48 protein-coding genes, 2 tRNA genes and 1 riboswitch (2 of these 51 running past the window's edge) are annotated in these 57,671 nt (G+C 53.4%); of the genes, 15 read left to right on the top strand and 35 right to left on the bottom strand.

All coding sequences use genetic code 11. The features are described from left to right. From MKZ07_RS00950 to MKZ07_RS00940, 3 genes are all read left to right on the top strand, one after another. Nucleotides 1-1,671, top strand: partial view of an FAD-dependent oxidoreductase gene (locus MKZ07_RS00950; protein ID WP_051493628.1) — the 3' portion only. Its footprint begins 369 nt before the window's first position; the window shows 1,671 of its 2,040 coding nt (coding positions 370-2,040); its start codon lies off the left edge, out of view; it ends in the stop codon at nucleotides 1,669-1,671. 128 nt (nucleotides 1,672-1,799) lie between these two features. Further along, on the top strand, nucleotides 1,800-2,579 hold the full coding sequence (locus MKZ07_RS00945; protein ID WP_036695876.1) for a MurR/RpiR family transcriptional regulator: 780 nt from the start codon (nucleotides 1,800-1,802) through the stop codon (nucleotides 2,577-2,579). Between the two features lie 203 nt (nucleotides 2,580-2,782). Next, nucleotides 2,783-3,139, top strand: a complete 357-nt coding sequence (locus MKZ07_RS00940) for a GNAT family N-acetyltransferase (RefSeq protein ID WP_156949644.1) — start codon at nucleotides 2,783-2,785, stop codon at nucleotides 3,137-3,139. A gap of 2 nt (nucleotides 3,140-3,141) precedes the next feature. On the opposite strand, the gene MKZ07_RS00935 is transcribed toward MKZ07_RS00940, so the two are convergent. Continuing rightward, nucleotides 3,142-4,821 carry a recombinase family protein gene (locus MKZ07_RS00935; protein ID WP_341024017.1) on the bottom strand — a complete coding sequence of 560 codons (1,680 nt, stop codon included), beginning with the start codon at nucleotides 4,819-4,821 and terminating at the stop codon, nucleotides 3,142-3,144. Nucleotides 4,822-4,942: 121 nt separating this feature from the next. On the opposite strand from MKZ07_RS00935, the gene MKZ07_RS00930 reads away from it, so the two are divergent. Next, nucleotides 4,943-5,017, top strand: a tRNA-Ala gene (locus MKZ07_RS00930). Between the two features lie 6 nt (nucleotides 5,018-5,023). Then, nucleotides 5,024-5,096 (top strand) — tRNA-Lys (locus MKZ07_RS00925). Nucleotides 5,097-5,291: 195 nt separating this feature from the next. Here the strand turns inward: MKZ07_RS00925 and nrdR are convergent. After that, on the bottom strand, nucleotides 5,292-5,768 hold the full coding sequence (nrdR, locus tag MKZ07_RS00920) for a transcriptional regulator NrdR (RefSeq protein ID WP_036695870.1): 477 nt from the start codon (nucleotides 5,766-5,768) through the stop codon (nucleotides 5,292-5,294). A gap of 165 nt (nucleotides 5,769-5,933) precedes the next feature. On the opposite strand from nrdR, the gene MKZ07_RS00915 reads away from it, so the two are divergent. Further along, the gene (locus MKZ07_RS00915) at nucleotides 5,934-6,152 is read left to right on the top strand and encodes an alpha/beta-type small acid-soluble spore protein (protein ID WP_036695868.1); all 219 of its coding nucleotides are present in this window, start codon (nucleotides 5,934-5,936) and stop codon (nucleotides 6,150-6,152) included. A 108-nt stretch (nucleotides 6,153-6,260) separates the two neighbouring features. Here MKZ07_RS00915 and MKZ07_RS00910 read toward each other — a convergent pair whose 3' ends face one another. From MKZ07_RS00910 to MKZ07_RS00855, 12 genes are all read right to left on the bottom strand, one after another. Then, complete coding sequence (locus MKZ07_RS00910) at nucleotides 6,261-6,824, bottom strand: lytic transglycosylase domain-containing protein (protein ID WP_036695954.1); 564 nt, start codon at nucleotides 6,822-6,824, stop codon at nucleotides 6,261-6,263. Continuing rightward, a complete protein-coding gene (gene coaE, locus MKZ07_RS00905; RefSeq protein ID WP_036695867.1) occupies nucleotides 6,824-7,420 on the bottom strand; it encodes a dephospho-CoA kinase in 597 nt (198 codons plus the stop codon). Before coaE ends, MKZ07_RS00910 begins: the two co-directional genes overlap by 1 nt. Before the next feature lie 9 nt (nucleotides 7,421-7,429). Beyond that, complete coding sequence (locus MKZ07_RS00900; protein WP_084648958.1) at nucleotides 7,430-8,146, bottom strand: manganese efflux pump; 717 nt, start codon at nucleotides 8,144-8,146, stop codon at nucleotides 7,430-7,432. 199 nt (nucleotides 8,147-8,345) lie between these two features. Then, the gene (gene mutM, locus MKZ07_RS00895) at nucleotides 8,346-9,188 is read right to left on the bottom strand and encodes a DNA-formamidopyrimidine glycosylase (RefSeq protein ID WP_036695952.1); all 843 of its coding nucleotides are present in this window, start codon (nucleotides 9,186-9,188) and stop codon (nucleotides 8,346-8,348) included. 51 nt (nucleotides 9,189-9,239) lie between these two features. Beyond that, a complete protein-coding gene (polA, locus tag MKZ07_RS00890; protein WP_036695864.1) occupies nucleotides 9,240-11,912 on the bottom strand; it encodes a DNA polymerase I in 2,673 nt (890 codons plus the stop codon). A gap of 247 nt (nucleotides 11,913-12,159) precedes the next feature. Continuing rightward, the gene (gene phoU / locus MKZ07_RS00885; protein WP_036695863.1) at nucleotides 12,160-12,819 is read right to left on the bottom strand and encodes a phosphate signaling complex protein PhoU; all 660 of its coding nucleotides are present in this window, start codon (nucleotides 12,817-12,819) and stop codon (nucleotides 12,160-12,162) included. A 79-nt stretch (nucleotides 12,820-12,898) separates the two neighbouring features. Then, entirely contained in the window at nucleotides 12,899-13,654 is a 756-nt protein-coding gene (gene pstB, locus MKZ07_RS00880; RefSeq protein ID WP_036695861.1) for a phosphate ABC transporter ATP-binding protein PstB, read from the bottom strand. Between the two features lie 159 nt (nucleotides 13,655-13,813). Continuing rightward, nucleotides 13,814-14,542, bottom strand: coding sequence for a response regulator transcription factor (locus MKZ07_RS00875; protein ID WP_036695860.1), 729 nt, complete (start codon nucleotides 14,540-14,542; stop codon nucleotides 13,814-13,816). A gap of 120 nt (nucleotides 14,543-14,662) precedes the next feature. Further along, nucleotides 14,663-16,456 (bottom strand): two-component system histidine kinase PnpS, encoded by a 1,794-nt coding sequence (pnpS, locus tag MKZ07_RS00870; RefSeq protein WP_036695858.1) that lies wholly within the window; start codon nucleotides 16,454-16,456, stop codon nucleotides 14,663-14,665. Between the two features lie 912 nt (nucleotides 16,457-17,368). Next, nucleotides 17,369-21,199 (bottom strand): carbohydrate binding domain-containing protein, encoded by a 3,831-nt coding sequence (locus tag MKZ07_RS00865; protein ID WP_341024013.1) that lies wholly within the window; start codon nucleotides 21,197-21,199, stop codon nucleotides 17,369-17,371. 82 nt (nucleotides 21,200-21,281) lie between these two features. Continuing rightward, nucleotides 21,282-24,281: a carbohydrate binding domain-containing protein gene (locus MKZ07_RS00860; RefSeq protein ID WP_341024012.1), complete on the bottom strand. Its 3,000-nt coding sequence runs from the start codon at nucleotides 24,279-24,281 to the stop codon at nucleotides 21,282-21,284. A gap of 1,160 nt (nucleotides 24,282-25,441) precedes the next feature. Further along, nucleotides 25,442-27,145, bottom strand: a complete 1,704-nt coding sequence (locus tag MKZ07_RS00855; protein WP_036695950.1) for a fumarate hydratase — start codon at nucleotides 27,143-27,145, stop codon at nucleotides 25,442-25,444. A 104-nt stretch (nucleotides 27,146-27,249) separates the two neighbouring features. On the opposite strand from MKZ07_RS00855, the gene yfbR reads away from it, so the two are divergent. After that, complete coding sequence (gene yfbR / locus MKZ07_RS00850; RefSeq protein WP_083677796.1) at nucleotides 27,250-27,894, top strand: 5'-deoxynucleotidase; 645 nt, start codon at nucleotides 27,250-27,252, stop codon at nucleotides 27,892-27,894. A 478-nt stretch (nucleotides 27,895-28,372) separates the two neighbouring features. Here yfbR and thiH read toward each other — a convergent pair whose 3' ends face one another. The 5 genes from thiH to MKZ07_RS00825 all read right to left on the bottom strand — a co-directional run bounded on the left by thiH (nucleotide 28,373) and on the right by MKZ07_RS00825 (nucleotide 32,443). Continuing rightward, entirely contained in the window at nucleotides 28,373-29,494 is a 1,122-nt protein-coding gene (gene thiH / locus MKZ07_RS00845) for a 2-iminoacetate synthase ThiH (RefSeq protein ID WP_036695851.1), read from the bottom strand. Nucleotides 29,495-29,523: 29 nt separating this feature from the next. Next, on the bottom strand, nucleotides 29,524-30,288 hold the full coding sequence (locus tag MKZ07_RS00840; RefSeq protein WP_036695849.1) for a thiazole synthase: 765 nt from the start codon (nucleotides 30,286-30,288) through the stop codon (nucleotides 29,524-29,526). Between the two features lie 30 nt (nucleotides 30,289-30,318). Continuing rightward, the gene (gene thiS / locus MKZ07_RS00835) at nucleotides 30,319-30,522 is read right to left on the bottom strand and encodes a sulfur carrier protein ThiS (protein ID WP_036695846.1); all 204 of its coding nucleotides are present in this window, start codon (nucleotides 30,520-30,522) and stop codon (nucleotides 30,319-30,321) included. Between the two features lie 39 nt (nucleotides 30,523-30,561). After that, entirely contained in the window at nucleotides 30,562-31,185 is a 624-nt protein-coding gene (locus MKZ07_RS00830; protein ID WP_036695844.1) for a thiamine phosphate synthase, read from the bottom strand. A 128-nt stretch (nucleotides 31,186-31,313) separates the two neighbouring features. Further along, nucleotides 31,314-31,416: riboswitch (TPP riboswitch) on the bottom strand. Between the two features lie 154 nt (nucleotides 31,417-31,570). Further along, a complete protein-coding gene (locus MKZ07_RS00825; RefSeq protein WP_036695842.1) occupies nucleotides 31,571-32,443 on the bottom strand; it encodes an SDR family oxidoreductase in 873 nt (290 codons plus the stop codon). A gap of 291 nt (nucleotides 32,444-32,734) precedes the next feature. Between MKZ07_RS00825 and MKZ07_RS00820 the strand changes: the two genes are divergently transcribed. Together MKZ07_RS00820 and MKZ07_RS00815 are read left to right on the top strand one after the other, a co-directional pair. Next, nucleotides 32,735-33,898: an amidohydrolase family protein gene (locus tag MKZ07_RS00820; RefSeq protein WP_036695839.1), complete on the top strand. Its 1,164-nt coding sequence runs from the start codon at nucleotides 32,735-32,737 to the stop codon at nucleotides 33,896-33,898. Nucleotides 33,899-33,913: 15 nt separating this feature from the next. Next, nucleotides 33,914-34,441 carry a GNAT family N-acetyltransferase gene (locus tag MKZ07_RS00815; RefSeq protein WP_036695838.1) on the top strand — a complete coding sequence of 176 codons (528 nt, stop codon included), beginning with the start codon at nucleotides 33,914-33,916 and terminating at the stop codon, nucleotides 34,439-34,441. Nucleotides 34,442-34,519: 78 nt separating this feature from the next. Here MKZ07_RS00815 and MKZ07_RS00810 read toward each other — a convergent pair whose 3' ends face one another. The 4 genes from MKZ07_RS00810 to citZ form a co-directional block, all read right to left on the bottom strand. Then, nucleotides 34,520-35,770: an S-layer homology domain-containing protein gene (locus MKZ07_RS00810; RefSeq protein ID WP_036695836.1), complete on the bottom strand. Its 1,251-nt coding sequence runs from the start codon at nucleotides 35,768-35,770 to the stop codon at nucleotides 34,520-34,522. A gap of 96 nt (nucleotides 35,771-35,866) precedes the next feature. Then, the gene (locus MKZ07_RS00805; protein ID WP_036695834.1) at nucleotides 35,867-36,292 is read right to left on the bottom strand and encodes a hypothetical protein; all 426 of its coding nucleotides are present in this window, start codon (nucleotides 36,290-36,292) and stop codon (nucleotides 35,867-35,869) included. Nucleotides 36,293-36,532: 240 nt separating this feature from the next. Next, entirely contained in the window at nucleotides 36,533-37,828 is a 1,296-nt protein-coding gene (icd, locus tag MKZ07_RS00800) for an NADP-dependent isocitrate dehydrogenase (protein ID WP_036695832.1), read from the bottom strand. A 102-nt stretch (nucleotides 37,829-37,930) separates the two neighbouring features. Continuing rightward, nucleotides 37,931-39,043: a citrate synthase gene (gene citZ, locus MKZ07_RS00795; RefSeq protein ID WP_036695829.1), complete on the bottom strand. Its 1,113-nt coding sequence runs from the start codon at nucleotides 39,041-39,043 to the stop codon at nucleotides 37,931-37,933. Between the two features lie 389 nt (nucleotides 39,044-39,432). On the opposite strand from citZ, the gene ytvI reads away from it, so the two are divergent. Next, complete coding sequence (gene ytvI / locus MKZ07_RS00790) at nucleotides 39,433-40,548, top strand: sporulation integral membrane protein YtvI (RefSeq protein WP_341027857.1); 1,116 nt, start codon at nucleotides 39,433-39,435, stop codon at nucleotides 40,546-40,548. A 721-nt stretch (nucleotides 40,549-41,269) separates the two neighbouring features. On the opposite strand, the gene MKZ07_RS00785 is transcribed toward ytvI, so the two are convergent. Genes MKZ07_RS00785 through MKZ07_RS00775 form a run of 3 tightly spaced genes read right to left on the bottom strand, consistent with a single transcriptional unit; the run spans nucleotide 41,270 to nucleotide 43,407 of the window. Next, entirely contained in the window at nucleotides 41,270-41,668 is a 399-nt protein-coding gene (locus tag MKZ07_RS00785; protein WP_036695825.1) for an FxsA family protein, read from the bottom strand. A 29-nt stretch (nucleotides 41,669-41,697) separates the two neighbouring features. Next, nucleotides 41,698-42,177, bottom strand: coding sequence for an acyl-CoA thioesterase (locus MKZ07_RS00780; protein ID WP_341024009.1), 480 nt, complete (start codon nucleotides 42,175-42,177; stop codon nucleotides 41,698-41,700). Between the two features lie 48 nt (nucleotides 42,178-42,225). Beyond that, nucleotides 42,226-43,407 carry an MFS transporter gene (locus tag MKZ07_RS00775; RefSeq protein WP_036700689.1) on the bottom strand — a complete coding sequence of 394 codons (1,182 nt, stop codon included), beginning with the start codon at nucleotides 43,405-43,407 and terminating at the stop codon, nucleotides 42,226-42,228. A gap of 102 nt (nucleotides 43,408-43,509) precedes the next feature. On the opposite strand from MKZ07_RS00775, the gene MKZ07_RS00770 reads away from it, so the two are divergent. Continuing rightward, nucleotides 43,510-44,253 carry a G1 family glutamic endopeptidase gene (locus MKZ07_RS00770; protein WP_036700666.1) on the top strand — a complete coding sequence of 248 codons (744 nt, stop codon included), beginning with the start codon at nucleotides 43,510-43,512 and terminating at the stop codon, nucleotides 44,251-44,253. 171 nt (nucleotides 44,254-44,424) lie between these two features. Here MKZ07_RS00770 and pyk read toward each other — a convergent pair whose 3' ends face one another. The 6 genes from pyk to MKZ07_RS00740 all read right to left on the bottom strand — a co-directional run bounded on the left by pyk (nucleotide 44,425) and on the right by MKZ07_RS00740 (nucleotide 53,298). After that, nucleotides 44,425-45,849, bottom strand: coding sequence for a pyruvate kinase (gene pyk / locus MKZ07_RS00765; protein ID WP_036700667.1), 1,425 nt, complete (start codon nucleotides 45,847-45,849; stop codon nucleotides 44,425-44,427). 375 nt (nucleotides 45,850-46,224) lie between these two features. Beyond that, complete coding sequence (locus tag MKZ07_RS00760) at nucleotides 46,225-47,226, bottom strand: acetyl-CoA carboxylase carboxyltransferase subunit alpha (RefSeq protein WP_036700669.1); 1,002 nt, start codon at nucleotides 47,224-47,226, stop codon at nucleotides 46,225-46,227. 1 nt (nucleotide 47,227) lies between these two features. Next, nucleotides 47,228-48,121, bottom strand: a complete 894-nt coding sequence (accD, locus tag MKZ07_RS00755) for an acetyl-CoA carboxylase, carboxyltransferase subunit beta (protein ID WP_036700682.1) — start codon at nucleotides 48,119-48,121, stop codon at nucleotides 47,228-47,230. A gap of 83 nt (nucleotides 48,122-48,204) precedes the next feature. After that, nucleotides 48,205-48,393 carry a hypothetical protein gene (locus tag MKZ07_RS00750; RefSeq protein WP_036700684.1) on the bottom strand — a complete coding sequence of 63 codons (189 nt, stop codon included), beginning with the start codon at nucleotides 48,391-48,393 and terminating at the stop codon, nucleotides 48,205-48,207. A 147-nt stretch (nucleotides 48,394-48,540) separates the two neighbouring features. Further along, on the bottom strand, nucleotides 48,541-49,041 hold the full coding sequence (locus MKZ07_RS00745) for a phosphatidylglycerophosphatase A family protein (RefSeq protein WP_036700686.1): 501 nt from the start codon (nucleotides 49,039-49,041) through the stop codon (nucleotides 48,541-48,543). A 498-nt stretch (nucleotides 49,042-49,539) separates the two neighbouring features. Beyond that, nucleotides 49,540-53,298: a DNA polymerase III subunit alpha gene (locus tag MKZ07_RS00740; protein WP_076154970.1), complete on the bottom strand. Its 3,759-nt coding sequence runs from the start codon at nucleotides 53,296-53,298 to the stop codon at nucleotides 49,540-49,542. A gap of 144 nt (nucleotides 53,299-53,442) precedes the next feature. Here MKZ07_RS00740 and MKZ07_RS00735 point away from each other — a divergent pair, with 144 nt between their 5' ends. The 3 genes from MKZ07_RS00735 to MKZ07_RS00725 all read left to right on the top strand — a co-directional run bounded on the left by MKZ07_RS00735 (nucleotide 53,443) and on the right by MKZ07_RS00725 (nucleotide 54,697). Next, nucleotides 53,443-53,763 carry a YtrH family sporulation protein gene (locus MKZ07_RS00735; protein WP_036691231.1) on the top strand — a complete coding sequence of 107 codons (321 nt, stop codon included), beginning with the start codon at nucleotides 53,443-53,445 and terminating at the stop codon, nucleotides 53,761-53,763. A gap of 22 nt (nucleotides 53,764-53,785) precedes the next feature. After that, on the top strand, nucleotides 53,786-54,289 hold the full coding sequence (locus MKZ07_RS00730; protein ID WP_036691229.1) for a hypothetical protein: 504 nt from the start codon (nucleotides 53,786-53,788) through the stop codon (nucleotides 54,287-54,289). A gap of 105 nt (nucleotides 54,290-54,394) precedes the next feature. After that, a complete protein-coding gene (locus MKZ07_RS00725) occupies nucleotides 54,395-54,697 on the top strand; it encodes a YtpI family protein (RefSeq protein WP_076154972.1) in 303 nt (100 codons plus the stop codon). 123 nt (nucleotides 54,698-54,820) lie between these two features. Here MKZ07_RS00725 and MKZ07_RS00720 read toward each other — a convergent pair whose 3' ends face one another. Beyond that, nucleotides 54,821-56,155, bottom strand: coding sequence for a DRTGG domain-containing protein (locus MKZ07_RS00720; protein WP_036691225.1), 1,335 nt, complete (start codon nucleotides 56,153-56,155; stop codon nucleotides 54,821-54,823). A 227-nt stretch (nucleotides 56,156-56,382) separates the two neighbouring features. Beyond that, a complete protein-coding gene (locus tag MKZ07_RS00715) occupies nucleotides 56,383-56,667 on the bottom strand; it encodes a hypothetical protein (protein WP_036691223.1) in 285 nt (94 codons plus the stop codon). Between the two features lie 178 nt (nucleotides 56,668-56,845). On the opposite strand from MKZ07_RS00715, the gene MKZ07_RS00710 reads away from it, so the two are divergent. Next, nucleotides 56,846-57,427 (top strand): hypothetical protein, encoded by a 582-nt coding sequence (locus tag MKZ07_RS00710; RefSeq protein WP_036691221.1) that lies wholly within the window; start codon nucleotides 56,846-56,848, stop codon nucleotides 57,425-57,427. Nucleotides 57,428-57,520: 93 nt separating this feature from the next. Here the strand turns inward: MKZ07_RS00710 and MKZ07_RS00705 are convergent, their stop codons facing one another. Continuing rightward, on the bottom strand, nucleotides 57,521-57,671 hold the end of the coding sequence (locus tag MKZ07_RS00705) for a YlbF family regulator (RefSeq protein WP_036691219.1). It continues 191 nt past the right edge of the window; the window shows 151 of its 342 coding nt (coding positions 192-342); its start codon lies off the right edge, out of view; its stop codon occupies nucleotides 57,521-57,523.

Here is a 57,671-nt window from a genome sequence, read left to right as displayed (position 1 = left end):
CAAAGCCTCGCAATCGATGCCGTCTCCGGCGCATCTATGACCACCAAGGGGATTCTGGAGGCTGTAGAGGATTGCGCCAAGCAGGCAGGCGGGGATCTGACGGTCTTGAAGCAGGCCAAAGCCACTGCTGAGAACAAGGAAGTGGAAGAGATCACAGTTGATGTGGCCGTAGTGGGCGCCGGTGCTGCCGGTACAGCTGCGGCGCTTGCCGCCGAAGACAGCGGAGCCAGCGTCGTACTGCTGGAGAAGACAGCTACACCTATGGGAGCCGGCACTATGGCCGGAGGCATGTTCGCAGCCGATTCCCAGCAGCAGAAGGACAGAAAACAAACGGTCAGCAAGCAATGGCTCTATGACCAGTACATGGCAGCCTCCGATGGCTACATGAACTCGCTGCTGGTCCGCAACATCATTGATGAAGCAGGGAAAACCGTTGACTGGCTGAATGCGAACGGCGCCAAAATGACCCTGGTGGATGCCGGTACCGGCTTTGCCTTTGAGCATATCGGAATGCCTGCCACGCTGCACGGATACCAGGAAGGCGGCACAGTAGCGATCACCAAGCTGATCAAGTCTTTTGAAGCCAAATCGGGACAGGTTCGCTTCAGCACTCCGGTGACTGAGCTGCTGACAGACTCTAACGGTGCAGTAACCGGCGTGCTGGCTAAGAAAGAGGATGGCTCCAAGCTCAAAGTGAACGCCAAGGCTGTCGTCATTGCAACAGGCGGCTTCGGCGGCAACAGCGAGATGATGGAGAAATATTTCGGCAAGAAGTTCACTCCGGGACAGATTGCTACAAATACAGGTGACGGCATTCAGATGGCCTGGAAGGTTGGTGCAGACCCATACGGGATGACCTCGACCCAGTATTTTGCGCAAATCTTTACGCCGGAAGAGATCGCTAAACTGGCCCCGATCAACAAGGATTGGTACAGCCTGACCAAGTTCAGCGAGTACCCGAACCTGAGAGTGAATACGCTGGGCCAGCGCTTTTCCGATGAGACTAAGGTTACCCTCTTCGCTGTACACGGCGCTGAGATTCACATGCAGCCCAAAGAGACGGAATTCCTGATTCTGGACTCCGCCATGCTGAACACCATCAAGAAGAAGGGCCTGGCAGCCATCGAACCCCACTTCTCCAAATGGAAGGGCAAGCGCCAGTTCTACATGGAATTCAATGAACCGAATGATACAGATGTTATTCTTGCAGATGAGAATAGACCTACGGACTACACCCCTTTGCTGGATTCAATGAAAGATACCGGTGTTGTTCACAGAGCAGATTCACTGGAGGTACTGGCTCAAGAGATCGGTGTGGACAAGGATACCTTCCTCGCATCCGCCAAGCAGTACAATACAGCCATTGCCCAGGGCAATGACCCTATGTTCTTCTCCGACACGAAGCGGCTGGTTCCGCTCAAGCAAGGTCCTTATTATGCCATTAAGTATGTCGGACGTAACCTAGGAACGCTGGGCGGCGTACGCATCAATGAGAAGATCGAAGCTACCGATTCGGACGGCCGGGCCATCCGTGGACTTTACGTCGCCGGTGCTGATGCAGGCGGGATGTACGGACAGGCTTATGTTGATTTTGAAGGCGGTACACTGGGCTTTGCCTATACCTCCGGCCGGCTGGCCGGTATCCATGCTGCGGGGTACTCGCATAAGTAATTAGACAACGAATTGCACAATTGTTAAAAAATCGCCCTACCTTTACCCGGTATGGGCGATTTTTGCTGATTCTCCTGAATTGGATTTGGATTATAATGAAGCAAAACTATAAAGGGAGTCTGTGCATCATGTTAGATATTCTCGCGCTGCTGGAGTGCTATAACACCTATGATCAGGATGATATTTACTTTGATGTAGCCAAAACTATGCTGGAGAACTATAACCGACTTCAGACTTCAAGCATACAGGAATTCGCTGAGTCCAACCACATCTCTGTCTCTACGGTCAGCCGCTTCATGCGGCAGATGTATTATGACAACTTCTCAAGCTTCCGGATGATCTATGAGCAGACGCCTCTGCAATATCAATATGACGGCAAATACTATCCTGCAGTGAAGGAAGAGGACATAGATCCGGTAGCCTACGGTGAGCTGCTGGCCGAGAAGATTAAGGCAACCACCAGCCAACTGGATGAACAGGCGATCACTTCGCTGCTGTCCATGATCGAATCCAGTGACGAGATCGTTTTCATCGGCATTCCCTTGCATTCCGAGATCTGGCGGCTGCAGGTCGAGCTGGTGCTCCTGGGCAAAAAGACCAAAGCGTTCATCGACCCCAACTATCAAGTCAATGCCGTTGACGGTGTGAACGAAAAGTCGGCCGTCATCAGCTTGATCTATATGCCGCAGTATAATCTTCATCAGGTGCAACAGTTGAAGAGAGCTAAGGAAAAAGGCGCTCGGACTGCCTGCATAGCTCACGTAAGATTACAAGGTATAGAGAACATTGTTGACCTGTCGCTGCAATACGAAGGCACCGGCACACAAGTAGACAGCCTGCTGATGCAGGTGCTGCTCAATTACATTGGACTCCGCTTACGGAACAAGCTGCTCTTAGGGAAGAGATAGAGGGGAGGCCATTTATGAATCACGATTATTATGTGAATTGCATCACTCAGGGAATGGAACAATATCTGCATACCCTGGCGTTGGCAGAACATATGCAATGACGTTAGATTTAGCAACAACCCCGTAACTGGCCACATTCTAGTCCGCGACTACATATACACAGGGTTACGTCATCGTCTGAATTTACATTATGGATTGATGTGGTGAATGAGGCGCTGCATGGCTGGCCTATGTTGAATCAGGCATATTACGAATTTTGGCTTTCACGTAGCGAGCTATCTTTTTATCTTGCTTACCTGGATGGTGTTCCCATAGCTACCTCCGCTGCCATGCAGACCGGTAATCAGGCATCCATTGAGTTTGTATCCACCCTGCAGCAGTATCGAAATCAAGGTGCTGCAAGCGCTCTGTGCCTCACAACCCTCCATGATTTACATAACAAAGGTGTACATACAGCAACCTTGAGAGCAAGCCACAAAGCCAATGCGCTTTATACAAAGCTTGGATTTAAGCCTTATTTTCAAACCGTAGTTATGTCTTATGAAGAAATAGAACGCTAGCCTCATGTATGCCAGCGATGCGTTCTTTTCCTCAGTTCAGCTATAGCACCGTTCCCGGCACTCGATAAGAACTTTGTGATATCCGGCCTAAATTCAATTTCAATCTGATCTTTGAATACTGTTATCCTTTCAATGATCCATCTCAACATAACTTTTTTGTGGTCATGGCTAGCTTCATTATATTTTAAATTCCACCCACTAATATTTTTGGCCAATTCTTTAATTTCACTTAATTCTAGTTTTTTCGTCTGAAGTTGCTCCTCAAGTGATCTGACTTCCTGATCAAGTTTTTGCAATTCCTTTTCTTTATCCTCAATCATTTCATTTAATAGTTCTGGCTTGAAGGCACTCTTTCCCAAAATACTTTTTGTCACTTCCTTTTTAAGTAAGTTCAATTCAACATATTCGCTTGCCAACTCTTGATTTTTTTTATCAAGGAATTCTTTAATATCCTTATACTCCTCTAGATCATAACCTCTGGAAAATTCTATGTAGTCTATCTTTTTCAAAGATGCGAGATATTGATTAACAACATCAGCTACAGTATCTTCAATTTTATTTTGTGCATAAATAGTCTGCCCCTTGCAATCAACCTTCCTTAACGCTTTGCCAGAACATCGATAAACCGCCCGTTTCCACATTTTAATCGTACCATCAGCAAGAGTGTATTTTTTGGCATTATATGTTGTAGTCAAAGGGGAGCCACAATAACCACATTTTATAAACCCGACCAATAGAAGCGGGCCTACCGAGGTGTTAACTCGTTCCCGATTATGGTCTTTAACTTGTTCTTTCGACCTAGAACTTCTTAGCAATTGAATATTATCAAAATCTTCTTTATCGATAATTACTAATTGAAGTTGTTGTTTTTCGGGCATCGTCCATTCTGCTTTACCTTTAGTCTCAAAAATCCCTTCAACCGATTTTCTTTTCCCATAGGCCGGATACCCTTTATACACAGGATTTCTAAGAATAAAGTTCACAGCAGCAGTGTTCCATTTACCTCCGGTAGAAGTGGGGATTGTATTTTCATTAAGAAACTTAGCAATTCGATTACTTCCAAAACCCTCTTTTATCACCATATTGAACATCTGTTTGACGATAGTAGCTTGTTCTTTATTTATTTCCAGCTTCATCAGCTCTTTGCCTTTCTTATTTTTAATTCCTGAAGGTGTTAACCGGTATCCGAATGGTGCAGTGCCACCTCTAAATACACCATCTTCGGCCATTTGTGTATGTTTTTCATCAACGCGCATCGAAGTTTTTTGAGATTCGTTATTCGATTGCCAGAATCTAAGGAAGTTTGTAATGTCATGCCCTTCGTCTGTAAATTCTTGTTGACCTTCTTTTACTGACCAGACTTCAATTCCCATTGAGTTGAACCATTTTAATAACAGAGGAGTTTCATATGTCCTTCTTCCTAATCTGTCGAACATGAAACAAAGCAATACATCAAAGTGACTATTTTCCGCATCATATCTAGCACGTTGAATTTCATCTCTGTCCTCATTCGCTGTCTTATATCCAGAAACGCCTTTCTCCGTATACTCTTTTACCAACACCCAACCCTTACTATTAATAAACTCTTGACAAGCCCTACGTTGCATAGGAATATCATTTCCTTCAAGCTGCCCCTTTGTTGATACTCTATAAAATGCTGCGACCCGTCTCTTATCCCCCATACCGAAAGCCCTCCCATCAGTCATATGTACTACCATATTTTAATCCTTATTATTCTTTTTGTAAATAATGTTGACTGAGAATTATATTTATGATATATTATTTCTTGTGAGAAAAACGAATGGGGAATTAGTTCAGTGGGAGAACGCTTCGCTGGCAGCGAAGAGGTCAGGGGTTCGAATCCCCTATTCTCCACCATTCTATGGACTCTTAGCTCAGTTGGTAGAGCAGTAGACTCTTAATCTATTTGTCCAGGGTTCGAGCCCCTGAGAGTCCATCACATTTTTAAAGACCCTGACCAGGGTCTTTTTTTTGTTCAAATTAAAGCCCCTTAATCCTATACGTTCATAAGCAATTCAACAAAAAGGCACCCATCGGTTTATTCACCAATAAGTACCTTGTACATTGTGCGGCTGTCCCGTAAACCCCAGAGCCAGCCCCCCCCAATGAGGGCTTACCCTCCCTAAACCGCTTACAGCCCGTCCAGCTCCTCCGTGTTCTTGGACAGCAGTCCTTTCAGTTCCTTCATGAACATGTTAATGTCCTTGAACTGGCGATACACGGACGCGAAGCGGACGTACGCTACCTCGTCGACAGGGTAGAGCTGCTCCATGACCAGCTCGCCGATCTGGCGGCTCTCGATCTCGGCGAGGGCGATGCCGCGCAGGCTTTTCTCCACCTCGGATACGATGACCTCCAGGCGCTCTACAGGGACCGGACGCTTCTCGCAGGCACGGATCAGGCCGCGGAGGATTTTGTCACGGCTGAACTCTTCACGGCTGCCGCCTTTTTTGATCACAATCAGCGGGGTCTCTTCAATCATCTCGAAGGTGGTGAAACGGCGGCTGCATAGCTCGCATTCCCGCCTGCGGCGGATGGACTTATTCTCATTAGCCGGGCGCGAGTCCAGGACTTTGGTATTGGTGTGGTCACAGTAAGGGCATTTCATAAGCTTCTTCACTTCCTCATCATTAGAATGGATAGGCCCGGTCCATTGATACACAAGGGCTATGCGGGCATTATTTAATTTCCAGAAAACACCGTTTATTTGTTGTTATGAATCTGACATGTCCGGCACATAATACAGTTACCAACCGATAGGAGGTGAACAGCAATGAGCCAAAATAACAACTCCAATAACCTGGTAGCTCCAAACTCACGCGGTGCCTTGGAACAACTGAAATATGAAGTTGCCCAGGAACTAGGTATTACCCTCTCCCCAGACGGATACCAAGGCAATAAAACTTCTTACGAAAACGGTTCGATCGGTGGTTACATCACTAAACGTCTTGTAACCCTGGCTGAACAGCAATTGGCAGGTCAGTACAAATAAGTACAAATAACCTGCTAAACACGACATAAGCTTGCCTAAGAAGTATCGAACGGCCTCCGGCCGTTTGATGCTTCTTTTTACATAATAGCAGCAGAAGTAACAAGCACCCTAGAACTCACTGTAGAGCTCGGTGTATTGATCATAATAATAAATCACACGCTGCACGTAATGCCGGGTCTCACCGAACGGAATGTCCTTCACAGAGGCTTCTGTTCCGTCCCACTGCCCTTCATCCAGCCAGCTCTGCACCTTGCCGGGTCCGGCATTATAGGCGGCTATAACTGCTATACGGTTGCCGTCGAACTGCTTAGAGAGCGTAGACAAATACCAAGTGCCCAGTTCAATGTTGGAGGAGGGCTCTTCCTTTAGCCGTTCCAGCGATACCTCAGGAAGCTTGGCCTTTTCGAGCGCCCACTTGGCGGTATCCGGCATCAGCTGCATGAGTCCCAGCGCGCCTTTTTTGGATTCGCGGCCGGTCTTATAATTGGTCTCCACACGGATAATGGATGCTACCAGGAACGGGTCCATCTCATACGTCCGGCTGTGCTGGCGGATCTCTGCTTTATAATGAATAGGATAAAACCATGACATCCAGTTGGAGCCTAGAAACAGGATCGCGGTGAAGCCGATGAACAGCAGCAGCAGGACTCTTTTGGAGCGCAGCCACTTTATCATATCAGGCCCAGCCTGTCCCACAGCCGGGCAACCTGAAGCTCGGCAGACTCCGGATCACCGCTATTGTCGATCACATAATCCGCTTTCCTGCGCTTCAGTTCAATATCCATCTGCGACCTCAGCCGGTCCTCAGCCTGCTCCAGCTTCATTCCGCTGCGCTCCATGAGGCGGGCTAACTGCACCCTTCTCGGAACATAGACCACAATAATCTGCTCAAACAAGGAATCCAGCTCTGATTCGTAGAGCAGCGGAATGTCGACAATGACCAGCCGCTGCGGATTCTCCTGCTCAAGCGCATACATTCTGTCCTTGATCTCCCTGCGGATTGCCGGATGGGTCAGGTTATTCAGTGTCTTGAGCGCCTCCGGGTCCCGGAAGACAATCTCACCAAGACCCGCCCGGTCCAGCGAACCGTCAGGCAGCAGGATGCGGTCTCCAAAAGCCTCCACCGCTGCCGCCAGCACCGGATGTCCGGGGAGCATCACCTCTCTGGCGATGACATCGGCATCCACCAGTGCAGCTCCCTTGCGGACAAACAGTGCAGACACGGTGCTTTTTCCCGAAGCTATGCCTCCGGTTAAGCCTATAATCATGTACTCACCTCATAATAACTTCATTATACCCATTACAATTAATAATATCGCGGGCAGCGCAGCCGCATGCTTCATCCAGTAGCTGCCGGATAATCTAAGTCCCGTCTTCATTCCCATTAGCAAAAAGGTTCCGCTGAATACAGCGATCATCAGCGAGGTGGACCACGGGCTGAATCCGAGCAGTGCCGCACCGAGGCCGGCTCCGAAGGCATCCAGCGACAACGCGATCCCCAGAATCATGGCTTCCATGGAGGAGATGCTCCCCGAGGCATCCATATCAGCGGAAGACGGTGTGCGGAGAATCTGTATCACCACGCCCAGATGGCGCAGTTCCAGCGAGAATACAGCCGGCTTCAGCACCGTTTCCGCATTCTGTGCGGCAGCAGCCGTCTCCAGTATGGTCTCTAATCCTGAATGATCCTCTGCGGCAGCTGGCGCAGTCTCTTCCTGCTCCTTCTGCGTCAGCATCTGAAACAGTGACCAGCAGCCCATTAAGACGAGAATAACCGCTCCGACACTGGAAGCGGCATTCGGCGAGACTACCTTGGCCAGCAGCACGCCGACCTGCATAGAACCATAAATGACGACCCCTGAACAGAGCGAAATAATGATAATGGAGAGCAAGGGGATTTTCATTTTACGCAGTCCATATGTAATACCTACACCAAATCCATCCAGACTAAGCGCAAACGCAAGCAACAGCAAAGACAACAATGGGCTCAGCACCCGCAATCCCTCCCGTGAAGAACCGGAGCCGGTGGATTAAGCATCCAAGCCGGAGCTCCGTTTCGCCATAATCAGCAATCTTCACACATTATATGGGCGGGACGGGCAGTAAGTGCCTGCCTTTATACATAGCAGTTATAACTCAAGTGTAACTAACCCGTAAACGGGCTCTAACCGCAGCGCTGACTCTAAATAAAAATCACAGAATCAGTACAGGTACGGGCTGGCAGCTGGGACAATAATGCGTTCCCCGTCCGCCGACCACGCTCTTCTCAATCAGCGTGCCGCAGGTAGCACACGGCTGATCCTTGCGTCCATAGATCTTGTGCTGATCCTGGTAACTCCCGCTCTCCCCCTGGCCGTTGACATACGACTTCACGGAGGAGCCTCCGGCATTCACCGCTTCCGTCAGTGTTGCGACAATAGCATGGTGCAGTCTGGCCAGCTGATCCTCGGTGAGGGACTTCGCGGTCTCCTCCGGGTGGATTCCTGCACGATGCAGGGACTCATCTACATAAATATTGCCGATGCCTACTATATATTCCTGATTGAGCAGCAGCGGCTTGATCTTGGTGCTCCGCTTCGCGACAATCTCCTTGAACCGTTCCAGCGTGAAATCGGCATCCAGCGGCTCCTGCCCCAGCTTGTTCAGCGGCTTCAGCTGCAGATCCTCTCCCGGCTGGAACAGATGCATCGTCCCGAATTGGCGCACATCCGTATAACGCAGCTCCGTCCCATCTGTGAAATGGAAAATAACATGCGTATGCTTGTCCAGCAGCTCGCCCTTACGGTACACGCCGTAACGGCCCTCCATCCGAAGATGTGAGACCATCACCAGCCCGTCAAATACGAAACGCAGGAACTTGCCTCTGCGTTCAACTGTAACCACACTATGACCTGCCAGCATATGGGCAAAGGCCTGAATATCATCCGGGCGCTGAATAATCCGCGGCAGCCGGACGGTGACATGCTCTATCTGCTTGCCTGTAATTAACTCATTAAGTGTTCTTCTGACTGTTTCGACTTCCGGCAATTCCGGCATCATGGCTCACCTCCACTCCATTATACCGGATATCTGCCATGTGCGGGGAGCCTATTTCGCTTCGTACCAGTTGCTCCCAAAACTTACCTCTGCCTTCAGCGGAACAGACAGCTGCAGTGCTCCGGCCATCACCTCGGGCAGCAGCAGCTTCATCTGCTCCAGCTCCTCCTCCGGCACCTCGAACACTAACTCATCGTGTACCTGGAGCAGCATCCGGCTCTTCAGGCCGCGCTCATGCAGTGCCTTATCCATATGAACCATGGCCAGCTTGATAATATCCGCAGCGGTTCCCTGGATCGGCGTATTCATCGCCGTACGTTCTGCGAAGGAACGCAGATTGAAGTTCTTCGCATTGATCTCCGGCAGGTAACGGCGGCGTTCCAGCAGCGTAGTCACATACCCCTGCTTACGGGCCTCGACTACGATATCATCCATGTAACGGCGGACACCCTGGAACACCTCAAAATACTGCTCAATGAACCGGGCCGCTTCCTTACGCGGAATGTTCAGGTTCTGTGACAAGCCGTAATCGCTGATGCCGTAAACAATTCCGAAGTTTACCGCTTTGGCGGAGCGGCGCATATTACTGTCCACACTCTCCGCAGGGACGCCGAATACGTCCATCGCAGTCTTGGTATGAATATCCATATCCTCGACAAAAGCTTCCTTCATCCGCTCATCGCCTGAGATATGCGCCAGCACACGCAGCTCGATCTGTGAGTAATCCGCCGCCAGAATCGACCAGCCCGGCTCTGAGGGCACGAATACCTTACGGAGCTTGCGGCCCTCTTCGAGCCGGATCGGAATATTCTGCAGGTTCGGGAACTGGCTGCTGAGCCGGCCTGTGGCCGCAATCGTCTGCCGGTAAAAGGTGTGTACCTTGCCGGTCTCCGGCGAAATTTCCTTCATTAAACCTTCGACATACGTAGATTGCAGCTTGGCCAGGGTACGGTATTGCAGAATCAGGCGCACGGCGTCATGATAAGGCGCAAGCTTCTCCAGTACCTCGGCATCCGTCGAATATCCGGTCTTCGTCTTCTTCACGACCGGCAGGCCCAGCTTCACGAACAGAACCTCACCCAGTTGCTTCGGAGAATTAAGATTGAATTCAGTTCCGCATGCGGAGTAGATCTCAGTGACCAGCCGGGAGATTTGGGCTTCGAATTCCTTGCCGAGCTGGATAAGATCGTCCTTGTTAACAGCAATGCCCTGCTTCTCCATATCGGCGAGAATCCGCGACAGCGGCATCTCCAGGTCCTGGAACAGACCGGTCATGTCCGTCTTGTCCAGCTCTTCCTGCTGCTTCTGCACAATGCCAAGCACAGTCGCACTCTTGCGGGCGACATGCTCACCGAGAATCGCAAGCTCAGGAATTCTATATTTGGCCCCTTTGCCGAAAACATCCTCATCCGGCGACAAGCGGGGCAGGCCGTATTTCGTGGTCAGGTCATTCAGATTCTGGCTCGCTTCAGTCGGGTCCAGCAGGTAAGCGGCCAGCTGAACATCGTGAGCGGCTCCGGCAAAAGCAATCCCCTGCCAATGCAGCGCCAGATCGGCACGGTGCAGATCATACCCGCTCTTCGGTGCCTGCTCGTCACCGAGCCAGTCACGCAGGGGTGCTGCCGCCTCACTCTTCAGCAGGGCAAAAGGCACAAAGTAATGCTGCTCCGGCGAAGACAGCCCGAGGCCGATCACTTCGGCACGGTGCGGGTTCTCCCCGTTAGATTCCACATGCAGGGCGGAGATGTCCGGCAGTGCCTGAACCAGCTTCTCTAATCCGGCTTCATCAACGATGGTAATCGTAAGCTCTGCCGCTTCCACCGCTGCGGGGCCGGACAGACCGCCGTCCGCCTCATGCGAATAGGCGCTCAGCGACAGGCGCTCCAGCAGGGACTTGAACTCCAGCTTCGCCAGGGCAGGGCCCGCCGTATCGGCAACAATACCGCTGAACACCATATCCTCCCAGGTATGCTCCAGCGGAACTTCACGGTAGATCGTCGCCAATTTTTTGCTCATGATGGCGCTATCCGCGTGCTCTTCCAGCTTCTCCTTCATCTTCCCCTTCAGCTCACCGGTTCCGGCAAGCACACCTTCCACCGATCCGAACTGCTGGAGCAGCTTAAGCGCTGTCTTCTCCCCGACTCCCGGTACCCCGGGGATATTGTCGCTGGCATCGCCCATCAGCCCCTTGAGATCAATGATCTGCTCAGGGGTGAGATCATATTTGTCCCGGATCTGCTTAGGCCCGTACAGCTCCACTTCCGTAACTCCCTTACGCACCATCGCTATGGTGGTATGCTCAGAAGCCAATTGCAGCATATCCTTATCCCCGGACACAATCATCACCTGACGGCCGGCGGCATCCGCTTCCCTGGAGATGGTGCCGATAATATCGTCAGCCTCGTAGCCGGCAATCTCGAACTGCGGAACTCCCAGACCCTTCAGCAGCTCTTTGAGCAACGGGAACTGCTCGGACAGCTCCGGCGGGGTCTTTTGGCGTCCGCCCTTATAATCTTCATAGCCTTCATGCCGGAAAGTAATCTTCCCCGCGTCGAAGGCCACAATCATATGTGTCGGTTTATGCTCCTCCAGCAGACGGAGCAGCATCGTCGTGAAACCGTATACCGCATTCGTCTGCTGTCCTGCTGTATTCGTCAGCGGCGGCATGGCGAAGAACGCCCGGTAAATGATATTATTTCCATCAATGAGTATCAGCTTGTCCACACTAGCACCTCGCCTTTATCTTGCTTTCTCTTTACATAGTACCATATGCTCCGTACAAAAAAGAACCTGAGGCTACAGATCCACACCTGCTCCGGCCTTTAGCTGCTGCTAATGGTATGGAATACAGGTTTGCCAAGTGAAGCGCGCTTTAAAACAAAAAAAGGCAAGCCCCGGGGAGGTGGCTTGCTGTCTGATGTTCAAGGCGCAGAGCTCTGCTAAACTGTATCTATGCGCCAACATTATGCGGTTATTGGTTCAAATCCGGACGTTTACCTGTAACCAGATACACTACACTCTCGCCAATATTCGTGGCATGGTCGGCAATCCGTTCAATGTAACGGCCAACCAGTGTGAGCAGCATCGCCTGATTCACGGTTTCAGGCTTCTGAACCATATACGTGTACAGTTCGTTTATCATCGCGCTGTACAGACCATCTACCTGATCGTCATCCTGCGCCATTTTGTAGGCCAGATCCGTATTCTCGTCCAGATAAGACTGAATAGCCTCCGTGGTCATGATCGTGACCAGCTCAGCCATGCGCGGAATATCCACAAGCGGCTTGATCAGCTGCTGCCCCTGGATGCGCATCGTTACCTTGGCTACATCCAGTGCCAGATCGCCCATACGCTCCAGATCGCTGGAGATTTTGAAGGCTACAATAATGCGGCGCAGATCCTTCGCCACCGGCTGCTGGGTGATGATCAGCCGTGAGCCGATCTCCATAATCCGGTCTTCCATGGCGTTCAGCCGCAGGTCCGCTTTGACAATCTCCTGCGCCCGTGCCGTATCAAGGGTCTGCAGGGCCAGTATCGCACCATCCAGGGCATCCGTTACATGCTCGCCCATCTGCTGCAGCAGGGTGCGCAGTTCTTCCAGATCTTTGTCGAATTCTTTTCTGCGAATCATATCGAAAGTGATCCTCCTCAAAAACATATGGTCATATCGGGTGAACGGAGTGAACCTAAGACTTACGAATCAGCCATCCTTAGCCGAAGCGGCCGGAGATATAGTCTTCTGTGCGGGAATCCTTCGGGTTGGAGAATAACAGCTCCGTGTCCGCAGCTTCCACAATGACACCGTTCAGGAAAAATACAGTGCGTCCCGATACCCGGGCGGCCTGATGCATATTATGCGTGACCATTACAATCGTATACTTATCCCGCAGCTCCTGAACCAGCTCCTCAATCTTGAGCGTGGACACCGGGTCGAGCGCTGACGTCGCCTCATCCATCAGCAGAATATCGGGCTGTACAGCAAGGGCTCTGGCAATACAGAGACGCTGCTGCTGCCCGCCGGACAGACTTAAGGCAGACTTCTTGAGGAAATCCTTCACTTCCTCCCAGAGCGCGGACTGGCGCAGGCTTTGCTCTACAAGGACATCCAGCTCGGCTTTGCTCTTCACACCGTGCAGGCGCGGGCCATAAGCCACGTTATCATAGATCGACTTTGGAAAAGGATTGGGCTGCTGGAACACCATCCCCACCTGCTTGCGCAGACTCTCCACTTCGATCTCGTCGCTGTAGATGTTTTTGCCGCCGATATTTACTTTGCCTTCAATACGTGTTCCGGGAATCATGTCGTTCATACGGTTAAGGGTACGCAGCAGTGTGGATTTCCCGCAGCCGGAAGGTCCGATAAAAGCGGTCACCTGCTTCTCCGGAATCTGCAAATCCACGTTCTTCAGGGCATGGAATGACTCATAGTAGAGATCTAGCTTCTCTATGTCAATGATGGATTTCATTAGTTTCTGTTGTCTCCTTCTCATCATCTTCGTTCCCCATGATAAGCTTTCAGTGTCAAAAGAGCTCCAGAGAATTGTTAACGCAGTGTAAAATCCGTGTGTAGTAAGACACGCGCCAGGGAGAAGGTGCTTAACTTGTGAGAAAAGAACACCGCCATGTTAGCTGACAGGTGTTCTCTTCTTGTTGACGACCAGTTTGTAGCCCACGCCGCGGATGGAATCGATATGCACGGATTCAGGGTCAAGCTCCAGCTTCTTGCGCAGGGAGCTGACATGCACGTCTACGGTGCGCTGGCCTCCAATATAGTCGAAGCCCCAGACGGCATTCATCAGATCATCCCGCGTCAGGACGACGCCCGGCTTGCGGGCCAGATACAGCAGCACTTCAAATTCCTTCGGCCGCAGATTGATGCTCTGTCCGCCCAGCGAGACTTCATAACGCTCGGGGTAGATCTCCAGCTGTCCGAGAATAATCGTCGATGCAGATACCGCTGTCTCGGGCGGAGCTTCTTCGGCAATACCGGAGATCCGCCGCAGCACTGCGCTGACCCGGGCCAGCAGCTCGGATACGCCGAAGGGCTTCGTAATATAATCATCCGCCCCGGACTTTAGCCCGCGGACGACATCCTCTTCCGCATTCTTGGCCGTCAGCACTATAACCGGTGTGCGGATGCCTTGTCCACGCAATTTATCCAGAATGTCAATGCCGTTCATGCCGGGCAGCATCAGATCCAGTACGATCAATTCAAAAGGTTCTCTAGTCGCACGGTCATACCCTGCCGTTCCATGATCCTCCACCGTCACCTCGTAGCCTTCCTGTGTCAGGTTATAAGACAGCAGCCGGGCTAGTGTCGGTTCGTCTTCAATGACAAGCAATCGTTGTGCCATAGGTTCCCCCGTCTTTTCATAGGTTATTAATTTTACAAAACTGCATACATGCACATCATAGCACCACAATGTTAACTTAGTGTAAAATTATAAATTTATTCTCTATTAGACTCTGCAGAGTTATTCATTCTCTTCCTGCAGCAGCGGCAATTCCAGAATGAATGAGCTGCCGATGCCCAGATCGCTCTCTACGTTAATAGAACCGCGATGCAGCTCAACCAGATGCTTCACAATGGATAGACCGAGGCCGGTTCCGCCGGAGCTTCTGGAGCGGGCTTTGTCCACCCGGTAAAAGCGTTCAAAGATCCGGGGCAGATCCTTGCGCGGAATCCCCATCCCCGTATCACTGACTGTAAAGCGCACGCTCTCGGTGCCATCCTTCTTCTGGATGCTCACTACGGTCACTCTGACATTTCCCCCGTCCTGGGTATAGTTGATCGCATTAGAGAGCAGATTCATGAAAATCTGGCGCAGCTTGTCTTCATCTCCTTCAATGAATAGCTCTGCAGGCACATCCGAGCTGAGTGTAATCTTCTTCTTCTCCGCCACCTTGCTGAGCGTCTCCAGCACGGAATCGAAGAACTCGATCAGATGAACCGGGGAGCATTCCAGCTGAACGCGTTTGGATTCAATTTTGGACAGCTCCAGGATGTCGCCGATCAGGCGGTTCAACCGTTCGTTCTCATCGTAGATGATCTGCAGGAACGAACGCGCCGTCTTCTCATCCGTAACGCCCCCGCCGAGGAGGGTCTCGGCGAAGCCTTTTACCGCAGCGACAGGGGTCTTCAGCTCGTGGGAGACATTGGCGACGAATTCGCTGCGCATTTTCTCAAGTCTGCGAATCTCGGTAACCTCCTGAAGCAGGAACAGCATCCCCCGGGAGCAGCCGTCCTGGATCATCGGCACCCCGTCCAGACGCACAATCCGCTCCACCGGATTATAGATGCTGCGCTCCTCGTGAATAGGTTCACCTGCGGACACTCCATCATCAATCAGCCGGGTAAGCTCATAATGATGCTTAATCTCCTTGTAGGAATGTCCGGTCATCTCGCTGTGCTTCACATCGAGCAGCCGTTCGGCGGCCCGGTTAAGCAGGGCAATCTCCCCTTCAGCGTTAATCATCACGATGCCGCCGGTCATATTGTCGAGTACGCTCTGCAGCAGATCCTCATTGTCGCGGATGGTCTTCAGCTGGGCCTGGAGACTGTCGGCCATCGCGTTGATGGCTGTAGCCAGCTGGCCGATCTCATCCTTGCGCTTCATCGGCACCCGGGCATCATAATCCAGATCGGTAATCCGCCGCGCCACTCTGGTGATTTGCTCCAGCGGTGAGGTCATACTCGAAGCCACCTTGTAGCTCACCAAGGTTGCGGCAATGAACAGCAGCACCAGTCCCCCTGCCATGATCATCCACGCCCGGTTCAGTCCTTCGGATACGGTATCCAGCCCCATCGACAGCCGGATATACCCGTCAAATCCCTGATCCGAGGACACGGAACCCGCCACATACATCATTTCACGGTCTAATGTATCGCTGTAACGAATCGCCCGGCCAATCCCTTCCTTCGCGGCCAGCAGCTCCTCCTCGCGGGTAGAGTGGTTGTCCATCTCGCGCGGATTCTTCTCCGAGTCACCGATGACCCGGCCTTGCTTCGTAATGAAGGTGACACGCGATCCGGTCAAGATGGAGATCTTCTCTGCCTGTTCTGTATAGTAGTTCAGGGCATCCGGACTACTGGTATCCATGAATGAGAAGGTGCCGGAGAGCAGCTTTATTTCCCGGGACATGTTTTCTTCCAGCACGGAAATATGCGAATCCTTGAACAGCTGAGCCATGGTGATCCCGGCCCCGGTCATTGATATTCCTATCAGAGCCATAAGTATGATGGTAAGTCGAATGCGGAATGGTTTCATCTGCGGCGGTCCTCTTCCCTCGTGTAAATGTCCATGAGAACACTCTACCTGCATTTTCGGCAAAATACCAGTTCCGGCGGCGATTATCAACGGGATGTAAAATGTGCCGCAAGCGAGAGGCGTAGGCTGGGAAGCAGCGCCGGGGAGGATTGGGAGATACCGAGGGGCGAGGGAGGAACCGAGGGCGAGGATGGAGCGATGAGTGAGATCGAGAACCGAGGGCGAGGATGGAGCGATGAGTGAGATCGAGAACCGAGGGCGAGGATGGAGTGATGGGGGCTCGTTAAGTGGACGCTCCGCAAACGGACCGTTGTTCCGATCGCTGTTGTTTCCGGATTTAATTAGAATGGACTCAGCGGTAAAAATCCGGGAACAAAGGCGAACGCTGCCGCTTCTCCACAATCAGTCCGCCCGCTCCGCTGTTTAAGAGGTGGGAGTTACACAACCCTAAATCTCCTTAAATAATCAACACCTCAACACCCTGACACCTCAACCCGCAACTATCCGATTCTGCAAACTTTAATTCCTCAACTCCTCATTTCTCCAATCCTCAACTCCTCCAATCCAAATAGTTTCAGCCCTGCTCTTCAGAAGTGACCGGTTCACGGCAAACAATTGGAAAAACGTAGCTTAATTCGCCCTTTTCTGCTAAATTACCGGAAGCAAGTGGATAAATGACAACTAATTATGTTTGTTTCTGCTATTTCTCGTAAATGTGAATGATTAAGTGTTGGTTGTCCAACTATTGTTTCTTCGGCGCAAATTTTGTAAGCAGCAGGTGGAGAAAATCCATCTATTTCTGCATCTTAAGTCAAAAGAAATCGCCCATTCTCAGAGGGCTGTATTACACCATCCAAAAAGGGGCGATTCGTGGATCAGACACTCCTGGATAATAAATTGACCAATAACCTGCTACTGATCCTTCCAGCGCTGCACGGTCAGCGTCACCGTCTGTGCACCGCCTGCGAGTGTAAGCGTACGGTTCGCAATATCCGCTCCGCTGGAAGTGATCTCTACCGTGGCCCAGCTTCCGCGCGTCAGCTTATACGTCACGGCGCTGCCTGCCGGAAGGTTCAAGGTGATGGAATAAATCCCATCACTTCCACGGGTCAGCAGGTAGGCCGGATCTGCCGCATTCCAGCTGTTGAACGAACCCGTCAGATAGACCTGAGCATTCGCTGGAGTCGTGCCCGGAACGCTGACCCGGAAGGTTACGCTATCGGCCTGTGGTTCGCCGGTAATCAGATTTCCTCCCGTCAGACTGGAGCTGCCGGTACCAAAATGATAGTTATTCCCGCCATTGTTGTCCCAGGTACCGCTGCCGTTATTGAAGGCTGCGGTCAGGCCTGTGGCGCTGCCGAGCGGAATGGTAATGGCTTTGTAGCCACTGAAAGTAGAGGCCTGCATCTGCACACCCGGTGAAGTCGTCCAGGCCGTTGCCCCATCCAGCTTGTAATGGATATAGGAGTTACTGAATGCTGTATTTTTGTAATAGATCGTCGCGCTGTTGCCCGCCGGAGTGGCGGTTGGCACAGGTGTCGCCGTTGGCGCTACGGTTGGTGTAGCTGTTGGCGTGGCACTTGGCTTAGGTGTTGCCGTAGCTGTTGGTACTACCGTCGGTGTAGCTGTAGGTGCTACGGTTGGTGTTGGCGTCGGTGTAGCTGTCGGTGCTACGGTTGGCACAACCGTTGGCGTCGCACTTGGCTTAGGCGTTGCCGTAGCTGTCGGTGCTACAGTCGGCGATGCCGTTGGCGTCACCGGACCACCCGACTGAATATTGCCTGTAGGCGTGTAGGTCCAGGTGCCGCTGCCGAATAGATAATTGCTGCCGCCGTTGCTGTCCCACGTGCCGCTGCCGTTGTTGAAGCAGGCTTCAAGCTGGGTGGCTGCGCCGATGTTAATGGTGATTTTGTTATAGCCTGCTAGCTCGGCGGCCGGAATCGCTACGCCCGGGGCTGTCGTCCAAGTCCCTCCAACCGGGCGGTAATGGATGTAAGGAGTGGAATAACCCTGCTTATAATAGATCGTTACATTATTGCCCGCCGGTGTGGTTGCAGTTGCTGCCGCACTGAAGCCGGAGAGGTTACCGGAGGCATCATAGGCTTTAATTTTGTATTCATAGGCTGTACTGGCTGACAAGCCGCTGTCTGTATATGAGGTGGAAGTAGTTGTTCCGATTCTAACGCCATTGCGGTAGATCTCATAGCCGGTAACACGGATATTATCTGTCGCGGCATTCCAGGTCAGCCCGATAGAAGAAGCATTAACCACTGTGGCCTGCAAGTTCGCTGGAGCAGCCGGAGCTTCATTATCCGGGACAGCAGGCACATCTGTGATGAACGGATGCGTCCCTTCAATAGTACCTTGGATGCTCTCCTTATATTTTCCGTTCTCCAGCGTATATTTGCCGGCACCGACATAGACCTGCTGGATATCACTTTTGGTCACATTGCCTTTGGCATCCTTGGCTTCAATGTAGTAGTCCAATAGCTGATCGCGGTAATCGGAGATGTAGGAGAAATACAGGTTCCCGATATCTGTGGCCGGAACCTTCTGCATAATCGTCTTGCTGTTTGGCTGCCAGTCGACACCGTTAATATCGGCGCTCAGGTCGCGGACATTCATCGGGTATTCCGTCCACGCACCAACCTTGGGGGGATCAATACCAGATACCCCGGCTGCGGCCAGACCTGCTGGATCATATACTTTAAAAGTATTATCCGCCGCGTCTGCCGTCTTATCACGGTGTGCCCGGACCTTCACCTTGATGTCGCTGATTCCGCTGGTATCGAAAGCATAGGTATAGATGGCAAAAGCATTATTATAATGCTGAAGGGTCCAGCCTTCTGCCTTACTGACATTCGCGCTGCCCGGATTGTACGGGTAGCGCTGCGGCCACCAGACCGAGGGGCCGGTTTTGTCTTTGGCCAGCTTTTGCGATACATAGGGCTTGGAGAAATACAGCGATTGATTAAAGGACAACGCCGGCTTCACGCTGTCATCCACATTCTCATCATAATAACCGAAGCCCGAGTCCATCGCAGGCAACAGGAAGTACCAGGCCAGCTCGGCGGGATTGGCGCCTCCGGCATAGTCGTTCGCGGTGTTGCCCTTCACGGGATAGGAGAGCATCCACGGATTTAATTGGTTGCCTTCGTAGGTCACCTCACGGTCCAGCGGGTTCGCCGGCTCCCAGTAATTCGGATGCTCCTCCAGCCAGATCTGTTCGGCGGTCTTGGCATAGTTCAGGGAAGCTTGTAATAACGCGAAATTACGCTCCAGATAATGATAGCCCTTCTCGAAGGATACCGTCATGCCTTCCTCGACACCCGCCAGATTCTTCTTCGGGGCGTAAGCGGTCCCGTTCACCTGATTGAAGGCCGCAAACTGGCCCTTCCAGATCCCAAACGGCAAATGCCAATGGTACCAGGTTGGATCAGAGGACGAATCCCGGGTATCGATCCAGGAGCCGTCCTGCACATGGACCACATCGGAAGCGGCCGGTGTGTTGCTGCGCAGATACTCATCGATCCCCATTCCGGTCACACCGCTGCTGGCATAGGTGACATTCCCGGCATTGCGCCAGGTCTCCTCAGAGCCGGCCCGGCCCGAAGAATTATCTCCGTCATGGGCCACGACAAAAATCTGCTTCTGCAGAGCCAGATTCTCATACGGCTTAAGCGCATCTGCTTTTACCTGGCCCAGATATCCTTCTTCCCAGGACTGCGCCTGCGCGACAGGTACGCCAACCACTCTCGATTCCGCCCCGGTTGCCGGGTCCACATAACGGACCCAATGAGCCGTTGAGGCAAAAGGATATTTATTATAGACCACCTGCTGCTCATTGAACATCGGTTCACTCACCCAGGCCCCCGCCGTGCTGACATTCTGCAGATCACTGCGGTTGGGCGGCGAGATCATCGTGTCCTTGCCCGGACTATCCAGCAGCGGGTAATCCTTGAGCGTGCGGGAGAAATGGTTGTTGCCGATCACCGACCACTGGATGCCAAGCTTGTTCAGCACCGGGATAATCCGCTCCGAGAACCCGAGTTCTGTCGGAAAAAATCCCTTCGATGACTTATAGCTGCTGCCCAGGAAATAAGGCTGAGCCATCGCCGCTCCATGATAGATCATATCCTTGAGCAAATAATCGTTGCCGACCAGCGGTCCCATAGAATGGTGTCCGGAGAAATGAATCAGATCGAGCATATTGTCACCGCCTGTTGTCCGAAGCTGATTCACCGCGTTCTTCCATGGGGTTCCCCAGGCCGGATTATTGTATCCGCTTACATTTCCTTGTTGAATAATACTGTTTACATTGTTCACCACAGACCCCGACATGGTAACATGCATCTGCGCCTGGGGATGATTGCTGTGCAGCGTGTTCGCCACACTCCAGGGCCAGGTTAAATACGCGCCCGTCTTGGCGTGATGGGAATAATAAGAGACCAGATCATTGTGGGGCATGGGAGATCCATTCGGCAGATAATAGGGATATCCTGCGGGCGGATTCTGCTTCAGCTGGATGACTTCACCATCGTAGGTATAACGGATCGGACTGCCTACAGGGGTAGAATTGTAAGTGTTCAGGTCATAGTAAGCCCAGAAATTCGGCATATGGTTATGGTAGACATGCGTAGCGGCAATATCTGCCGATACAGGGGAGACTATTGCCGGAACGGTCAGGAGTGCGCCCAGGAGCAGGGCTGTAATTTTGCGCAGGGACCTGGATTTCTTGGTCATGGTTCAACTCCTTCTTATCGGGATTATTCTTCGTCAAAAAAACGGGGGCGACGGACATCCATCCCTCGCCCCCTCAAGCTGCTTACTGATCCTTCCAGCGCTGCACACTTAGCGTTACTGTCTGTGCTCCGCCTGCCGGTGTAACCGTCCGGTTCGTGATATCTGTACCATTGGACGCGGTCTCTACCGTGGCCCAGCTTCCGCGCGTCAGCTTATACGTCACGGCGCTGCCTGCCGGAAGGTTCAAGGTGGTGGAATAGACGCCATCACTCCCGCGTGTCAGCAGATAGGCTGCATCTGCCGCATTCCAGCTGTTGAACGAACCCGTCAGATAGACCGGAGCATTCGCCGGAGTCGAACCCGGAACGCTAACCCTGAAGGTTACGCTATCCACCTGCGGTTCCCCGGAGGTCAAGCTTCCTCCAACCAGACTGGAGCTGCCGGTGCCAAAATGATAGTTATTCCCGCCATTGTTATCCCAGGTGCCGCTGCCGTTATTGAACGCTGCGGTCAGGCCGGTGGCGGTGCCGAGTGGAATGGTAATAGCTTTGTAGCCACTGAAAGTAGAGGCCTGCATCTGAACACCCGGTGAAGTCGTCCAGGTGGTTGCCCCATCCAGCTTGTAATGGATATAGGAGTTACTGAAGGCCGTATTCTTGTAATAGATCGTCGCGGTGTTGCCCGCCGGTGTGGCGGTTGGCACAGGTGTCGCTGTTGGCGCTACGGTTGGTGTTACTGTAGGTGTTGCGGTCGGTGCGATAGTCGGTGTAGCAGTTGGAGCTACAGTTGGTGCCACCGTTGGTGTCGCTGTTGGGGCTACGGTTGGTGTAGCCGTCGGCGATGCCGTTGGCGCTACCGGACCGCCTGCCTGGATATTGCCTGTAGGCGTATAGGTCCAGGTGCCGGTGCCGAATAAATAATTGCTGCCGCCATTGCTGTCCCAGGTGCCGCTGCCGTTATTGAAGCAGGCTTCGAGCTGGGTGGCTGCGCCGATGTTAATGGTGATTTTGTTATAGCCAGCTACCTCGGCAGCTGGGATAGCCACGCCTGGAGATGTCGTCCAAGTCCCGCCCACTGGGCGGTAATGAATGTACGGATTGGTGTAACCCTGCTTGTAGTAGATTGTCACACTGTTACCGGCAGGGGTAACGACCAGAGCGGCTGCGCTGAAGGCCGACAGATTCATAGCGGCGTCATACGCTTTTACCGTATAGGAATAATTAGTGCTGCCCACAAGTCCGTTATCTGTAAAAGAGGTCGTAGCGGAAGTCCCGATCTTCACGCCGTTGCGGTAAATTTCGTACCCTGTCACCCCAACATTATCAGTGGATGCTGACCAGGACACCAGGGCGCTGGAAGCGTTCTGTACCGTTGCCGTTACATTTCCGGGAACACTTGGTGCTTGCGTATCGGTTACCGGCTGAGTTTTGGAGTAGATTTTGGCCGAATTGGCGCCCAGGGTAACTGTAATTTGCTTACCGGTAACACCGCCTGCCTGCACGGTCACAGTATCGGAGGGGTTCAGCTGATTCACCAGAACCGTACCTGCGGTAAGCGTGCTTTCGGCGCGCAGCGGCAGCGTCACTGTCTGTGATCCGCTGGAGGCATTACTGAATGCGGAGATCACTTCCTGACCGACATTCGTGCCTGTATCAATCCGCCGGGAGAAGGCGTACAGATTCTGTGCGGACCACATTTCGCGCTGGGTGCCGGTGCGCAGGGCCGGGTTGTTTTTGCGGATCTCGTTCAGCTTGGCTACATGCTTGAAGGTACTGGCATTCTCATTGAAATAATTCTCCAGCACATTGCCGTTTGCATCCCGTTTCACCATCGACCAACGGTTCCACGTATCAGCGATGCCGCCCGTCATGATCTGCCCGTTGCCATTGCCCTTGTTCTGCTCCGTTCCCTGGAAGACCACAGGCGTTCCGCGCACGGTGAAAATAAAGGACAAAGCATTCTGCAGCTTCTCAACACTGCCACCAGCCTCGGTCAGGAAGCGGTTGCGGTCATGATTGTCGATGAAGGTAACCATATGGTTGGCGTTGCCGCCATAGTAGGAGTCTTGAGCCAGAGTGCCTTTAATATTCGCGTCAAAAGACTGCCCGTACGCAAAGCTGTTCAGCACGGAGAAGAATAACGGGAAGTCGAGCATCCCCCACTCCTTGTTGGTACCGACCCAGCGGGAGACGAATTCGGCATTGCCGTCAAAATTCTCCCCAAAAGTATTCACGCCCAGCAAATTCTGGAGTTCGCCGATATCCGTCGGCTTCATCAGCTTGGCCGCATCGACCCGGGCGCCGTCTGCCCCCGTATAGTCAAACCAGCCCTTGATCGAGCTGAAGATGGCCTGCTTGGCGGCAGGAACATCGAAGTCGATATCATCCAGACCGCCCAGATCATGATTCTCCAGATAATCCTGGGCCCACTGATCGTACCGTCCATCGGCAAGAGACCAGTTAATGTCCCCATTGTGGTGGTACCAGGCCGGATTATTGAATGGAGCCGCAGGCTGTAAGGAAGGAATATCATAATAAGCCTGAGTGCCCAGCATGTAATCGCCGATGTGGTTAGGAACGACATCGATGATGACCTTGATTCCGAGCGCATGCGCGGAGTCTACAAGCTCTTTCAGCTTTTCTTTGGTGCCGAAGTAAGGGTTGGCCTTGTTCGGATCTTTGACATTGTAGCCGTGGTAGGCCGTGTTCTTGCCTGAACCGTTGTTCTCACGGTTAGTCATCTGCGGCTCGGCTACCGGTGAGATCCAGATCGCGGTATAGCCCATATTGTGAATATACGGGAGCTTGTCAATGACCCCCTGCCAGTCGCCGCCCTTCATGTAACGGAAATCCTCCTCGGAGTTCTCCCCGTAGCGGATAGCCGCGCCTGTTGCATTATTGGAAGAATCCCCGTCATTGAAGCGGTCAACCATAATCTGATAAATCGTGTCATTCTCGGTTACTGTTCCAATGCTGGCTGCTTCCACCTTAGCTTGCGGCAGGACAAACAGATTCATCATGATCGACAATACAATGGATGTGATTAGAACGGGAACAAGCAGGCGGTTACGTTTTCTTTTCATTCCTCATCTCCCTCTCATGTAAAACCGAATGCAACACTTTGGGCCAGCGGATACTCTGACGTTAACAACTTGTGCTTTGCTTCAGCTTGATAGTGCATAAGCTGATACTGACTGCTTAGCTGGAGCTTAGCTGGAGCTTAGCAAGTGCTTAGCAAGTGCTTGCGTACTCTTAGCTAAAGTGTGTTAATGCTTAGCTAGAGTGTGCTAATACCTAGCTAGATAGTTTGGCTAGAGCGTGCTGATGCTTAGCTAGACAGTTTGGCTAGAGCTTGCTAATGCCTAGCTTGGCTAGAGCTTAGCTAGAGTGTGCTAATGCTTAGCTAGATAGTTTCGCTAGAGCTTAGCTTTACAGCTTCAACACAGCAGTGGGGAAACCGGTTTCCCCACTAAAAATTAACATGTCCCTGTATGCGCTGTCAAGACATATAAATCAAACCTGCCGCCAACCCGTATCCCATATAGGATAACCGCTCTGCAAAAAACACAAAAAACAGTATTCAGCATAAGCTCATACCTGGAAGGAACCCTCAGGGAGGCTGTATTGTTCTCATGCTCCCCTCTTCCTTTGCTGGTAAGATCAATTCAAGCCGGTTGGCGGATTCAGGGGCACAAGTGCTCTTCATTTGCTCGTTGAGCCAACTTTCCTGAAATTCAGGGGCACAAGTGCTCTTCATTTGCTCGTTGAGCCAACTTTCCTGAAATTCAGGGGCACAAGTGCTCTTCATTTGCTCGTTGAGCCAACTTTCCTGAAATTCAGGTGCACTAGTGCTCTTCAGCTACTCTTTCCCCCAATAAACTCTCAGCATAATTCCCATTCATTTCCACTCCCCGACAACTTTCAGCACCATCAGAGGGATTTATCCCTTTCATTTCCGCATCCAGTCCACTTTCAGCACCATCAGAGGGATTTATCCCTCTCATTTCCGCATCCAGCTTTTATTTATCCTTTCCTTTCCCCTCCCAAGCAACTTCCCGTTACGCAGCAGCGTCCCCCCTTATTCACTCACCTCATCCTCCAAAGGAGGTTGCCCTGCGCAATTTCCGCAATCGCCAAAAAACCTCCTTCAGCGAAATGAAGGAGGTCTAGTCTAACGGGATATCCAGCTAGCTTATATTACAGTTTGTTAGATACTATCGCGAAGCAGGAACAATCTACTCAATTACTTAAACACCGGCTCGCGGAACTGGGCGAGCTTTGCGGCGGAATCCTTTTCGACATCAGCATGCAGGCTGTTGCCGTGCGCATCCATGGTGACGATCGCTGCGAAGCCGTCCACCTGCAAATGCCACATGGCTTCAGGAATACCGAATTCCATGAAGTCTACCGCGTTGACCTTCTTGATACATTCTGCGTAATACTGTGCTGCACCGCCGATTGCATTGAGGTAGACTGCGCCGTGCTCACCTAAGGCTTGGAGGGTCTTGGGTCCCATACCGCCTTTGCCGATTACGGCGCGGATACCGAATTTTTTGATAATATCGCCTTGATACGGCTCCTCGCGGATACTGGTCGTCGGGCCAGCCGCCTTCACATGCCAGCCTTCTTCATCCTTCAGCATGACCGGGCCACAGTGATAGATGACGGCACCGTTCAGATCGACAGGGGTGTCGTGATCCATGAGGTATTTGTGTAGGGCATCGCGGCCGGTGTGCATCTCGCCGGAGAGAATAACCACATCACCGACGCGCAAGCTGCGGATATCCTCCTCGCTGATCGGTGTGCTCAGGCGGATCTCACGCGAGCCGCTGGAGCCAACGGAAGCTGCTCCTGCCGATTCGGATACTGCCCTATTCCCTGAGACGGCCGCATCCGAAGCTGCTTCAACCGTACCGGATACAATAGCCGGTGCCGCAGGAATCGTAGCATCCTCTGGCACCACGCCGGAAGCTGTCCCTTCTGCCGCTGCTACACCCACAGGTTCAGCAACAGGCTGCGGTGCTGCTTCCCCCTCAACGGATATCCCGGTGCCGCTCTCATACAGCCATTCCTGAATGTCACCGGTAGCCGGATGGACCAGAATGCCCTGACGGCGGAAGGCCCAGCAGTTATAGGCCACAGAGACGAAAAAGCTGGCTGGCAGCCGGTTCATCACTCCGATTTTGCAGCCCAGCAGCGTCACTTCACCGCCGAAGCCCATCGTGCCGATTCCGAGCTTGTTGGCATTCTCCATAATGTAATTCTCCAGCTTGCCCAAATCTTCAACAGGATTCACATCCTCGACCTTGCGGAACAGCTGCTTCTTCGCCAGCTCATAGCCCGTGGTACGGTCGCCGCCAATACCTACGCCAATGAACCCTGCGCTACAGCCTTGGCCCTGCGCCTGGTACACGGAATGCAGAATGCACTTGCGGATACCGTCGAGGTCGCGTCCGGCTTTGCCGAGTCCCTCCAGTTCTGCCGGAAGGCTGTACTGGATGTTCTTATTCTCGCAGCCGCCGCCCTTCAGGATCAGCCGGACATCAATGCTCTCTTCCTCCCACTGCTCGAAGTGAATCACCGGAGTGCCTGCCCCCAGATTATCCCCGCTGTTCTCGCCTGTTAGCGAATCCACGGAATTGGGACGCAGTTTCCCGTTCTTCGTAGCACGGATAATTGCGCTGTGAATATCCTTCTTCATCTCTATCTGATTCACGCCCACCGGCGTATGGATTATAAAAGTCGGCATCCCCGTATCCTGGCAGATCGGCGATATTTGCTGCTCCGCCATCCCGATATTCTGCGCTATCGTGGTTAGTGCCAGTCCGGAGCGTGTCGCCCGGTCTTCCAGCGCCCGCCCTCTGGCTACCGCCCGGCGTACATCACCCGGCAGGTTCGTGGAGGTCTCTACAATCAAATTATAAATGCTCTCTTCAAAATGCTGCATCTTCATTCAGTCTCCTCTCCATCTGGTTCAAGCGGCCCTAACTCTGGTACAATTAGTTACTATAATAGCACATTAAGCTGCTCATGAAAGGGGTTACCTCAAAATTGAACTACCATTTCTCTGCCTATCTCTACCGGCTGCAATATATCCAGCGCTGGAGCCTCATGCGCAGCACCGCCCCGGAGAACGTGGCGCAGCATTCGTTCCAGGTCGCCCTGCTGGCGCACATGCTGTGCACCATCGGCAATGCCCATTTCGGCCGGTCGCTGAACGCCGACCGTGCATCCACGATGGCGCTGTTCCACGACGCCACCGAGGTCTTCACCGGCGACATCGCCACGCCGGTGAAGCATAACAACTCGCGTCTGCTGTCGAGCTTCCGCGAGATGGAGCAGGTGGCCGCCGACAGGCTGGCGGCCATGATCCCGCCGGAGCTGAGCGCAGTCTACGCGCCGCTCCTGCAGCCGCACACCAGCCCGCCCGGCTCCGAAGATGCCGGACTGCTCCGCTACGTCAAGGCAGCGGATGTGCTTGACGCTTACCTGAAATGCGTCTGGGAGGTCGCCGCAGGCAACCGTGAATTCGCCGCCGCCCGGGAGCAGACTGCCGCGAAGCTGCATGTGCTGGAGATGCCTGAGATGGCATATTTCCTTGAACACATGGCTCCGGGCTTCGAGATGTCGCTAGACGAGCTGTCCTCCAGTGCGAGTCAGGTTCAGTCTGCCGGGCAGCCCGAACCTATAGAGTAAATAGAGTACGGCATTCGCATAGCGTTGGCTCCCAGCGTTGGCTGGAACACTAACGTGTGAACAATGCGAATACCTTATACCGCTCTTAAGCAGAAGCTCATTTATCCATCTGACTGCATTCTGACCGCGTCCAGTGTCAGCCCTGAGGAGCGCACATTCAGTCCATGTAGCATTGCTACGGCACATTGCGATTGTGCTCAGTTTTTCGCATACATCGGGCCCACACGCCTTAGTGGTAGAAGGAGAAGTCAGCACGCGTAGCCTACAACGCTTATACAATACAAATAACCCGCCATGAGCGGGTTATTTGCGTATGGTCAGGTTACGTTAAGCACGGTTAGTCTGGTCAGATAAGTTAAGCACGGTTAGTCTGGTCAGTTTAGCTTGCTTCGGTTAGTCTGTTCAAGTTGCTTGGTTAGCCTGATCAGTTTAAGTGACATCCAGTTTGGTCACATCAAGCTAAGCCAAATCAGCTTGCCTACCTCAAGCCAAGCGGCTCGGACAGGATATCCCAGTCCTTGAATACCGGCTGGAGTCTTTGCGAGCGCAGCATCTCGGCCATCTCAGCCACGCTACGGTTGTCCGATATTTCAAACTGCGGGGTGCCCCCTTCGAGGGAATGTCCGCCCACTTCGGTGGATACCCCTGCGGACATCTTCGTGATGCCGAGCTGGACCAGATGATCGCGCAGAGCGGCAGGCTCGCGTGTGGACAGTGAGATGCCGGAGCGCGGCAGGAATAGGCGGTACGCCAGGATGATCTGCACCAGCGCACGGTCGGTAACATCGCTTGCGGGGTTGAATTCGCCTAAGTAAGGCCGGAATCTGGGAGTAGACAGGCCGATTTCGCATTCCGGGTACTTGTCCTGCAGATACCTCGCGTGCAGGGCCGTTGCCAGCGCCTCCTGGCGCCATTCGTACATGCCGAGCAAGGCTCCGATATTTATTGAACGAAAGCCAGCTTGACAGCCCCGTTCGGGAGCATCCAGCCGGTTGCGGTAGACGCGTTTGGGTCCTTTTACATGCAGCGCACGATAAGTCTCCTGGTGGTAGACCTCCTGATAGAGCGTTAAGCCGTCCACGCCGGCTTCTCTGAGTTCTGCATATTCAGCTGTCGAGAGCGGATTCACTTCAATGCTGACGGAGGAAAAATAGCGGCGCAGCACATTCACGCAGTCCCTCACATAACCGGCCGGACTATCCCTCCGGGATTCTCCGGTCAGGATCAGAATGTGGCGCAGGCCCGTGGCTGCGATGGTCTCTGCTTCCCGGGCGACCTCCTCCAGCGTCAGTTTTTTGCGCGGAAAATCATACATAGAACTGAAGCTGCAATACGTGCAGTGATTCACGCAAAAATCTGCAAGATACATCGGGGTAAACAGCTGCATCACATGGCCGAAATGCGTACGCGTTAACCGGTGCGCCTTCTGCGCCATCTCCTCCAGATAAGGCTCCGCTGCCGGTGACAACAAGGCCATTAGCCCTTCTTCATCCACCTGCTCTGCACGAAGCGCGCGCTTCACATCCTCTGCCGTATACCGGCTCCATAGCGTCCCGTAAGGAAGCTGTTCCAACCGGGTCATCGTCTCATAAAAGCTCATAGCCGTTCCTCTCCTCCCTAATCCATCTGTCAGGCCAAGAACCCGGTCAACGGTGAAGAGGCTGCCGCCGTCTCCTCCACAGGCCCCAGTCCGGCGAGATAAGCTTTGCGCCCTGCGGATACCGCTTCACGAAAAGCTTCTGCCATCAGCAGCGGATCTGAGGCGGTAGCAATCGCTGTATTAAGCAGGACCGCTGCGGCCCCCATCTCCATCGCCTCAGCCGCCTCGGATGGTCTGCCGATTCCGGCATCCACGATCACCGGCAGATCCATCTCGGAGATCAGAATCCGGATCAGCTCCTTGGTCTGCAGCCCGCGGTTGGACCCGATCGGCGCTCCCAGCGGCATTACGGCTGCGGCCCCCGCTGCCTTCAGCCGCAGAGCGGCGGACAGATCAGGACTCATGTACGGAAGCACCACGAAGCCCTCTGCTGCAAGGATCTCGGTCGCCCGGATGGTCTCCATGTTATCCGGCAGCAAATATTTCTGGTCGTTGATGACCTCAATCTTCACCCAGTTCCCCAGTCCCGCCGATCTCGCCAGCCGGGCAATCCGTACTGCTTCCTCTGCGGTGCGCGCACCAGAGGTATTAGGCAGTAAGGTCATATGGGAAGGAATATGGCTGACAATATTGTCACTGCTCTCCGGGTCCACCCGGCGCAGGGCAACGGTAATGACCTGTGAGCCTGATCGCGTAATCACCTTGGGAATGAGGGTGTTACGGCTGTATTTTCCGGTGCCAATGAACAGTCTGCTGGTTAGAGTCACTCCGCCAATCATCAATGGATCTTGCATATTAACGCCTCCTGGGGTAAGTCTTCGTGTTTAGCCTCCGCCTACAAAATGAACCAGCTCCACCCGGTCCCCTTCGCTGAGCAGTGTGTCTCCGTAAGCCTCTCTGCCGGCAAGCTCACCGTTCAGCTCGACAATCACCAGCTTACCGGCCCACTCAGGCCGGGCCAGCAGATCCGCCAGTGTCCGGCAGCTCTCTTCGAACCTCTGTGGCATCCCGTTAACGGTCACAATCATGCCTGTTCACCTCCTGCTGTGCCCTTTACTTGATCCATATCATGCATTACAAGACTGCTCTGCCGCCCTGTGAACCGCTTCCCTGTAGGCCAAGGCCGCTCCCATCGGGTCTGGAGCTCCGCAGATTCCCGACATGACAGCAATGCCAGCCGCCCCTTGGGCCAGCACCGCTCCGGCATTGCCCGGGGTAATCCCTCCGAGCGCAATCAGCGGTATGCGGCACCAGCGGACAGCCTCTGCCAGCTGCTCCAGTCCCCGTGCCTGCTGTCCGGGCTTGCAAGCCGTAGGGAACACATGCCCGTAGAGGCAGAAGTCTGCTCCCTGCCTTCCAGCCTCCGCCGCCACTTCCGGCGAGTGTACCGATCTGCCGATCCGCAGGCCCGGTGCAAGGCCGCGTACTGCGGCTGGCGGAAGGCTATGCCAGGCTAACTGTACACCTCCTGCCCCGGCGGCCAGGGCAACATCGATCCGGTCATTAATGACCAGCTTCGAAGGCGGCACCCCGGCCTGAAGCATCTGCTGCGCTGCCGCCAGCAGTTCCCGGGCGGACATGGCTTTTTCCCGGAGATGGATATAATCCACCATAGAATGCACCGCCACGGCCCATTCAGCCAGCGCTTCAGGCTGCAGCCGCCCGTCCGAGACCGCATGAATCTCGTACAATACCCTTCTCCTCCTGTCTGTTCCAGCTCAATCTACACCACAACACAACACAAAAAAGACCGCTCCCCGTAAAGGAAGCAGTCTGGAATAGAAGCTGGAATACCGGTACTCACCGTGTACCCCGCTGCAATATTCGTTCTCCACTTCCCTACGCTGGTATAAACCAGATCAGGTTCAAAGGGTCCGGACAACTACGCCCGTCTCAGCCTTGCGGCACCCCTAGTGATCGTTCTATGCTATTGTTTGGCCTTGCTTTTTGTATATTAGCATATTATTCCTGTCAGGGCTATACCTGCCTCGTCTCTCGTCTCACAAAAGCCAGCCTCCCGGCTGGCTTCTCCACATTTGCTAAGCAAATAGTGTATTAGTATGGTCACGCTGCTTCTTATCCGTTGACAACCTCGCCGCCGTTCACATGCATCACCTGTCCGCTCACATAGGAGGAATCGTCCGAGGCCAGGTATACATAAGCCGGTGCCAGCTCTTCAGGCTGTCCCGGGCGCTTCATCGGCTGGGTGCCGCCGAACTCACTGACCTTCTTCGCGTCAAAGGTGGACGGAATCAGCGGGGTCCAGATTGGTCCGGGCGCTACCGCATTCACGCGGATGCCCTTATCGGCCAGATTCATCGACAGCGAACGGGTGAAGCTGAGAATCGCTCCCTTGGTGGACGAATAGTCCAGCAGCTGCGGGCTGCCGCGATACGCCGTGATGGAGGTGGTGTTAATGATCGTAGAGCCTTTTGTAAGATGAGGCATGGCTGCTTTGGTCAGATAGAACATGGAGAAAATATTCGTCCGGAACGTACGCTCCAGCTGCTCCGCTGAGATGTCCTCAATATGGTCCTGCGGATGCTGCTCCGCCGCATTGTTGATCAGGATGTCGAGCTTACCGAGTCCTTCAACGGTTTGACGAATCAGGCTTTGACAGAAGCATTCGTCCCCGATGTCCCCGGCGATCAGAATGCATTTTCTGCCCTCTTGTTCCACCTGGCGCTTGGTCTCTTCCGCATCCTCATGCTCGTTCAAATAGGAGATTACCACATCCGCGCCCTCCTTGGCAAAATGAACGGCAACCGCACGCCCGATCCCGCTATCGCCTCCCGTAATGAGCGCGGCCTTGCCCAGCAGCTTGCCTGCTGCCTTGTACGCCGGTGTCTCAAACTCCGGGAGCGGGTTCATCTCACTCTCAATTCCGGGGCGTTGATCCTGTACCTGCGGCGGCAGGGTTTTAACAGGTTGTTTGTTAGTGTCTGGCATAATCCATTCTCCTTTCGCTATCCACAGTAATGTTGATTGATCATGTTAGCATGGCTTAAGGTCTGGTGTTTATGCATCAGGCAGTGTGCCTGCTTGGCTGTACGTTATGTTACTTACCACACCTGGCAGCCGCCCAAACAGCCAATCTTCATTCACCGGCACCTATAGCGGAACGATAGTCCGGTAAGCAACGAACGTTTCCAAAAAGAATATTATCTATATCCGCCAGGGGGAATGTCCTATACTTTGTGAGGAACGACAACTACCTTTAACTGAAGGGACGCTACTATCATGGGGAATGAGCGCATCTTGCTGACGAACGGAACTGTAATCGATGGAACCGGACGGCCGCCGCTGCATCATACAAGCATTGAGATTGTTAATGGCCGCTTCGGCACCATAACACAACATAGTAATATTCACGGGAGAACCGGGTATGACTCCGCAACAACAGTGATCGACCTAGAGGGTCTGTTCATTGTGCCGGGGTTTATTCACACCCATGCCCATACCAGCTTCAAGTACATACAGAATAAGCCGCTGCACGGATATCATACGGAATATTTGGCCGCGTGCCTTGCAGAAGGAATGACTACGATCCGCGATGAAGGAATGACTACGGCAGCATCGATTGACGATGTAGTCACTCAGACGCAGCAATTGGAGAGCGGTGCTTTTCCCAGAATTCTTACATCCGGCAAGGTATTCACTGCTCCAGGCGGTTACGGTGGTCAGGAGCCTATCGGGGTAGGGAGTGCGGATGAGGCGCGGCTTAAGGTCCGTGAAGTCTTGGGACAAGGAATACATTTCATCAAAACAGCGCTGGAAGACGGCTACGATTCCGCCACCGCCGGACTCCCCCAGCTGAATCAGGAGATTCTCGAAGCGATCTGCCAGGAGGCCCGAAGCATGGGCGCTTACGTATCTGCTCATGTTACAAGTGCACGCAATCTTCAGATTCTGGTGGATGCAGGGATCAGTGATGCTGCGCATATGGTCTACGACCGGCTGGACGATCAACTGATCCGGCAAATGGTGAGCGTGAGCATCCGTATCGTCCCCACGCTCACCGTACTCCAGATGTTCCAGGACAAATTCGGTGCGCCGCTGCTGGAGCAAGGGCTGGATAATGTCCGGAGATTTATTCAGGCAGGCGGGGAGATTGGACTGGGGGATGATTTTATCGAAGAAGCTCCTCCGTGGTACAGAGCCGGTATGCCGTGGAAGGAGATCCAGCTGTTAGGCCAAGCCGGCCTCTCCCCGATGCAGATTATTATGGCCGCCACTTCATCCGGTGCCAAGATCTGTAGGCTGGATCATGAACTCGGTACCATTGAGACAGGCAAGAGGGCCGATCTGTTGGTCGTCGGGGGAGATCCGCTGGCGGATATTAACAACCTGCGTCAGGTCAACTGGGTAATGAAAGACGGCAAGATCGTATCGAAGTCATACTAACAGGAGGTTTACAAAATGAATGCAAGAATCATACTATCTCCTGTCACCCCGGACGATATCGATTTCATCACAGATCTGGAAACTAACAACTCGCTCTGGCCCTTCGAGGATATGATTCCAACCGACAAGGAGGCAGTCCGGAAGACTGTGGAGGAACGAATCCATAGCGATTGGCACAAACAATTCGTGATCCGGCTCGCCTCCCCGGAAGCAACCCCTGTAGGGGAAGTGCATATACACTGGTATGTAAAAGAGCGCGAGAGCTGGGAGCTGGGCTACAGCCTTTTCCCTGAATACCGGGGGCAAGGCTACTGCACTGAAGCAGCGCAGCTGGCCTTGAAGCTTGCTTTTGAAGAATGGAAGGCCCACAGAGTCGTGGCTATGTGCAATGAATACAATACCTCATCCATCCAGGTGCTGGACAGGTTAGGCATGGTCCGCGAAGGCGTATTCCGGGAAGAAATACACTGGAACAACCAGTGGGTCAACCAATACTTTTATGCAATGCTGGACCGGGAGTACCTGGGGCGTAACGGGATATAGATCTATGCAGAGCAGCAATGCTGATCCTAATACTATTCACAACGCCCCTTAGAAGAGAGCAGCCCTTCATTCAGAATTCTATTCATCTTCTTTTACGATTACATCCAGAACCCTGCCTGCTCCCGTAACCTTCGTTGATGTATTCAGAATAGCCTGAGTAACCGTTGTCCCTCCATCCAGCTCCATCTTAAGTCCTGATGCAGAGGCAGCGGTCTTGACCGTGCGTATGGAGCCTTTTTGCAGGTGGAGGTTGGGGCCATCGGCTTCAATGTTCACGTCTCCGAAATTGCCATTAAGTGTCACTACGAGCCCGGCTGCAATGCCGGATGGCAGATCAATATCTGTGAACCCGGCTCCGGTACCCTCCCCCTCCTCCAGAATCACACTAGATTGTACCGACACCGTCTTCACCGATGTTGCACCTTCAGTTACCAGGCGGGCAGTTCCACTCTTCTTCTGCACAATCACTTGGTTCAAGGTTGTGTTCTTGAGCTGCACTGAGGGATCTCCGCTTCCCTGTATGATGACCTTGCCCAACACTTCAACACTGTCCAAGTCCACCTCTCCGTTGCCAATTCCCTCTTCCAAGACCAGGTCTCCAAATATCTTAAGATTCTGCAGCAGCACATCATAGCCGGATACGGTGACATTGTTATAGTATTTGATGGCTCCCGGCTCAAAGCTTCCCAGCCCCTCAGAACGGCTGATATTTACACTCTGCAAGCCGCCGCTTGTGACGTTGTAGTAATCCAGCAGTGCAATCGCTTCGGCCCGGGTCATCGCTTGTTTTGGAGCAAACCGTCCGTCCGGGTATCCCCTCATTCCTCCGGCGTTAATCATAGCAGCGACATCGGCTTGGCTCCAGCCTGCAATCTGATCCTTATCGCTGAACCGGGATAATACCTCCGTGCTCCCCGTCTCATAATACAGCATTCTGCTCACCATAATCGCCGCCTCCTGGCGCAGAACGGGATCGCCCGGACGAATCGTGCCTCCGTAACCCTTGATGATGCCCGCTTCGAGTGCTTTAGAGATTTCTTCGTATGCCCAGTCCGTCTTAGGCAGATCGCTGAAATCAGCCTTCCCCTTGCTCTCCGCCGTTAGCCCGGCCAACCTGTTCATTAACGCGATAAATTCCGCTCTAGTGATCGCCTGATCCGGCCGCACTGACCCGTCCGCGAATCCCGTCAGCCATCCCTTTTCAAGCCAGCGGCTAATCGGCTTCTGCGCCCAGTGTCCTTCATAATCGGTTGCCGCATACATAAGCCCGCCTGAACCCAGCAGCAAGCCCAGACTTAGCCCCACCGTTACTAATTTCCTTCCTATCATTACTGCGCACGCTCCTATGTATGTGATGGAAATAGCCCTGGAGGCAGAAGCCTCCAGAGCTGTTAGCGCCACACTGCCCATCCGGCAGCAGGCTATTTAGATAATTGTGTTGTACACCATGAAAAAGATCATGACGACCAGCGAGACCATCAGCAGCAGACTCATGGTACGGATCTTGGCAGTCTCCGCAGAGACATCACGGTTCTCTCTCATGCCTGCCGCAGCGAGGCGCAAGGGCTTGGTCATAATCCCGCCGAACGCGAACATAGCCAGCAGAAGCACCGTAACAATGATCATCCAAGGTACAGAATACTCGCCCTTAGTCATCATGTAGCCGCCGGTCAGCAGCTGAATCACCAGCCCGTATTGGGCAAAGCGGTTGAATCCGCCGATTGCACTGAGCGTGCCTTCCTTCGCCGGGGAGGACAGCTTAGCCGTCCCGCTTAAGATAAACGGCAGCACCAGATAGAAGCCAAGTGCCAGCGTCCCGATCATATGCAGAAAAAAGAAAACATGACCCATCGTAATCTCCTCCAATTTCAATTTGAGGGGCTCCGGCAAATTGCCGGGGTTAGCCTCCACCATCTGAACCAGGGATGCTGCGGGAGCATAATATGTACTGCCGTTGCCAGCACCTCGCCCGGATTCTCAAGCTGGGGAATGTCAAGCAGCCTAACCTGATGATAGTCTACAGGCGGCTACATAGATATAAGCTACACGGATGTGCAGCTTATATCTGTAGTATTTACCGGCCAGGTCTGCTTACAGATGGTTGATGATCTCGTCAGCAAAAGCAGAGCATTTCAGCTCGGTCGCGCCTTCCATCTGGCGGGCAAAGTCATAGGTAACCGTCTTGTTGTTAATCGCCGTACTCATTCCCTTGTAGATCAGGTCAGCCGCTTCCTGCCAGCCCAGATGCTCAAGCAGCATGACGCCGGAGAGGATAACAGAACCCGGATTCACTACATCCTTGTCTGCATACTTAGGTGCCGTACCGTGTGTAGCTTCAAAAATAGCATGTCCCGTAAGATAGTTAATATTCGCTCCCGGAGCAATACCGATCCCGCCGATCTGGGCAGCCAGTGCGTCGGAGAGATAGTCACCGTTCAGGTTCAGCGTCGCAATGACATCGAAGTCTGTCGGGCGGGTCAATACCTGCTGCAGCGCAATATCCGCAATGGCATCCTTGACGATGACCTTGCCTGCTGCTTCAGCTTCCTTCTGGGCAGCATTCGCAGCTGCTTCACCGTCGCGTTCCTTGATGACATCGTACTGGTTCCAGGTGAAGACCTTGTCGCCGAACTCTTGTTCAGCCACTTCATAGCCCCAGTTCTTAAAGGCGCCTTCAGTGAATTTCATGATGTTGCCTTTGTGTACCAGGGTCACGCTCTTGCGTCCGTGCTTGATCGCATACTCTACTGCTGAACGAACAAGGCGCTTCGAGCCTTCCTCGGATACAGGCTTAATACCGATACCGGATGTTTCCGGGAAGCGGATTTTGTTCACGCCCATTTCCTTCTGCAGGAATTCGATTACCTTCTTGACTTCGGCAGAGCCTTCCTGATATTCGATACCAGCATAGATATCCTCAGTGTTCTCACGGAAAATAACCATATCCACCAGCTCAGGATGCTTCACCGGAGAAGGAACGCCGTCGAAGTAGCGCACCGGGCGCAGACATACATACAGGTCAAGCTCCTGGCGCAGCGCTACGTTCAGGGAGCGGATACCTCCTCCGATTGGAGTGGTCAGCGGGCCTTTGATTGCCACAATGTACTCGCGGATCGCTTCCAGCGTGTCGTTCGGCAGCCATTCACCATATGTATTGAAGGCCTTCTCGCCGGCAAACACTTCGTACCACGCAATTTTCTTCTTACCGCCGTAGGCTTTCTCTACAGCTGCATCCAGCACCCGCTTGGAGGCTTTCCAAATGTCACGGCCTGTCCCGTCACCCTCGATGAATGGAATGATCGGCTGATCCGGAACCAGCAGCTTGCCGTCTTCGATTGTAATTTGTTCGCCTTCTGTGGGCAGATCGTATTGTTCCAGTTTCAACATTGGTAGATATTCCTCCTAAAAGTATGATGTATAAGCATTCATATCATTCATTGTACTAAAGGGGTAGAGCAGCCTGCAAGGGCCGCCCTCCCTGCCGCCCTGTTATCGCTCGTCTACAGGGACGTACTTCATGTCTGACATGCCTGTATATTCCGCACGCGGACGGATGATACGGTTGTCTTCGTACTGCTCCAGAATGTGCGCCGTCCAGCCCGAAGTGCGGCTGATGGCGAAGATAGGGGTGAACAGCTCCCGTTCAATCCCCAGCTGTGTGTAGACTGATGCCGAATAGAAGTCGACGTTCGGCTTCAGCCCCTTTTGGCTGGTGATCAGCTCTTCTACCTTGACAGACATATCATAGAGACTGGTGTCATTCTTCATCGTGCCCAGCTCGCTGGACATCTTCATCAGATGCTTAGCGCGCGGGTCGCCGTTCTTATAGACACGGTGTCCGAAGCCCATAATCTTCTCCTTGCGCTCCAGCTTGCCCTGAATATACGGCTCAACTGCCTCCAGACTGCCGATCTCCTCCAGCATCTTCATGACGGCTTCATTTGCCCCACCATGCAGCGGCCCCTTAAGCGCACCGATCGCCGAGGTCACACCGGAATAGATGTCGGACAAGGTCGCAACCGTTACCCGCCCGGCAAAAGTCGAAGCATTCAGCTCATGGTCAGCATGCAGCACAAGTGCCGTATCCAGCGCCTTGACGGATACCGCATCCGGCTCTTTGCCCCACAGCATATAGAGGAAGTTCTCGGCGATGGTCAGGCCCGCCTTGGGGGCTACCGGCTCCAGGCCTTTGCGGATGCGCGCCAGTGCGGCAACTACGGTCGGAATCTGCGCCTGCAGCTTCAGCGCCTTGGTCTGGTTCGCTTCCTTGCTCATATCATCGGCGGCTTTGTCGTACAGCGCCAGACTCGATACGGCAGAGCGCAAAGCGGCCATGGTGTTGGCTTCCTTGGGATACAGCTTCATTTGAGTGAGCACCTGCTCCGGGATCGCAGCATGAGCGCTGAGCTCGCGCCGCAGAGCTTCAAGCTCCGGCACCGTCGGCAGACTGCCGAACCACAGCAAATAAGCAGTCTCCTCAAATGTGGCATGGTCCGCAAGATCGTCAATATCATAGCCGCGGTAAGTGAGCACTCCATCTACGATAGAGCTGATTGAGGAGGTCGTTGCAACAATGCCTTCAAGTCCTTTAGTAGCTGTCATAGTATCTCTCTCCTTTGCCAACAAGAGTGTATAGTGCCGCTTCAAACCTCATGTAAACATTTACATTTCCAAGTATTTCAACTCTCTCTGAAAAAACTTCAGAACCGGCTCAGAAGATTGCAACTAAATTTCTGCTCTTTAACCTTTAATTATCATACCGGATTTTGACGGTTATGTGAACAACGTGGAAGCTTTGCAGGACATCAAATGATTTTATCGGAGGGATAGAAAAAAACGAACGCAAAATCTGTTTCATGAACCGGCTTCCAGGTTATGGATATGCCCGCCGTCTGAGCTTTTCTACCGCTGCTAGTCTTTTCACACCCCCTATGAATATATATAAGACGAGCCGTTATTTCTGGAATCCGCCAGAGTAGGAGGGACCGAAGATCGATACACTTGTGCTTAAAAGAATGCTGCGCGGCCTCTGGGTCGTGCTTGCCGCCGCCCTGATTCTGCTGGCCGTATATGTACTGCTGCCGCTTCTATACCCCCTGCTGATCGCCTGGCTGCTGGCTTATCTCATGCACCCGCTGGTCCTGATCCTGAAGGGGATGAAGCTCCCCGGCTGGCTCGCCGTATCCCTCTCGCTGCTCTTCTACATCGGAGGCATCGCTCTTGTACTGACCGCACTCATCACAAGGCTGGTCAAAGAGCTGATCGGGCTGCTCCAGACCTTCGATCTTCATACCGATCAATGGCGGGAGCTGCTGCTGTCCCTGAGCCGCAATGCCAGCATTCAGAATATTATTAACCAAATCAACCAGTTTTACCACGACAACCCGGGCTATCATGCCACCATTGACAGCAATATCAACCGGACCACTGAAACAGTCGGTCAAGCTGTGACGCAGATGATTACCGGATTCTTCAATATCATCCTGAAGCTGATCTCCTCACTGCCGAGCCTCGGCACCATTCTGATTGTTATCGTATTAGCCGCCTTCTTCCTCAGCACCGGCTGGGAACGGCATAATGCCAAGCTGACCGCCCTGCTCCCGGCTCCGCTGATGAGACCGGTCTCGGAAATCTGGAAGGATCTGCGCAAGGCGCTGTTCGGCTACATCCGCGCCCAGCTAGTGCTAATCTCCGTAACGGCGGTAATTGTGATCATCGGCCTGCTGCTGCTGGGCGTCAAATCAGCCTTCGCCATCGGCCTGACCATTGGCATCGTCGATCTGATTCCTTATCTGGGCGTCGGTATCGTCATTCTGCCCTGGGCCTTGTATTCGTACATGACCGGGAACATGGCGCTGGCCATCGGACTGCTGGTGCTCTACGGCATCATCCTGATCACCCGCCAGGTGCTGGAACCCAAAGTACTCGCCAGCAGCATCGGCGTCGATCCGCTTGCCATGCTGATCGGCATGTTCGCCGGCCTTCAGCTGATGGGCATCCTCGGGCTGATCCTCGGCCCGGTGCTGCTCGTTATTCTTGATGCGTTCTCCCGCGCCGGCGTATTCCGCGCCCTGCGCAGCTATATCCTCAGCGGCAGGCTGCATTAGGGGGCAGGGTTCGAAACTAATTGAGCATAGCGAATCATTAGCGATAAGTGTAGTCTGTGCAACTAAAAGCAGCGAAACGGAAAGCTTTCCTCTTCTAACTGTAGTTTGTACAACTGTATTTGTCCAAAGGGGCAAAAATCCAGGTATAGAGGCATTTTAATTGTACGAAATACAGCAAAACAGAGATTCGGCGGTATATCCGGCGATTTAATTGTATAGTCTGCAATTAAGCCTACCTCTTACATCCTAATCAGGGCGTGATAAACCCTCAGTAAGCAATTTTTAAAAATAATTTCACACTTTTAAATCTGATGCGCTATTAGTTGGATAAACGTATCTTATTGGGGAGATTTCAGAGCTTTTTGGAGTAGCAGTTGGAAAAACATCACTTAATTTTACGATCATCCGCCCCCTGGGAAAAATTGCAGTCTAATAAGTGTTGTTTTTCCAGCTTATACCTGAGAGTGCCTCTTGCGAACATCAGTAAGTGTACAATATCCAACTGTTTCCGTCCGTTACTGCTCTTCCCGCACCACTCCCTAACGCCAAAAAGGCCTCCAGCCGCAGCACCTGCAACTGAACACCTTCTGACAAACCCGATTACTCCATAGTGCTCCTAAGTAATCTTACCACTGCTTAATACTCCATAGCACTCTTTACTATTCCTTACAAGTCCTTCATACCGCCAGCAACCGCCAGCCTGCTCTAGCTCTCTACCCGACTACCTGCGGTAGAAGGTGAACGTGCCGTTTTTCATCTTCTTCTCGATCCATTTCAGCAGAAAAACCCGGTAGAGCGGCCGGGTCAGCGGAAATACCAGAGTAAAGCCGATCAGATCCGTGACAAATCCAGGCAGAATCAGCAGCAGACCGCCGAAGAAAATACATAAGCCGTCCAGCATGGTCCGTCCGGGCACCCGTCCCTCCTGCATATGTGTTCTGCTGTCCTGCAGTACCTTCTTGCCCTCGAACCGCATCATTAGCAAACCGATGACTGAAGTAGCCAGCATGATCAGCAGTGTCTTGGGCGCTCCAAGAAAACTTGAGACATAGATGAAACCGAATAATTCCACGGCCGGGACTGCAAATAAGGCGGCCCACAGCCATTTGTTCCTGATCATACTGCTCCTCCTTCTTCCTTACATTAACGCTATTCTTTTTCGTTCAGCGCAGCCAGGAGGGCCTGGAACAGCTCAGGCTGTGCCCTGTCGATCCGCACAGGCCTCCATTCCCCGTTCAGCCAGACATGGCTCGTCGAGCCGCTGACCAGAAGCTCGCCAGCGGTCCGCTCCTGCCCTTCCTGACCCGCCGCTATCCGGCGGATTTCGTATTCATACACAACCCTCAGAGCCGAGAAGGTGGTTAACCGCGCATATACGGTAATAAGATCATCATATCGCGCGGGGCTTTTAAATTGCAAATCTGCAGAGGTTACCGGCAGCAGCAGACCGAGGCCCTCCAGCCTCCGGTAGTCGAAGCCCAGCTCACGGAACATCTCCGTGCGGCCGCACTCAAACCAGATCAAATAGTTGGCATGATAGACCACACCCATCTGGTCGGTCTCCTGATAACGTACACGGATGGAGGTACTGTGCCAGCGGCTGGCCCATCCCGGTTGATGCGGATTCATATTCATGCTCCTCTCTATAATACAGCTTATCCGGCAGCCAGCAGTCCGCTAAGCGCCGACACCGCCGGATGCAGACGTAAGCGGCAGCATACGGCGTGAACTTCTGGCGACATAGACCAGCAGAGCCGCGCCCGCAGCCGCACTAATCATGCAGGAGAGGTTCATCAGCCCGACCCCGCCCTGGTTCAGCAGCATCCCGTTCAGCAGATTGCCGAGAATCCCGGCTAACCCGGAGAATACGATGTTAAAGACACTTTGCCCGGTCGCTTGCATCTCCGCTGAGGTAATCTTCGATACATATTCAACCGCCGCGATATAAAAGAACCCGAACGAGAGGCCGTGAAGCACCTGTACGCCGATCATGACGGAAGGGTACGGAAAGGCCACCTGGACGCCCCAGCGCAGTACATAGATTAACGCTCCAAGCAGCAGCGTCCGCTCCATGCCGAGCCTGCGAATAACCCGGGAGGCGAAGAACATGGATGGAACATTGGTAATGGACGCCAGGAACAGAGCGATTCCCGCAGAGCTGGTGGACCCCCCAACCGACTGGAAGGCAATCACGAAATAGGTCCCGAAGGCCGTCATGGTCTGATTGACCAGAAAGCTCCCGCCCAGGAAAGCCAGGAATATACGGTTGCCGAGCAGCTTTTTGATTCCCTGGGAGAAGGATTGGCTCATCATGTGATTCTCCTCCGCCTGCTTGGGAAGGGTGAAGGCAATGACTACAGCGATGCTATTCAGCAGCAGAAACGGCAGCCAGATGGTCGATACAGAGAATTTGGATACATACTGTCCCCCCGTAATGGCCCCTACGGCGGCGCCTATGCTCATCATCATGCGGATGCTTCCGTAAGTGGCTCCAGCCCTGTTCGCAGCCGCTATGGCGTACGAGTCGGCTATAGGCGCCTGTGTAGAGGAGAAGATCGTGGACACGGTATACACCAGCATCAGCACGATGAAATATTCCGAACGGTACAGGACCGCAAGCACCGCCGGAACAGCCACACTCAGAATCAGCACCAGCCGCGCCTGGTTATACCGGTCGGAGACCATTCCCCATAAAGGCTGCACACAGATGGCGATCAGCGTCCCTATAGCCATCAGCACGCCGATCTGGCTGACTTCAAGTCCGTTTGATTTCAGCAGCAGCGAGAGATAGGAGCCGAAGGAGCCCCCGGCCAGTCCCAGAAACAGATAGAACCCGCGCAGCTTTGTTATTTTTTCCATGGGGATTACAAATCCTCTCTCATTCTTTTTAACAGAATACCCAACCTTGATAGCCGCCTTCTGCATTAAATAGAGCACAACCTATTATGAGGCGGTGGACAAGTGGGCCAAGTCAATAGATTATCACGGAGCAAACCCTGTCTGAAGGATAAACTCAATACGGGCAGAGCCGCCAGTTCCGGCTTTGGCTGGACTTCGAGCAACTGGAGCGGTTATGCCATTTCCGGCAAAAAAGGCAGCTACCGGCAGATATCTGCCGACTGGATCGTCCCTTATGTAAAGCCTACGGAAAAAGCTACATTCTCCTCGGCCTGGATCGGCATTGACGGCTTCAAGAACAGCAGCCTGATCCAGACCGGCACCGGTCATGAGTCGGTGAACGGCATAGTCCGGTATTATGCCTGGTGGGAGATTCTCCCCGCCTCCGAGACCGTCATTCCTCTTCCCGTCTCCCCCGGCAACCATATGCGCGCTTCCATTGTCAAGCTGAGTCCCGGCAAATGGTGCATCACCCTGCGCAACCTCAGCAAATGCTGGGTCTTCCGTACCGTACAGCGCTATAACGGACCGCAAAGCTCAGCCGAATGGATCGTCGAAGCGCCGCAGGTGGGGTACGATATCGCCCCGCTGTCCAAGTTATCCACAGTCTGCATCACCTGCTGCCAGGTCAATGGACGTAGCCCTAGACTAAAGGTCTCCGATGGCGGCGTTATGATCCAGAATAAGAGGCTGCTGGCCGTGCCATCCCTCCCGCGCTCTTGCGGAAGCGCCTTTTCGGTCAGACGGATCTATCGTAATAGTCCCCCTGCCGTGTATTCCAGGAATCCTATTTATACATCTCCCTGACATACTATCCTGCTCCAAACACTCAGGTCCAATATATCCATTTGCACCATTGATATCAATCTGTATCTTAACATTCCGGAAAGTTCACTTATCAAAAAAAGAGCAGCGGCAATCAAGCGCCACTGCTCTTATCATTATATCTTATTCGTGCTGCAGAAGCTCTTCCAAATCCTAGTCGGCTGGAATCGTATCTACCTTCACCAGGTTAGTGGAACCGGAACGTCCAAGCGGGATACCTGCAGTGATGACTACAAGATCGCCAGCTTTAACCAGACCGGAAGCTTTACCGCCGTTAAGAGCTGTTTCCAGCAATTCGTCAGTAGAATGAGCTTCAGGACCGAATACAGGAGTTACGCCCCATACCAGCGCCAGTTGACGCATTGTTCTTTCCTGGGTAGTAACAGCAATGATCTGTGATTTAGGACGATATTTGGAAACCACGCGTGCAGTGTGGCCAGTTACAGTCGAAGAAATGATCGCTTTAGCATTCAGATCCAGAGCGGAGATCGCTACGGATTGGCTGATCGCTTCAGTTACAGTAGTTTCTTGAGCAATCTGCTGCTTCATGAAGATCTCACGGTGGTTCAGAGCAGATTCTGCTTTCTCAGCAATACGGGACATAGTCAGTACGGATTCTACCGGATATTTCCCCGCAGCAGTCTCACCGGACAGCATGATTGCATCAGTTCCGTCGAAGATTGCGTTCGCTACGTCACTTGCTTCAGCGCGGGTTGGGCGCGGGTTGCGCTGCATGGAATCCAGCATCTGGGTAGCTGTGATTACCGGTTTGCCGGCGATGTTACATTTCTGAATCATCAGCTTCTGAGCCAAAGGTACATCTTCAGCAGGGATTTCTACACCAAGGTCGCCACGGGCAACCATGAGGCCGTCGGATACTGCCAGGATCTCATCCAGGTTATCGACACCTTCCTGGTTCTCGATCTTGGAGATGATCTGGATGTGGGAAGCATCATGCTTCGCAAGCAGTTCACGGATTTCCAGAACGTCGCTGGCTTTGCGTACGAAAGAAGCGGCAATAAAATCAATGTCCTGTCCGATCCCAAAAATGATATCACTGGTATCTTTTTCCGTAATACCCGGCAGGGAGATGGATACTCCTGGTACGTTAACACCCTTCTTGCTCTTGATCGTACCGCCGTTAACAATACGGGTCTTGATTTCAGTGCCTTGAATGTCGACAACCGTAAGACCGATCAGGCCGTCGTCGATCAGGATCGTCGATCCTACTTGAACATCGTTAGGCAGGTTGTTGTAAGTGATGGAGATACGGTTATGGTCGCCAAGGATCTCTTCCGTAGTCAATGTCAGATACTCATCCTGAACCAGTTCAATCGGTTCTACTTCCAGCTTACCAGTACGAATCTCCGGTCCTTTGGTGTCGAGCAGGATGGCAACAGTCTTGCCAAGTTCCTTGGATGCTTGACGGATCGTGTTGATCCGGGCTCCATGCTCATCAAAATCGCCGTGGGAGAAGTTCAGACGGGCCACATTCATACCAGCCAAAATCAATTTTTTGATATTCTCCAACGATTCACTTGCAGGTCCGATCGTACATACAATTTTACTTTTCCGCATTAGGTTTTCCTCCGTTTTTTCGTTCTCTCTGTCTCGCTTTTTCCAACTACAAAATCTACTATAAGGCTTACTCTCTGTATAGGAACTTTATCACATGTAAAGACATGCACGTTTTATTGCGCCCTTATGAATATTACTGCATGTTGAACACAAAATCAATGTTAGTGCCTGTTTTTGCTGTAAATTAAAGTCGAATAATATAGGATGGCTGATAAAAGAAAAATCATCCCGCAGCAAGCACAGGATGATTATAATGGGAATAATTGTATAATAGGTCTTGTCCCGTCCGCGGGCTGGATTAATCTGGAATATGTTAAAAAGTGCAAACCCGGCGGTACCGGCCATGCCGCTCATTCCCCGGAGAAAAGCTCCCGCTTACTCCACAATCTGCGCTTCATCCTGATCGGAATCCTGCTCCAGCACCGACTCGGAAAACTCACCGATTTTGCGGAATTTCAGATAACGGTCTTCCTTCAGCGCTGCTGCATCCATGCCGGACAGCTCCTGCAGGTGACGCCAGACTGTATCCTTAACCGCCTCCGCTGTAGCTTCGTAATCCCGGTGCGCACCGCCTCTGGGCTCTGCAATAATCTCCTCAATGACTTCCATCTCCAGCAGATCGGTGGCCGTAATCTTCATCGCCTCAGCGGCCTGTTCCGCCTTGGTGGCATCCTTCCACAGAATCGACGCTGCACCGTTAGGGGAGATCGCTGAATAGATTGCATTCTCCAGCATCAGCACGCGGTTGCCCACGGCCATCGCTAAAGCTCCGCCGCTGCCGCCCTCGCCGATAATCACGCAGATGACCGGCACGGCCAGCTGGGACATCTCGAACAAATTGCGGGCAATCGCTTCCGATTGTCCGCGTTCCTCAGCGGTATTACCGGGGTAAGCCCCCTTCGTATCCACAAAGGTGATGATCGGACGGCCGAACTTCTCTGCCTGCTTCATCAGCCTCAGTGACTTGCGGAAGCCTTCCGGATGGGCGCTGCCGAAGAAACGGAGAATATTCTCCTTCGTATCCTTGCCGCGCTGCTGTCCGATAACGGTCACAGGTCTACCATTCAGCTTGGCGATTCCGCCGACTACCGCAAGATCGTCACCGTACAGGCGGTCACCATGCAGCTCGATAAAGTCCGTGAAGATAAGCCCGATCAGATCCAGCGAGGTCGGGCGTACGTGATGCCGGGCCAGATGCATCTTCTGGGCCGGGGATATATTGGAATAGATCTCATTCTCCAGCTCGCTGTAGCGCTCTTCAAGCCGGGCTACCTCATCGCTGAAATCAATGCCCTTCTCTTCACCGAACTGCTTGAGTTCGGCGATTTTTTTGCGCATTTCTACCAGAGGCATTTCAAAAGGCAACTCTCCTGCCAACCTAAAATCCCCCTTTCACATCATGCAGTTCCAGCAGCTTCGTGAGTGTGGAGCGCATTTCCTTACGGTGCACGACCAGATCCAGCTGTCCGTGCTGCAGATTGAACTCTGCCGTCTGGAAATCCTCCGGCAGCTTCTGGCGGATCGTCTGCTCGATGACAATCCGTCCGGCAAAGCCGAATACCGCTCCGGGCTCGGCAATAATAATGTCGCCCAGGCTGGCAAAGCTCGCCGATACCCCGCCGGTAGTCGGATCAGTAATGACAGAAATATACAGGCCGCCTGCTTCACTGAACCGGGCCAGCGCGGCGCTTGTCTTCGCCATCTGCATGAGACTGAGAATGCTCTCCTGCATTCTGGCTCCGCCGGAGGTGGAGAAGATCAGCATCGGCAGTGCCTGCTCTGTCGCTTCTTCCACCGCTCTTGTAATTTTCTCTCCAACCACAGATCCCATGCTGCCGGTGAAGAACTCAAAATTCATCACGGCTACAATAACCGGATGTCCGCCAATGCTGCCCTGGCCGGTGATTACAGCTTCAAGCTGTCCGGTTTTGGACTGCTGTTGCGCAAGCTTCGAGGCATAGCCGGGGAACTTCAGCGGATCAATCGACGCCATCTCGCTGTCGAACTCAATGAACCCTTCCGGATCAAGTATCATTGCAATCCGTTCGGTCGCATTGAGGCGCATATGATAGCCGCAGGAAGGGCATACTTTCAAATTCTTCTCCAGTTCCTTGCTATACTGGATCGTTCCGCATTTGGCGCACTTGCTCATTAGACCTTCGGGAATCTCCCGCTTAGGGCGCTCGCCTTCTGCCGGTCCGCCGCTTCGCTCCAGACGTTCTGAAGGAATAGTCGCGTACTTCCGTTTTTTCTGAAATAAATCTTTGAACAAGGGTCGCACCTCTTCAGCCGTTTATTTGCGTAAATAGCAGCTTGCCGCTGTCATGAATGCTTTGAATCTCTATGCCATACTCTTCAGGGATGCAGAATCAGATTGAGGACCTCCTGCACTTCTTCAAGCTCTCCCGAAGGAACCAGAATCTCAAACTGCTGCTTGGACATATTGATGGGACGGCATTTAATCAGAAATCCTTCTTCCGTAAGCTTCCTCTGGATCATCTCCGCCACTTTGGCGGTCGGCGCTATATAGATTACCGTCCACATGCCCTGCAAGGCCTCCCTAATCTCGAATCCAGCCGTATCCTGAATATAATGAAATTATGATAACACAGTTTTCTTTTTTCCCGCAAGCAAGCCCGGCAGGAAGGACTCAGGCCCGGGAGGCCGGTCGCAGCGCATCAGGAACAGCCGTTATTCGGTCCCGGTCACATGGGGATAGACCTTCGCACCCTCATGCCCGTGGGCGATCCGGGCTGAAGCTGCAGCCGCAATTCCGGCCACAAGATCATCCAGAAATACATGAATGCTCCCTTTATCATCATTCAATTTGCCGATAATTCCAAGCTTTATTTTATCCAGGTAGCCGAAGCTGGTCAGGCCGATCATTCCATACACGCTCGTGATGCCCAGTGCCAGCGTCTCGTCCGCCCCGTAGAGCGATTCATCCGCTTCCATTACCGCCTGAAACGGCTGGGGCAGCAGCTTCTTCTCGGCTAACTCATCCAGCGCAATCCCGGTCATGAGCGTATACTGGACTTCTCTTTTGTTCAGGACCGACTTGACGCTGCTCAGGCACTCCTCCTGCGTTAAGCTGGGATAATAGACCGATTGCAGGATATAGACGATCTCCGCGATCGAGTCCAGTGATACTCCCCGGCGCTCCAGCAGCTCCTCCGCCATTTGATAGGACATGATGTCATTCCCCTTCCGCACGGGACAATGCCCCGCTATGATTTAGCTGAACTTGAGAGTGAAACCTGACAGATTCATAAGTTCACTCTATTGGTTCCCTAATGTATGCGGAAGAGGGGGCAAATGTGCTAAAAAGATCAGTGTATCACAGCGGCTGCCCATAAAAGATGCATTTGTGCAGCATCAAAATTAACTGGTGAGAAACTCTTTAACCAGCCGCCATGCTGAGGGTTTGCCATGCCCCAATTAGGGTGCAATGGGGATGCTTAAGTGCATTCTGTACAACTAAATCATCTGATTTAGCGCCGACTATCCTTTTAGCTGTAATTCATACAATTAAACTGCCTCTATACCCGGGTTCTCACCCATTCGGGCAGATTTAGTTGTACAAACTACAGTTAGAGGAGGAAAGCCATCCTTTTCACGGTTGATAATTGCACATAATACACCTATGTGAATGTTCACTTCGAACAAGCTCCAAGGACAGCTTGGCTGCTCCTATCGGAGACGGACGGTTCCGGCACCCAGCATCTCTTCAATGGCTGCGAACAGCTCCTCCGAGGGCTCGATCCGGTAGCTGTCGCTCAGCGCAAGCACCTTCTGGTTGCGCTCGTAGAACAGCAGCGTCGCTGCGGGTCCCGGATGGGTCTGCAGCAGCGCCTGGAGGCGCGGCAGCAGACCCTTCAGCTCAGCGCCCGGCGTGATCTTGATGAAGACACGCTGGGCGCCGGGCGCTGAGCCTGCGAAGCGCTCAGCGGCTGGGTCCTGCCCCGTGCGCAGCGGGGCAGGGCTGCCCGGCCGCGCGTCTGACGCGGCCTGGGCCTTGGGCGCGGCCTGCGCAGCGGCCGCGGAAGCGCGCGCACCGGGCGGCTGTGCCGCCGGTGTGCGCGTGCCCGGTGCAGCGGCGGCGCCAGCTGCACCGCCGGGCCGGGCGCCGGGGCCACCGGCGCCCGTGCGGGCTGCAGGAGCGGCCGCAGGCGCTCCTGCGGGGGCACCGCGGCCCGCGCCGTAGGCGGGCCGGGACCCGGCGCTGCGGCGCTGCAGCAGGCCGCGCACGCTGTCCGAGGTGAGCGGAGCTACCTCCTCAGCCAGTAGCTTGAAGCCCTCGTCCTCCTGCTGCACCTTGGCGCGCAGGGCCAGCAATGCGCCCTTCTCAATCAGGGCGCGGCTGCGTTTCCACACCTCCGGGAAGAGTACGACCTCGCAGCGCTCGATCTGGTCTTCCCACTCCACAAAAGCCATCGCCTTCCCGGCTTTGGTCGTGATCTCCTTCAGCGACACGACCATACCGGCCGTCACGGTCATACTCTCATCCGCAGCTTCGCCAAGATCCATCAGCTTCTGCATCCCCGGCTCCTCCAGCAGCCCCGCATGGTCATCCAGCGGATGGCCGGAGAGATAGAGCCCGAGCAGCTCACGCTCCAGCTCCAGCTGCTGGGTTCCGCTGAACCTCGGAATATCCGGGTAGCGGATCTCCCAGTTCGGCGTCTCGATCAGGTCATCGAACAGCTGGATCTGCAGCTCATCGCGCTCTTTGCGCCATTTGGCCGCCGCGTCCACCGTCTCATCCAGCATCGCCAGCAGCTGCGCCCGGTGTCCGGGCAGCGCATCGAAGGCGCCGGTCTGCAGCAGCGATTCGATGACCCGCTTGTTGCAGACGCGTAAGTCAACCCGGCGGCAGAAATCGAGCAGGCTGTCGAACGGCCGCTCCTTACGGACCGCCATAATGTTCTCCACAGCCAGCGTGCCGACATTCTTCACCGCAGCCAGCCCGAAGCGGATATGCCCGCGGCCTTCGCCGGGCACCGGAGTGAACAATACCCCGCTCTCGTTGACATCCGGCGGCAGTACGCCAATCCCGGACCGGCGGCATTCCAGGACATATTCCGCCACCTTGCGGTGGGTCCCCATCACGGCGGTGAGCATAGCGGCCATGAACTGCACCGGATAATGCGCCTTGAGATACGCCGTCTGGAAGGCGAGAACACCATAAGCAGCCGCATGGGCGCGCGGAAAGCCGTAGTTGGCGAACTTCACGATCATATCATAGACCGCATGGGCATCCGCTTCCTGGTAGCCCTGCTTCAGACTGCCCTCCACGAAGTGGCTGCGCTCCTGATCCAGTGTCTCCCGCTTCTTCTTGGACACTGCACGGCGGAGCAGGTCTGCTTCGCCAAGCGAGAAGCCGGCCATCAGCGAGGCAATCTGCATGATCTGCTCCTGGTAGACGATAATACCGTAGGTATCGGCCAGAATCGGCTGCAAATCCGCATGCGGATAGACAACCTCGAACTCCCCGTGCTTGCCCCCGATGAATTTCGGGATGAATTCCATCGGACCCGGGCGGTACAGCGCTACCACCGAGACAATATCCTCGAACCCGCTAGGCTTCAGGTCCTTCAGTACCCGCCGTACACCTGCCGATTCCAGCTGGAATACGCCCGTCGTCTCGCCTGCTCCCAGCATCTCATAGGTGAGCGGATCGTGATCCGGAATGATGCGGAAATCAGGCACACTCCCGGTCATCTCCTTCACCCACTTCATGCACCTTTCAATAATCGACAAAGTCCGCAGGCCGAGGAAGTCCATCTTGAGCAGCCCTACGCTCTCCAGATGCTCCATGGAGTACTGGGTAAGCGCCGTACTCTCATTGCCCGCCTGAAGCGGAACAGCATCGGTCAATGGACCCTTGGAGATGACCACGCCAGCCGCATGCGTCGAAGCATGGCGCGGCATGCCCTCCACCTTCATCGCCATGTCGAGCAGGCCTCTGGTCTTCGGGTTCGTCTCATACAGCGCCTTCAGCTCAGTCGAGCTCTCCAGCGCCCGGGTAATATTAATTCCGAGCTGGCCCGGAATTAACTTCGCCGCCTTGTCCACCTCGTTATAAGGCAGATTCAGCGCCCGGCCCACATCACGGACAGCAGCCCTGGCCGCCATCGTACCGAAGGTGATGATCTGCGCCACATGCTCCTTGCCGTACTTGTCCACCACATAGGCAATGACCTCATCGCGGCGTTCGTCGCTGAAGTCGATATCAATATCGGGCATCGTGATCCGCTCAGGGTTCAGAAACCGCTCGAACAGCAGATTATATTTCAGCGGGTCCACATCGGTAATCTTCAGCGTGTATGCGGTGAGACTTCCTGCGGAGGAACCACGGCCCGGACCGGTAACAATGCCGCTGCGGTGACAAAAAGCGATAAAATCCCACACGATCAGGAAGTAATCGCTGAACCCCATACTCTCAATGACTCCCAGCTCGTAGTCGAGCCGCTTCTCAGCCGTCTCCTTCTCCTCTGGCGATTCCCAGAGCGGAGTATCCGCATAGCGCTGCTCCAGCCCGCTGCGGCATAGCTCGCGCAGATAAGCAGCGGCATCCAGCCCTTCCGGCAGAGGCGAGAATTCCGGGAGAATATGATTGCCGAACGTCAGCTCCAGATTGCACGCTTCAGCGATCCGCTGCGTGTTCTCTATCGCCTGCGGCACATGCGGAAACAGCGCAGCCATCTGCTCCCCGCTTTTGAAGAACAACTGGTCTGTCCCGATCTTCAGCCGGTCCTCATCGTCCACAGATTTGCCCGTGCCGATGCAGATCAGCACATCCTGAACCTCGGCATCCTCCTTGTCCATATAGTGGACATCATTAGTCGCTGCCAGCGGAATGCCGAGCTCTTCAGCAAGCGCAATCAGCTGCGGATTCACCCGCTTCTGCTCGGCAATCCCGTGATCCTGCAGCTCCAGATAGAAGTCGCTTCCAAAAACATCCTTATACCGCAGTGCCGCCTTGCGCGCCTCCTCCTCCCGGCCGTGCAGCAGATGCTGCGGTACTTCACCGCCCAGACAGGCACTTAGGCAGATAATGCCCTCGGCATGCGCTGCCAGCGCCTCCATATCGATACGCGGCTTGTAATGCTGGCCCTCCAGATGGCCGATGGAGATCAGCTTCATCAGATTCCGGTAGCCGGTCATATTCTTCGCCAGCAGAATCAGGTGATAGATCGGCTGATCCTTGCGGCTTCCCCGCTCACGGCGCGAGCCTGCGGTTAAATAAGCCTCACAGCCGATAATCGGCTTGATTCCCTGCGCCTGGCAGGCTTTATAGAAAGGGATGGCCCCGTACATCACACCATGATCCGTCAGCGCCAGCGATGTCATGCCGTATTCGCCGGCCCGGCGCACGAGATCTGTAATGCGCGCCGCCCCGTCCAGTAAACTGTATTCGCTGTGCACATGCAAATGCACGAATGGGCTCATATTCCCCACTTCCCTTCAGTTCCAAATCAAAACATAAGATGAAACTATTTTATCATATTAGAGGGGGAACCGCCCATAGAATGGATTAAGAGCATATGGACAGGCAAAGGCAGGCCGCCGCCTGATCTAAGGAGGGAGCTTTTTATGGATATTTTCTTAAGCAAGGCCGTCCTCGACTTCTTCATCGCATTCGGCATAGTGCTTGGCGGAGCAATGCTGGGCGGAATCGGCGCCGTCGTCTCTCTTCAGCCGCCAACCGATACCATGCTGGAAATCGCAGACCGGATTAAGATATGGGCACTGGCTACCGCAGTAGGCGGAACCATCGACCCGATGCGGGTCATTGAGAGCAATATGCTGGGAGGCAATCTCTCTCCGGCCATCAAGCAGATTCTCTATCTGGTGTTCGCTTTCCTGGGCGCTCATATGGGCAGCGAGCTGGTCAAGTGGGTATGCGGCAAGTAGAAGCGAAGGGGTGAAAAGATACATGCGACTTCCGCCGTTCCACCGCTACCGCCGATTCTCGCAGATTGCTGCTGTGTTTGTGCTGGGGGTGATTGTGGGAGCCGCCCTGTACAACGCGATTTATCATATGGGCTATAACATTCTCTGGGTGAATAACCACGATCTGCGGCTGGAGATTGAACAATACCGTAAAGACATTCTGACGCTCAAAAAATACAACAATACCTCCACCGTCATCCGTGAGATTAAGGTGCGTACCGAGGAGAGTAAGGTCAAGGACGGTGCGGCGGCGCTGGACCCGGTGACAACCAAGGAGGTTCTCAGCAAGCTGGCGGGCGATCTGGAGCCGCTGCGCGGGCGCAGCATGTTCGATATCGATTCCGACGGCAAGCTGGCGCGCCTGCTGCTGGACAGCAAAATCTATCTGGCCCGCGAGAAGGAATACACCGTCAAAATCCGCACCATGCTGGTGATGGAGGGCGTGCTGCAAATCTGGGTGGAAATCAGTCCGTATAAGCGCAGCTGAGCCGCAAATCATGATACAATAGTGGACAAATCACAATCACAGGATACAGAGTGCCCGGCTAAGGCAATGCTGACTGACGGGTCTTCCACAAAGGAGCTGCCGTTCATGATTATGTTCATTAAGTATGTGCTGTTTGCCCTGCTGGTTATCTTCATGGTATGCGCCGCCGCGTACAGCATCTCTTCCCGCAGAACCGCCGACCCGCTTATCCAAGGCACCAGACGCTCGATCATGAATATGCTGCTGGGCGGAATGCTGGTCACGCTTTCATTAATGTCGATGTTCATCTTCCGCGGCTCGACGCTTAACGTGGTCATTGAGGCTGCTTTTCTGCTGCTGGGCTTGTTCAATATCTTCTCGGGACTGCGCAGCTTCAGCTACTATAGCCGGATGCGCAGCGGAAGCTGAGGGTTCAGCCCGCCGCCAATACAAATAGACCAGTTGCCCATCCTGATCGCCTGCAGGACAGCCCTGGTCTATTTAATATTTTGCCTAAAATGAATCTTCGTTCATAGTCACTCACTAATCCCGTTACCCGTGGTCAATCGACTGCAGCATCAGAACGGCCTTGGCAACAATGGTATCCATATAGCTGATCTCGATCTCCAGCTTGCAGGTGCGGCGGCTGATCTCCAGCAGCTTCGGCATGACGGTGATGGAATGCTCAATCTGTACCGGACGGATGAAGTAAGTGGACATATTGTCCAGTACATAGTCGTTCCCGGTGATATCCTTGGCTGCCTTGAAGGCGGACAAAGTCATCAGGGTGGACAGAACCCCTTCCGAGATCGTTCCCAGATCGGTCGCCATCTGCGGGGTAATGAAGCCATGGAAGAACAGCCTGCCCTCCTCATCCCGCTCATCCGCGAACCCGTTCCAGATCAGATGATCGAACGTCTCTCCAAGCTGCGGCTGATTGCTGGCGTCGCGCAGGCTCTGCAGCACTTCACGGCGGGTGACCGATCCTACCAGCTTACGGTTGCGGTCCACAATGGGCAGAAAATCGATCCCCTCCCACATCATAATCTGCGCCGCCGAAGCCAGCGAGGTCTGGAGTGCAGCGGTGACCGGACTGCGCACCATCGCCTTTTCAATAATTTGCCCTTCGCTGAGATCCTCCACATCACGCCGGCCTACAATTCCGATAACCCGGTTCCATTCATCCGTGACCGGGAACCGCTGCTCTCCGCTGGCCAGTGCCAGTTCACGCAGTTCTCCTACGGTGCTGGAGATTTTGAGCGTGTTCAGCCGCAGCTTGCCCTCCACGATATCCTCCACCAGCATTATCTTCTTCTTGATCAGCCGGTCAAAGATCGCGCGGTTAATCATCGAAGCCACCGTAAACGTATCATGTCTGGACGAGATGACCGGCAGGTCCAGCTCATCGGCCAGCGCTTTGACCTCGCGGCTGGTGCCGAAACCCCCTGTCACAAGCACCCCGGCCCCCTGCTCCAGTGCAAGCGAGTGCACATCATCGCGGTTCCCGACGATCAGCAGGCTGTCGGCATCGATGTACCGGATCATGGCATCGACCTTCATCGCACCGATCACATATTTATGAAGATGCTTGTTCAGACCCTCTGCTCCGCCAAGCACATGCCCTTCAACAATATCCACGACATCGCCGAAGGTGAGCTGCTCGGAAATATTACGCGGCTTCTTCTCCACCCGGACCGTACCAATCCGTTCCTTGGTGATAACGATTCCGAGGTTCTCCGCTTCCTTCACCGCACGGTAAGCCGTACCTTCGCTGACCCCCATCTCCTTCGCCAGCTTGCGGACGGAGATCTTGGTTCCTACCTTCAGACTCTCAATGTGCTGCAGCAGTTGTTCATGCTTTGTGATGTTATCGCCTTGACCTTCCAACTGTTACACCCCCATACCCCGATCTGTACTATTCTGTACCCATTATACATGCTGTCCGTACTGGAGTACAGCAGGTTACACTGTATCTTTCAAAAGTTATGACAGCCGGGAATATATATATAACACCGGGTAACTTACTCCCGGCAGGAGAAGCACGCACAGGTAACCCCCGGTCCGCCGCAACGGCAAACAGGGGGTACTTTTACACCGTCAGCTCTATTCCTGGACTATGATCTCTGCGACACCCGGCCTTCTTCATTCCATTTGCCCTGCCACTGTGCAAGCTTGGCCTTGCGGACAGCATCCAGGCGCTTCTGCTTCTCTTCATCCACACCGATAATGAAATGCAGATGCGAGGCAATGACCAGGAACGCGAAGATACACCAGACGATACCGAAGCCCAGCACCCAGCCGGAGCCATTCTGAACAGACAGCTTCGGCAGCGCGTATAACAGCATGGCCAGGGCAATCAGCAGATACACGGAATGCTTGAATTTACTTTTTTTTCTCATTGCAGGACCGCTCCTTCGCTCTACAGGTTTGTTAGAATGAATCTATATCTCTATTCTATGAACCTGCGGCCGGAAATATGAGACAAGCTGCGTAATTTTTCAGCAGGATGTTAGTGCCTTGTTAGCAGTTTCTATCCTGCATGGCTCGGGTATGAGATGATATATCGCAAAGGAGGGAATGACCTTGAATCCCATTTATAACCAGACCCGTTACATCGCCCGCAAAAAAATATTCTCTGCGCTGGGCGGAAAGCTACATATCTTGGGTGATTCGGGGGAGCTGCTGCTATTCTCGGAAATGAAAGCGTTCCGGCTGAGAGAGGACATTACGCTGTACCCCGACGAGACGATGGGGAGGGAGCTGCTGCGGATCAAAGCGCGCAAGATTCTTGATATCAGCTCAACCTATGATGTGTATGATATGGAGACCGGGGAAACGGTGGGCGCACTCCGCCGCAAAGGCCTGAAATCTCTCATCAAGGACGAATGGGCCATCCTGGACACGCAGGATAACGAGATCGGCACCATTAAGGAGGACAACGCCTTCCTCGCGCTGCTGCGCCGTGCGCTTGCCATTATTCCGCAGAAATACAACTTAGAGATCGGGGGAATGGTGATTCCTGCCTTCCGGCAGAACTTCAATCCGTTCGTTACCAAAATCACTGCCGATTTCTCAATGGACACCCATGGCAAGCTGGACCGCCGTCTCGGGATGGCCGCTACTATTCTGCTCTGTCTGGTGGAGGGCAAGCAGGATTAACGGATTGTGACAAAAAGGGTGATTCCAGAGCCGTATAGCCCTGAAATCACCCTTTTACTGTATCAGAGAGAACCCCCGGCGTGCTGCCGGTGCCTATTGCGCGCCGTACATTTGAGACAAGCTGTCTGTGATGATTTTGTTCACATCTTCGATGACCACACTGAGGCGGCGCTCTGCGTCGAACAGACGGCGGATGCCCAGGTTCAGGTTAAGCACCTCAAAGAGCTTCTCCATCTTCTCCATG

The sequence above is a fragment of the Paenibacillus sp. FSL P4-0338 genome (genome assembly GCF_038002365.1).
Lineage (GTDB): Bacteria > Bacillota > Bacilli > Paenibacillales > Paenibacillaceae > Paenibacillus_AQ.
This window is presented reverse-complemented; position numbering and strand designations above follow the sequence as displayed.

Bases quoted from the DNA above. Each gene is read 5' to 3' on its own strand.
- MKZ07_RS00945 (WP_036695876.1), top strand. From the start codon at position 1,800: ATGTTAGATATTCTCGCGCTGCTGGAGTGCTATAACACCTATGATCAG.
- MKZ07_RS00935 (WP_341024017.1), bottom strand. From the start codon at position 4,821: ATGGGGGATAAGAGACGGGTCGCAGCATTTTATAGAGTATCAACAAAG.
- nrdR (WP_036695870.1), bottom strand. From the start codon at position 5,768: ATGAAATGCCCTTACTGTGACCACACCAATACCAAAGTCCTGGACTCG.
- MKZ07_RS00915 (WP_036695868.1), top strand. From the start codon at position 5,934: ATGAGCCAAAATAACAACTCCAATAACCTGGTAGCTCCAAACTCACGC.
- coaE (WP_036695867.1), bottom strand. From the start codon at position 7,420: ATGATTATAGGCTTAACCGGAGGCATAGCTTCGGGAAAAAGCACCGTG.
- mutM (WP_036695952.1), bottom strand. From the start codon at position 9,188: ATGCCGGAATTGCCGGAAGTCGAAACAGTCAGAAGAACACTTAATGAG.
- phoU (WP_036695863.1), bottom strand. From the start codon at position 12,819: ATGATTCGCAGAAAAGAATTCGACAAAGATCTGGAAGAACTGCGCACC.
- pstB (WP_036695861.1), bottom strand. From the start codon at position 13,654: ATGAAATCCATCATTGACATAGAGAAGCTAGATCTCTACTATGAGTCA.
- MKZ07_RS00875 (WP_036695860.1), bottom strand. From the start codon at position 14,542: ATGGCACAACGATTGCTTGTCATTGAAGACGAACCGACACTAGCCCGG.
- pnpS (WP_036695858.1), bottom strand. From the start codon at position 16,456: ATGAAACCATTCCGCATTCGACTTACCATCATACTTATGGCTCTGATA.
- MKZ07_RS00865 (WP_341024013.1), bottom strand. From the start codon at position 21,199: ATGACCAAGAAATCCAGGTCCCTGCGCAAAATTACAGCCCTGCTCCTG.
- MKZ07_RS00860 (WP_341024012.1), bottom strand. From the start codon at position 24,281: ATGAAAAGAAAACGTAACCGCCTGCTTGTTCCCGTTCTAATCACATCC.
- MKZ07_RS00855 (WP_036695950.1), bottom strand. From the start codon at position 27,145: ATGCAGCATTTTGAAGAGAGCATTTATAATTTGATTGTAGAGACCTCC.
- thiH (WP_036695851.1), bottom strand. From the start codon at position 29,494: ATGAGCTTTTATGAGACGATGACCCGGTTGGAACAGCTTCCTTACGGG.
- MKZ07_RS00840 (WP_036695849.1), bottom strand. From the start codon at position 30,288: ATGCAAGATCCATTGATGATTGGCGGAGTGACTCTAACCAGCAGACTG.
- thiS (WP_036695846.1), bottom strand. From the start codon at position 30,522: ATGATTGTGACCGTTAACGGGATGCCACAGAGGTTCGAAGAGAGCTGC.
- MKZ07_RS00825 (WP_036695842.1), bottom strand. From the start codon at position 32,443: ATGCCAGACACTAACAAACAACCTGTTAAAACCCTGCCGCCGCAGGTA.
- MKZ07_RS00820 (WP_036695839.1), top strand. From the start codon at position 32,735: ATGGGGAATGAGCGCATCTTGCTGACGAACGGAACTGTAATCGATGGA.
- MKZ07_RS00815 (WP_036695838.1), top strand. From the start codon at position 33,914: ATGAATGCAAGAATCATACTATCTCCTGTCACCCCGGACGATATCGAT.
- MKZ07_RS00810 (WP_036695836.1), bottom strand. From the start codon at position 35,770: ATGATAGGAAGGAAATTAGTAACGGTGGGGCTAAGTCTGGGCTTGCTG.
- MKZ07_RS00805 (WP_036695834.1), bottom strand. From the start codon at position 36,292: ATGGGTCATGTTTTCTTTTTTCTGCATATGATCGGGACGCTGGCACTT.
- icd (WP_036695832.1), bottom strand. From the start codon at position 37,828: ATGTTGAAACTGGAACAATACGATCTGCCCACAGAAGGCGAACAAATT.
- citZ (WP_036695829.1), bottom strand. From the start codon at position 39,043: ATGACAGCTACTAAAGGACTTGAAGGCATTGTTGCAACGACCTCCTCA.
- MKZ07_RS00785 (WP_036695825.1), bottom strand. From the start codon at position 41,668: ATGATCAGGAACAAATGGCTGTGGGCCGCCTTATTTGCAGTCCCGGCC.
- MKZ07_RS00780 (WP_341024009.1), bottom strand. From the start codon at position 42,177: ATGAATCCGCATCAACCGGGATGGGCCAGCCGCTGGCACAGTACCTCC.
- MKZ07_RS00775 (WP_036700689.1), bottom strand. From the start codon at position 43,407: ATGGAAAAAATAACAAAGCTGCGCGGGTTCTATCTGTTTCTGGGACTG.
- pyk (WP_036700667.1), bottom strand. From the start codon at position 45,849: ATGCGGAAAAGTAAAATTGTATGTACGATCGGACCTGCAAGTGAATCG.
- MKZ07_RS00750 (WP_036700684.1), bottom strand. From the start codon at position 48,393: ATGTGGACGGTAATCTATATAGCGCCGACCGCCAAAGTGGCGGAGATG.
- MKZ07_RS00745 (WP_036700686.1), bottom strand. From the start codon at position 49,041: ATGTCCTATCAAATGGCGGAGGAGCTGCTGGAGCGCCGGGGAGTATCA.
- MKZ07_RS00740 (WP_076154970.1), bottom strand. From the start codon at position 53,298: ATGAGCCCATTCGTGCATTTGCATGTGCACAGCGAATACAGTTTACTG.
- MKZ07_RS00735 (WP_036691231.1), top strand. From the start codon at position 53,443: ATGGATATTTTCTTAAGCAAGGCCGTCCTCGACTTCTTCATCGCATTC.
- MKZ07_RS00730 (WP_036691229.1), top strand. From the start codon at position 53,786: ATGCGACTTCCGCCGTTCCACCGCTACCGCCGATTCTCGCAGATTGCT.
- MKZ07_RS00725 (WP_076154972.1), top strand. From the start codon at position 54,395: ATGATTATGTTCATTAAGTATGTGCTGTTTGCCCTGCTGGTTATCTTC.
- MKZ07_RS00715 (WP_036691223.1), bottom strand. From the start codon at position 56,667: ATGAGAAAAAAAAGTAAATTCAAGCATTCCGTGTATCTGCTGATTGCC.
- MKZ07_RS00710 (WP_036691221.1), top strand. From the start codon at position 56,846: ATGACCTTGAATCCCATTTATAACCAGACCCGTTACATCGCCCGCAAA.